Below are 56187 nucleotides of genomic sequence, written 5' to 3' on the forward strand. Positions count from 1 at the left end.
TTTCCGAGGAATCGCTGACACGCTGCATCTATTCGCTGCGCAAACACCTTGGCGTCGACAAACCGTTCATCAAGACGATCTATGGCCGAGGGTATCGCTTTATATGCCCGGTGCGGGTCGAGATGCGTGCGCCGGCCCCTGTCGAAGAAGCGGCAACGGTGTGCTCAGCCTGTGGGCACGTCTGCCATGGGTAGTTGCTGGCGCGCAGTGCTGTTGTTTGGGATTTTGATGAGCAGTCAGCAGGCATTGGCCTTTTGCTGGGAAGAAACTGCCCGTCGCTACAATATCGAACCGGAGTTGTTGCAGGCCATCGCTGCCGTGGAATCGGGTTATCGTCCAGAAGCCATTAACCCCGCCAACCGTAATGGCACCCGGGATATCGGCCTGATGCAAATCAACAGCATCCACTTGCCCCGTCTGCTCCAGTCAGGCATTACCGAGCAGCGGCTATTGAATGAGCCCTGTCTGTCGGTGGAGGTGGGGGCGTCAATATTGGCCGAATTCATCCAGCGTTTTGGCTATAACTGGACGGCGGTGGGTGCCTATAACGCGGGCCCAGGCACTGGGCCGCAGCGTGAGGCACTGCGCAGGCGCTACGCAGAAAAAATCTGGGCGCATTACGAGGCTCTGGTGCAGCGGCGTTATTGACGATTGGACGGCACGCCTCGCGTGCATGGCGTGTCCCCGGCTATAATCGCCGCCACCTTTCGTCGCCATCCGAGTCTAGCCCGCCCATGTATACCCTGGCCCGCCAGCTGTTGTTCAAACTCTCCCCGGAAACCTCCCACGACCTGTCCCTGGACTTGATCGGTGCCGGTGGCCGCCTGGGGCTCAATGGTCTGGTATGCAAGGCGCCGGCAAAGATGCCGGTGTCGGTGATGGGCCTGGACTTCCCCAACCCGGTCGGGCTGGCGGCCGGTCTGGACAAGAACGGCGCGGCCATCGACGGTTTTGCGCAACTGGGGTTCGGCTTTGTCGAAATCGGCACTGTGACGCCGCGCCCGCAGCCGGGCAATCCCAAGCCACGCATCTTTCGCCTGCCGGAAGCCGAGGCGATCATCAACCGCATGGGCTTTAACAACCTGGGCGTCGATCACTTGCTGGCGCGGGTTCAGGCGGCGAAGTACAAGGGCATCCTGGGTATCAATATCGGCAAGAACTTCGACACGCCGGTGGAGCGTGCGGTGGATGACTACCTGATCTGCCTGGACAAGGTCTATGCCCACGCCAGCTATGTCACCGTCAACGTCAGCTCGCCTAATACCCCGGGCCTGCGCAGCCTGCAGTTTGGTGACTCGCTCAAGCAGTTGCTCGAAGCCTTGCGCCAGCGTCAGGAAGACCTCGCGGTGCGTCATGGCAAGCGCGTGCCGCTGGCCATCAAGATCGCCCCGGACATGAGTGACGAAGAAACCGTATTGGTCGCCCAGGCCCTGGTGGACTCCGGTATGGATGCGGTAATCGCCACCAATACCACCCTGAGCCGTGTCGGCGTCGAAGGCCTGGCCCATGGCGACGAAGCGGGCGGGCTGTCGGGTGCGCCGGTACGCGACCAGAGCACCCATATCGTCAAGGTGTTGGCTGCCGAGCTGGGCGGGCGCTTGCCGATCATCGCGGTCGGAGGCATCACCGAAGGCAAGCATGCGGCCGAGAAGATTGGCGCCGGTGCCAGCCTGGTGCAGTTGTACTCCGGGTTTATCTATAAAGGGCCTGCGCTGATTCGTCAGGCGGTGGATGCGATTGCCGCTTTGCCCAAACGCGCCTGATCGACGGCCATTAAAAAGGGCTCCATAAAGGAGCCCCCTGGGCCGAAGCCCGCCGCCCGGATAGGACGTGCGTGGTTAAGTCGTTACAGATTCAAAGGTGGTATGTCGGAATTAAGTGCCCTGATTAGCCGACGGCGTGAAGTTCGTTGAGTCTGTGGATGCCCGCAGTGCCTGTCATACCGTCCCAGTTGTCGCCGCGTCCTTCTCGCCAGCCGTTAATCCAGGCTTGGCGTACCGACGGTAGAGTAAATGGGCAAAGCTCACGGGATTTGCCATGAACGCCATATTGATATCCGCGTAAAAATGCTCTTTCCAACGGATCACGCTTAAGTCTTCTCATAGGGTGTTTCCCTCACTTGTTGACTGTCTAGATATCCTTCGGCCTCGTCTGGGGCCGGGCAGAGTTTTTCTGCCGTTGGTGGGCTCGCTGCCGGCGTGGCGAGCCGATGTGTCGGCGTCGTTACGGCGCCAACCTGTGTTGAGTTCTAACCAATAGGTCACATGGATTCAATGATCGTTTTGTCATAAGCACGTAACGATAACGATGCTATAGCCATAAGCTGGGATGGCTTTTCGCCCCATTTGTCGGTCAAAGCCAGCTATGATGCACCCTGCCAAGAAAAAAGATTCAAATCCTGGCTGAGAATGCCCGCCTGTTGCAGTCGGTTATTATTCGACGAAGGGTCGGAATATTTCTTTTTGTTGCTTCAAATTCTTCTTCTGCCCCGTCAATAAAGGCCCAAGGGCCCGTCAGACAGGGTGGAGCGGCACATTCGTGCCACGCGAGCACTCTTCAAGAAAAGTGCTTGATTGAAAACCGAGCCGGCGATGCGTCGCCCGTTCATCTATTGCTGAAAAGCCTGGAATGCCCATGTCGGACCGTTTTGAACTCTTCCTCACCTGCCCCAAGGGCCTCGAAGGCCTGCTGATCGAGGAAGCCGTCGGGCTTGGCCTTGAGGACGCCCGCGAGCACACCTCGGCCGTGCGCGGCATGGCCGACATGGAAACCGCCTACCGCCTGTGCCTCTGGTCGCGCTTGGCCAACCGTGTGCTGCTGGTGCTCAAGCGCTTCCCGATGAAGGATGCCGAGGACCTGTACCACGGCGTGCTGGATATCGAATGGGCCGACCACATGGTCCCCGACGGTACACTGGCGGTGGAATTCAGCGGCCACGGCTCGGGCATCGACAACACCCACTTCGGCGCGCTGAAGGTCAAGGATGCGATTGTCGATAAATTGCGCACCCCGACCGGCGAACGTCCGTCCATCGACAAAATCAACCCGGACCTGCGCATCCATCTGCGCCTGGACCGTGGCGAAGCCATCCTGTCCCTCGACCTCTCCGGCCACAGTCTGCACCAACGCGGTTATCGCTTGCAGCAAGGTGCGGCGCCGCTGAAGGAAAACCTGGCGGCCGCGATCCTGATCCGTTCCGGCTGGCCGCGTATCGCTGCCGAAGGCGGCGCGCTGACCGACCCGATGTGCGGCGTCGGCACCTTCCTGGTCGAAGGCGCGATGATCGCCGCCGACATGGCCCCCAACCTGAACCGCGAACTGTGGGGCTTCACCACTTGGCTTGGTCACGTCCCGGCACTGTGGAAAAAACTGCACACCGAGGCGGCCGAACGCGCGGCTGTCGGCATGAACAAAGCGCCGCTGTGGATTCGTGGCTATGAGGCCGACCCGCGCCTGATCCAGCCCGCGCGCAACAACATCGAGCGCGCAGGCCTGAGCCACTGGATCAAGGTGTATCAGGGCGAAGTGGGCACCTTCGAACCGCGCCCGGACCAGAACCAGAAAGGCCTGGTGATCTGCAACCCACCCTACGGCGAGCGCCTGGGGGATGAAGCCAGCCTGTTGTACCTCTACCAGAACCTTGGCGAGCGTCTGCGCCAGGCGTGCATGGGCTGGGAGGCGGCGGTGTTCACCGGCGCGCCGGACCTGGGCAAGCGCATGGGCATCCGCAGCCACAAACAGTATTCGTTCTGGAACGGCGCCTTGCCGTGCAAGTTGTTGCTGATCAAGGTCAACCCGGACCAGTTCGTCACCGGCGAGCGGCGTACCCCGGAGCAGCGCCAGGCCGAACGCGAGCAGGCCGCCTACGACCAGGCGCCGACCGAGCCGCTGGAACGCCAGTACAACAAGAACGGTAACCCGATCAAGCCCGCTCCGGCCCCGGTGGTCGAGCAGGCACGCTTGAGCGAAGGCGGGCAGATGTTCGCCAACCGCTTGCAGAAGAACCTCAAGTTGCTGGGCAAGTGGGCCAAGCGCGAAGGCGTGGATTGCTACCGCGTGTATGACGCCGATATGCCCGAATACTCCATGGCCATCGACCTGTACCACGATTGGGTCCATGTACAGGAATATGCCGCGCCCAAGTCCATCGACCCGGAAAAAGCCTCTGCACGCATGTTCGATGCGCTGGCGGCGATTCCCCAGGCGCTGAACATCGACAAGAACCGCGTGGTGGTCAAACGTCGCGAGCGTCAGAGCGGCACCAAGCAGTACGAGCGCCAGAGCGCCCAGGGCAAGTTCACCGAGGTCAGCGAAGGCGGCGTGAAGTTGCTGGTCAACCTCACCGATTACCTGGACACCGGTCTGTTCCTCGACCACCGCCCGATGCGCATGCGTATTCAGAAAGAAGCGGCCGGCAAGCGTTTCCTCAACCTGTATTGCTACACCGCCACCGCGAGTGTGCACGCCGCCAAGGGCGGGGCGCGCAGCACCACCAGCGTCGACCTGTCCAAGACCTACCTGGACTGGGCCCGTCGCAACTTCTCCCTCAACGGGTTCTCCGACAAGAACCGCCTGGAGCAGGGTGACGTGATGGCGTGGCTGGAGGCCAGCCGCGATGAGTTCGACCTGATCTTCATCGACCCGCCAACCTTCTCCAACTCCAAGCGCATGGAAGGCATCTTCGACGTGCAGCGTGACCATGTACAGTTGCTCGACCTGGCCATGGCCCGCCTCGCGCCGGGCGGCGTGCTGTACTTCTCGAACAACTTCCGCAAGTTCGCGCTCGAGGACAACCTCAGCGCCCGCTACGCGGTCGAGGAAATCAGCGACAAGACCATCGACCCGGATTTTGCGCGCAATGCCAAGATCCACCGGGCCTGGAAAATCACCGCTCGCTGATAAGGCGTAGCCAAAAAGCCGTAAGCCTGGTTTATTCCGCGCTTGCGGCTTTTTTGCGCTGGTCAAACCCTGGGGTGATAGCTATAACTTAAGGCCTAGCCAAAGTGACACCCCCCGCACGCTGGCGTTGTGAGTGTTGCTTATGTCGTTGCAAGCCGTCCGCCCGAAAATCCTAGGTTTTATCAGTGAACAGGCCTCGGCCTGGCTGGTGGCATTGGTGGTGTTTTTGGCAGGGTGTGCCTTGACGGTCATCGTTGCCTGGGCCGCCTCCGATCTCTACCAGCAACAGGTGCGCCAGCGCTTTCAGTTGCTGGTCAACGAGCGCTATACCCGCCTGCAGGAGCGCTTCGAAGACCAGGAGCAACGCCTGAACAGCCTGCGACGGTTCTTCGTCAACTCCAGCGATGTGTCCCGCGAAGAGTTCGATGGCTTCGCCCAGCCTTTATTGCTGCGTGCCCGCGCCTATGCCTGGGCCCCTCGGGTGTTTCGCGAGCAGCGCAGCCGGTTTGAGCAGGAGGAGTCACGCCTGCGCGGCGAGCCCTTTGCGATCCGTGAATTGAACTCCGCCGGTGAGTTGGCCCCTGCGCCTGCGCGCGATGAATACGTGCCAGTACTCTACATTCAGACACAAAGCCTGGTGGGCTCACCCCTGGGCTTTGACCTTATGGCCCAGCCCCTGCGACGCTCAGCTCTTGAGCGTGCGCGGGCGAGCGGTGGTTTGGCGGTGTCCCAACCCATGCAGCTGGTGGGCGTGGAGCCCGCGTACGCCGCCGGAGTGCTGCTCGTAGCCCCGGTCGCCTCCGAACAGTCGGCGACTGAGGTGCGTGGCTACGTGATGGCGGTGATCAGCATGCGCCAACTGGTGGCCGACGGCTTGCCCAAGCCTGCGCGGGACAACCTGGTGATGCAGATCGTCGATACCTCCGATGTGCAAAAACGCGTGCTGTACGCTTCCAGCAATGCCCCGGCGGACAGTGAGCTGGTCGGCGCGCGCCGCCTCACCCTGGGTGACCACGTCTACGCCCTGACCCTGCGTCCGAGCCAGGTGTTCGCCCAGGCCAACCATTCCTCGCTGACGACTGTCCTGACCATGGGTGGGCTGCTCAGCCTGTTGTTCAGCGCCTTGCTCTACGTGTTGGTCAGCCAGCGCCAGCGCGCGCTCAAGCTGGTGGAGCAGCGCACCGCGGAGTTGCACCAGCGCGAACAGGAGTTGCGCGGCGCCCATGGTCAACTGCGCAGCGTGCTGAACGCCGCCACCCAGGTCGCGATCATTGCCACCGACCTGCGCGGTGTCATCAACACCTTCAATGCCGGTGCCGAGCAGATGCTCGGGTTCAGCGCCGAGCAGGTGGTGGGGCGGTTGACCCTGGAGAGCCTGCACCTGGCACCAGAACTGGAAGCGCGCTCCGCCAGCCTGAGTGTGACCCTGGGCAAACGTATTCCCGCGAACCAGGCGATGCTGGTGGAAAGCCCCGACTCCTTGCATGAAGCCCGTGAATGGACGTTGATACGCTTGGACGGCAGCCCGTTGACCGTGAACATGCTGGCCACCGTGTTGCTGGATGATCACGGCTTATGGGTCGGGCATTTGGCGATTTACCTCGACATCACCGAGCAGAAGCGCGCCTACGAAGCGTTGGCCGCGCGCGATCGCTTGCTCAAGAAACTCAGCGCCCACGTACCCGGCGGGATCTTTCAATTCACCCTGGAACCTCAGGAAAACTGGCGCTTTATCTACGCCAGTGATGGGATGCGCGACATTTACGAAATCGAGACAGGCGTGTTGCAGCAGGACGCGAAGAAGGCTTTCGAGCGTATTCACCCGCTGGACGTGGAGCGCGTGCGCGCGTCGATTCGTTTGTCGGCGTTGCAGTTGAGTCATTGGCGCGAAGAGTACCGCGTGCAATTGCCACAACGCGGTTTACGCTGGATTCGTGGCGAAGCGACCCCCGAGGAATTACCGGGCGGCGGTACGCTGTGGCACGGTTACGTGTCGGATATCTCCGATCTCAAGCGTGTTGAAGAAGAACTGCGCGCGCTGTCCATCACCGATTCCCTGACCGGGATTCACAACCGTCGGTATTTCCAGGATCGTCTCAAGGCCGAGATGGTAAGGGTCAACCGTACGTCCGGGGCCTTGTCGGTGATCATGCTGGATATCGATCATTTCAAGCGCATCAACGATAAGTACGGGCACGCGGTCGGTGATGGGGTATTGCAGGAACTGTGCAAGCGCATCAGTCAACGTTTGCGCCGCACCGATGTGTTCTGCCGTTTGGGCGGTGAGGAGTTCATGGTGCTGTGTCCCGGCACCGATGGTGAACAGGCCTACAGCCTGGCGGAGGATTTGTGGCGGGTGCTGCGCAACGCGCCGATGGAGCCGGTGGGCATCGTGACCGCCAGCTTCGGCGTGGCCAGTTGGCGCGTCGATGAGGGCATCGACGGGTTGCTGTTGCGCGCCGACTCGGCGGTGTACGTGGCCAAGCAGGCGGGCAGGGATCGGGTGGAGGCAGAGAAAGTACAGGCGTGAAAATGGGGAAGGGGGCTTGCCCTGATGCCAGTCAGTTAAGGGACAACACTGTATTTGTGGCGAGGGAGCTTGCTCCCGTTGGGCCGCGAAGCGGCCCCGCTCTTGTTTACAAAGAATGGGACTGCTGCGCAGTCCAACGGGAGCAAGCTCCCTCGCCACAGATCACTTTTTACCCCTTCCTTAACTGACTGGCATTAGGGCAAGCCCCCTCCCACATTTGTCCGGCGTCGCTTCCCGGGGGCGGTGTTTGTTAGAGCACTGGGGCAGCCGCTGCCAGTTTAGGCTGGCGATACAGGTCCAGCAGCACCTGATCCAGCACCGACGAAGCGCCCCACGGCTTTGGATCGTTGAGAATCGCCACCACCGCCCAGGTATTGCCGTTGTTATCGCGGCTGAACCCGGCGATGGCACGCACGGTGTTCAAGGTGCCGGTCTTGACGTGGGCTTCGCCGCGCATGGCAGTGGTCTTCAGGCGCTTGCGCATGGTGCCGTCGGTGCCGGCGATCGGCATCGAGCTGATGAACTCCGCCGCGTAGGGGCTTTTCCATGCTGCCTGCAGCATCGCCGCCATCTCGCGGGCACTGACCCGTTCGGCGCGGGACAGGCCGGAACCGTTTTCCATCACCAGGTGCGGTGCGGTGATGCCTTTTTTCGCCAGCCATTGGCGCACCACGCGTTGCGCAGCCTTGGCATCGTCGCCGTCGGCATCGTTGCGAAACTGCGCGCCCAGGCTCAGGAACAGCTGCTGGGCCATGGTGTTGTTACTGTATTTATTGATGTCGCGGATGATTTCCGCCAGGTCCGGCGAAAACGCTCGGGCCAGCACTTTGGCGTCCTTGGGCACCGGCGCCTGGATATCACGGCCCTGGATGCTGCCGCCCAATTCCTTCCAGATCGCGCGTACGGCACCGGCCGTATAGGTGGCGTGGTCCAGCAGCGACAGGTAGGTTTGTGAGCTGCAGCCGTCGGCCAACTGGCCGCTGACGGTCACCGTCACGCTGCCATCGGCGGCCGTGACCGGGCTGTAGCGTACGTCGCCGGTGCATTGCTTGGCGTTGGAGACTTTTACCTGGTTGTCGATGCGAATGCTGGCAATCGGTGGCTCGACCGACACCAGCACCCGCCCGGCGTCATTGCGCGTCACAAAACGCAGGGCCTTGAGGTTGACCAGCAGTGCGTCCGGCTTGACCAGGAACGGTTTGTTCTCGTCATTGCCATCGTCGTTGAACTCGGGCAATTGCGGCGGGATGAAGAAACCGCGGTCCAGCACCAGGTCACCGGTGACTTGCTGCACGCCGTTGGCGCGCAGGTCGCGCATCAGCAGCCAGAGTTTTTCCATGTTCAGTTTGGGATCGCCGCCGCCCTTGAGGTACAGGTTGCCGTGCAGCACGCCACCGCTGAGGGTGCCGTCGGTGTAGAACTCGGTTTTCCACTGGTGGTTGGGGCCGAGCATTTCCAGGGCCGCGTAGGTGGTGATCAGCTTCATGGTGGACGCAGGGTTGACCGACACGTCGGCGTTGAAGACGGTGGCGGTGCCAGGGCCGTTCAGTGGGATCATCACCAGGGATAATGCGGTGTTTTGCAGTTTGGCTTTTGCCAGCGCCTGCTGGACATTGGGAGGCAAGGTGTTGTTGATCGGGGCGGCGGTAGCGCAGAAGGCCAGGGGCAGTAGAAAACCGGCAAGCAATAATGGACGCAAAGATTTGATCATAAGAAGTGAAACCCTGCTGCTGAAGGCGGGTGAAAAGGCGAGGGGTATGGATGAAAATCCCTCAATGGTCATGAAAGTGTCGGCATTATGCCCCAAGGCAGCGGCACTTGTGGCTGAACGATAGCTGCAAATCGGCGTTTTTTTTGCCGGCATTGTGCCGCCCGTCCCAGAGAGTCGGGCAATCGCCGCCTTAAACTGCTAGAGTGCCGGCCGTTATTACTTAAGAGGATTGTTCCAATGGCGACTAACCGTTCCCAGCGTCTGCGCAAAAAACTGTGCGTTGATGAATTTCAAGAGCTGGGTTTCGAACTGAACCTGGACTTCAAAGAAGGCCTGAGTGAAGAAGCTACCGATGCTTTCCTCGAAGCATTCATCAAAGAAGCCATGGAAGCCAACGGCCTGGGCTATGTCGGCGGCGATGACTTCGGTCTGGTTTGCCTGCAGAAGCGCGGCTCGGTCAACGAAGAACAGCGCGCAGCTGTTGAAGGCTGGCTCAAAGGCCGCAGCGAACTGAAAAGCGCTGAAGTCAGCCCGCTGCTGGACGTTTGGTATCCGGAAAAGCCGATCAACGCGGCTAAGTGATACTGAAAAAGACGGCGACCTCAGGGTCGCCGTTTTTTTATGCCTTGCGCCAATTCAGAATCAACAGCGTCAACACCCCCGCCACAATCCCCCAGAACGCCGAGCCGATGGAAAACAACGTCAAGCCGGACGCCGTGACCATAAAGGTGATCAGCGCCGCTTCCCGCTCCTTCGGTTCATTCATGGCGATGCTCAAGCCATTGATGATCGAGCCAAACAACGCCAGGGCCGCAATCGACAGCACCAGTTCCTTGGGCAGTGCGGCGAACAGTGCCGCCAAGGTGGCGCCGAACACCCCGGCAATCCCGTAGAACACCCCGCACCACACGGCCGCCGTGTAGCGCTTGTTACGGTCTTCATGGGCATGGGGCCCGGTGCAGATGGCCGCGCTGATCGCCGCCAGGTTGATGCCGTGGGAGCCGAACGGCGCCAGCAACAGCGAGGCCAGGCCGGTCGCGGTGATCAGCGGCGAGGCGGGCACGGTGTAGCCGTCAGCCCGCAATACGGCGACGCCCGGCATGTTTTGCGAGGTCATCGCCACCACGAACAGCGGGATGCCAATGCTGATGGTCGCGGCCAGCGAGAAGTGCGGGGTGGTCCAAACCGGTGTCGCCACTTCCAGGTGAAAACCGCTGAAGTCCAGCAGCCCCATCAGCCCCGACAGCAGGGTGCCGATGATTAGGGCCGCCAACACCGCATAGCGTGGCGACAGGCGCTTGATGATCAGGTAGGTGAAAAACATCCCCAGTACCAGCCCGGTGCGATGTTGCGCGGCGACGAAAATCTCGCTGCCGATCTTGAACAGGATCCCTGCCAGCAGCGCCGCCGCCAGCGACGCCGGAATACGCTTGACCAGCTTTTCAAAGCTGCCGGTCAACCCGCAGATCGTCACCAGCACCGCGCAGGTGATGTAGGCCCCGATGGCCTCGCCATAACTCACGCCACCCAGGCTGGTGATCAGCAGCGCTGCGCCGGGGGTGGACCAGGCGATGGTGATCGGCGTGCGATAGCGCAGGGACAAGCCGATGCTGCACACCGCCATGCCGATGGAAATCGCCCAGATCCATGAAGAAATCTGCGCCGTGGTCAAACCGGCGGCCTGACCGGCCTGGAACATCAGCACCAGGGAGCTGGTGTAGCCGGTCATCATGGCGATAAAGCCGGCAACGATCGCCGAGGGGGACGTGTCGGCCAGCGGGCGCAAGGGCGCTTGAGTGGCGTCGGTCATGGGGAGGTGTTCCTTCTACCGGAGAAATTGCGGATTCAAGCCTAAACTCAAACGTAACCCGTCATTGCAATACAGCCGAGGCCGCAAACAGCCGTACAGTGTGTTGGCGCATCGGGTTGTGTACAATGTGCCACGCTTTTAGGTGATACTTGCCAGCGACCCCATTGTTGCCGTATTACCTTACAAGTCACCGTATTACCGTTAATTCGCCGCCGTTCTCCCTACCCGAGTGCCCATGAACGAACAGTTGCAACCTCTCAAGAAACAACCGCGAGCCGGCAAGGCCGGTCGCAGCGGGACCCAGGACGATATCGTCTATGCACATATCTTCGAGGCCATCCTCGAACAACGCCTGGCGCCCGGAACCAAATTGAGCGAAGAGGCACTGGGCGAAATCTTCGGCGTGAGCCGCACCATCATTCGTCGCGCTCTGTCGCGCCTGGCCCATGAGGGCGTGGTGCTGCTGCGGCCCAATCGCGGTGCGGTGGTGGCCAGCCCCAGTGTCGAAGAAGCGCGCCAGGTGTTTCTCGCGCGGCGGCTGGTGGAGCGGGCGATAACCGAGTTGGCGGTGCAGCACGCCACCGCTGAACAACTGGCCGAGTTGCGCCAGATGGTCAACGACGAGCGCGACAGTTTTTCCCGTGGCGACCGCGGGGCGGGCATCCGCCTCTCCGGCGAATTCCACCTCAAGCTGGCCGAAGCGGCGAAGAACGCGCCGCTGATCAGCTTCCAGCGCAGCCTGGTGTCCCAGACCTCGTTGATTATCGCCCAGTACGAAAGTGGCAACCGCTCGCACTGTTCCTACGATGAGCACACCCAATTGATCGATGCGATCGAAGCCCGCGACGCGGCGCTGGCGGTGAACCTGATGATGCATCACATGGATCACATCGACAGCAAGCTCAACCTCGATGAAGAGAGCGCGTCGGATGATTTGCATGCGGTGTTCTCGCATCTGTTGCAGACCAAGAAGCCGGGGCGTTCTTCAGTCAAGCTGTAATTGCCCTGGCTCACCCTGCACAAAATGTGGGAGGGGCGGTTGAGATCAGCGTTGGTGCACGAGTTGCCCCGCCGCATACGTCTGCAACACCGCCCGATCATCCCCCAGCGTCATCAGCACGAACAACGTCTCGGCAATGTTATTGGCCTGCTTCAAGCGATAGCTCAGCAGCGGCGTGGCGTTGTAGTCCAGCACCAGAAAGTCTGCATCGGTACCCGGTTGCAACGTACCGATCTTGTCTTCCAAACGCAGCGCCCGCGCGCCACCCAGCGTCGCCAGGTACAGCGACTTGAACGGGCTCAACCGCGCGCCCTGCAACTGCATGACCTTGTAGGCTTCGTTCAGGGTTTGCAGCAGGGAGAAACTGGTACCACCGCCCACATCCGTGCCCAGACCTACGTTCAATTTGTGTTTCTCCGCCATCGGCAGGTTGAACAGGCCACTGCCGAGGAAGAAGTTCGACGTCGGGCAAAAGGCGATCGCCGAACCGGTCTCCGCCAGCCGCGCGCATTCGTCATCGCACAGATGTACACCGTGAGCGAGCACCGAACGCTCACCGAGCAGTTTGTAGTGGTCATACACATCCAGGTAGCCGTTGCGCTCGGGGAACAGCGCTTTCACCCATTCGACTTCCTGCTTGTTCTCACTGATGTGGGTCTGCATGTACAGGTCCGGGTACTCCCCCAGCAGTTGCCCGGCCAGCGTCAATTGCTCCGGTGTGCTGGTCGGCGCGAAACGCGGCGTGACCGCATAGTGCAGACGGCCCTTGCCATGCCAGCGCTCGATCAGTGCCTTGCTTTCCTGGTAGCCGGATTCGGCGGTGTCGGTGAGATAGTCCGGTGCGTTGCGGTCCATCATCACCTTGCCGGCGATCATGCGCAGGTCGAGTTTCTCGGCTGCTTCAAAAAACGAATTCACCGACTGCGGGTGCACGCTGCCGAATACCAGCGCGGTGGTGGTGCCGTTGCGCAGCAGTTCCTTGATAAAGATGTCCGCCACTTCTTCGGCATGGGCCTTGTCGGCGAACTGGCTTTCACACGGAAACGTGTAGGTATTGAGCCAATCCAGCAACTGCTCGCCATAGGCACCGACCATGCCGGTTTGCGGCAGGTGGATATGCGTGTCGATCAGGCCAGGGGTGATCAGCGCGTCCTGGTAATGGGTAATGTCGATATCGGCCGGCAGGGTCGGCAGCAGCTCACTGGCGTGACCCAAGGCGCTGATCTGGCCGTTGTCGATCACCAGCAGGCCGTCTTCGAAGTATTCATAGGACGCCTCAATGCCCACTTCGGCGGGGTCGGCGAGGCTGTGCAGGATGGCGGCGCGGTAGGCTTTACGAGTCAAAGGCATGGTCATCTCAATGCGTGGCGTGGCTGCGGCGTGACACCGGCAGCAGTTTGGCAATAGGTTCGGCGCCTGCAGTGTGCTGGCCGAAATGGGCGTTATAGGTGGCGATGATTTCCCCGGCGATGGAGATGGCGATCTCCACCGGCAATTTGCCCTTCACCTCGGCGAGGCCCATGGGGCAGCGCATGCGTTGCAGTTGCGCGGCGTCGAAGCCGCGGTCACGCAGGCGGTGTTCGAACTTGACGCGTTTGGTCTTCGAACCGATCAGGCCGAAGTAGGCGAAGTCATTGCGCTTGAGCAGGGCGGCGGTGAGTTCCAGGTCCAGCGCGTGATTGTGGGTCATGACAATGCAGTAACTGCCCGCCGGCAGGTCGGCGATTTCATCGACCGGCTCTTCACTGACGATTTTACGTACGCCCTGAGGGATATGCTCCGGAAACTCCTGCTCACGCGAATCGATCCAGCGCACCCGGCATGGCAGGCTTGCCAGCAGCGGCACCAGTGCGCGGCCGACATGGCCGGCGCCGAACACCGCAATCTGCGCCTGCACCTGACCCATGGGTTCGAACAGCAGCACCGTCACGCCGCCGCAACACTGGCCCAGGCTCGCCCCCAGGCTGAAACGCTCCAGGTGAGTGTTCTGTTGGCCGCGCGCGAGCATGTCTCGGGCGATTTGCATGGCTTTGTATTCCAGATGCCCGCCACCGATGGTGTCGAAGGTCTGGGCGGCGCTGATCACCATTTTGGAACCGGCGTTGCGTGGGGTGGAGCCGAGTTCTTCGACGATGGTCACCAGTACGCAGGGTTCGCCTTGGTTTTGCAGGTCGGCGAGGGCGCTGATCCAGTTGTTCATAGTCACCTCTTGTGGTGTCTGTCAGGCCGCTATCGGGAGCAGGTTCCCTCCCACATTTGCTGGTATTCACAGATCAAAATGTGGGAGCAGGCTTGCCTCCGATGGCCGCGCCTCGGTCCTAGAGCGAAGCCATCTCGGTTTCGGTTTCAACAGGCACAACCGCCTGCAACTGCCGCATCTGCTCACACCCCCACAACACCCGCTCCGGTGTCGCCGGCGCATCGATCTGCGGCTGATGACGATAATTTCCCAGGCTCGCCACGGCATCCTTGATCGCGCACCACGAAGCAATCCCGAGCATGAACGGTGGTTCGCCCACGGCCTTGGAATGGAACACCGTGTCTTCCGGGTTCTTGCGGTTTTCCACCAGCTTCACGCGCAGGTCCAAGGGCATGTCCGCCACGGCCGGGATCTTGTAGCTGGCCGGGCCGCAGGTCATCAGCTTGCCCTTGTTGTTCCACACCAGCTCTTCCATGGTCAGCCAACCCATGCCCTGGATGAAACCGCCCTCCACCTGACCGATGTCGATGGCCGGGTTCAGCGAGGCGCCGACATCGTGGAGGATGTCGGTACGCAGCATCTTGTATTCGCCGGTCAGGGTGTCGACGAGCACTTCGCAGCAGGCCGCGCCAAAGGCGTAGTAATAGAACGGTCGCCCGCGTGACTGGCTGCGGTCGTAGAAGATTTTCGGGGTCTTGTAGAAACCCGTGCTCGACAGGGAGACTTGGGCGAAATACGCCTGCTGGATCAGTGCCTCAAAGGTCAGGATCTGCTCGCGCACACGCACGTGGCCGTTATGGAATTGCACATCCGCTTCGCTGACGTCGTACTTGCGGGCGGCAAATTCCACCAGGCGCTGTTTGATGGTTTCGGCGGCGTTCTGGGCGGCCTTGCCGTTCAGGTCGGCGCCGCTGGAGGCAGCGGTCGGCGAGGTGTTGGGTACCTTGTCGGTGTTGGTGGCGGTGATCTGCACCCGGTCGATGTCGACCTGAAACACTTCGGCCACTACCTGGGCGACCTTGGTGTTCAGGCCCTGGCCCATTTCGGTACCGCCGTGGTTAAGGTGGATGCTGCCGTCGGTGTAGATATGGATAAGCGCACCGGCCTGGTTGAGAAAGCTGGCGGTGAACGAAATACCGAATTTTACCGGGGTCAGTGCCAGGCCTTTCTTCAGGATCGGGCTGTGGGCGTTGTACCGGCGAATCGCTTCGCGGCGCTCGGCGTATTGGCTGCTGGCCTCAAGCTCGGCGGTCATTTCTTCGAGCATGTTGTGCTCGACAGTCTGGTAATAGTGGGTGACGTTGCGGTCGGTCTTGCCGTAGTAGTTGGCCTTGCGCACCGCCAGTGGGTCCAGCGCCAGGTGGCGGGCGATGGCGTCCATCACTTCCTCGATGGCGACCATGCCTTGCGGGCCGCCGAAACCACGGTAGGCGGTGTTCGACGCGGTGTTGGTCTTGCAGCGGTGGCCATTGACCGTGGCGTCGCCCAGGTAATACGCGTTATCGGCGTGGAACATCGCACGGTCGACAATCGAGTTGGACAGGTCCGGCGAGCAACCGCAGTTGCCCGCCAGTTCCAGGTTGATGCCCTGCAGGCGCCCGCTGTCGTCAAAACCTACGTCGTATTCAATGTAGAACGGATGGCGCTTGCCGGTCATCAACATGTCTTCCGCACGCGGCAGGCGCATCTTGGTCGGCTGGCCGGTGAGGCGCGCGACCACCGCACACAGGCACGCGGGGCTGGCGGCCTGGGTTTCCTTGCCGCCAAAACCACCGCCCATGCGGCGCATGTCGACGACGATCTTGTTCATCGACACGTCCAGCACCTCGGCCACCAGTTTCTGCACCTCGGTGGGGTTCTGCGTGGAGCAGTAGACGATCATGCCGCCGTCTTCGGTAGGCATCACCGAGGAGATCTGGGTTTCCAGGTAGAAGTGTTCCTGGCCGCCGATGTGCAGCGTGCCCTGGATACGGTTTTTCGCCGCTGCCAGTGCGCCGGCCGAATCCCCGCGCTGGTGGGTGTGGCTGTCGAGCACGAAGTGTTTGTTGCGGTAGGCCTCGACCACATCCAGCACAGGTTCCAGGTCTTCGTATTCGATCACCGCAGCCATGGCGGCCTTGCGTGCGGTGTCCAGGTCGCGGGCGGCCACGGCCAGCACCACCTGGCCGACGAACTGCACGGTGTCGATGGCCAGCAGCGGGTCGCCGGGCAGCAGTGGGCCGATGTCTTTGAGCCCCGGTACATCTTCGTGGGTAATGACGATACGCACGCCGTCGAAGGCGTAGCACGGCGCGGTGTCGATGCTGATGATGCGTGCATGGGCGCGGTCGGACAGGCGCGCATACAGGTGCAACTGGTTGGGAAATTCCAGGCGGTCGTCGATGTACTGCGCCTCGCCGCTGACGTGCTTGGCGGCGCTGTCGTGCCTGACGCTGCGACCGACCCCGGTGGTCAGGTCCTGGGCGAACAATTGGGCGAGTTCGGCCTGGGTTTTTTCCACGGCGTGATGATTAGACATAAGCGGTCACCCGAGTCTCGATGTGCGGCGTTTGCAGTTCGATGAAGTACTTGCGCAACAGGTTCTGAGCGCTGAGCAGGCGGTATTCCTTGCTGGCGCGGAAGTCCGACAGCGGGGTGAAATCCTCGGCCAGGGCGGCGCAGGCTTTTTCCACGGTGGCGGCGTTCCAGGTGGCGCCAATCAGTACGCTTTCGCAGTGTTTGGCGCGTTTTGGCGTGGCCGCCATGCCGCCGAACGCCACGCGGGCATCGCTGATCACGCCGTTGTCGAGCTTGAGGTTGAAGGCCGCGCACACCGCCGAAATATCATCGTCCAGGCGCTTGGACACCTTGTAGGCACGGAACAGTGAATGGCCCTTGGGCACGATGATTTTCTCGATGAATTCACTGTCCTGGCGGGCGGTGACGCGGTAGTCGATGAAGTAGTCTTCCAGCGCCAGCGTGCGGCGGGTCTCGCCCTTGCACAGCACGATCCGTGCGCCCAGGGCGATCAGCAGCGGCGGTGAATCGCCAATCGGCGAGGCGTTGCCGATATTGCCGCCCAGGGTGCCCTGGTTGCGGATTTGCAGGGACGCAAAACGCTGCAGCAGTTCGCCGAAGTCCGGGTATTCGCGGTTGAGCGCCGCGTAGCAATCGGACAGGGCGGTGGCGGCGCCGATTTCCAGGCGGTCGTCGAAGGTTTCGACGCGCTTCATCTCTTCAATATTGCCCACGTAGATCATCACCGGCAGCGTGCGGTGGAACTGCGTGACTTCCAGCGCCAGGTCGGTACCGCCGGCCAGCAGCCGCGCTTGTGGGTAGGCGTCATAGAGATCGGCCAGGTCGGCCACGGTGAGCGGCACCAGGCAACGCTTGTCGCCACTGTTGAGTTCGCCGGTTTGTGTGGGGGCGATGGCTTTAAGGCGGGCAATGGTCTCGGCCCGGCGGTTGTCGAATTGATCCTGCGGCTTGTTGCAGCAGGCCTGTTCGGCGGCGGCGAGGATCGGGCGGTAACCGGTGCAGCGGCACAAGTTGCCAGCCAGGGCTTCATGGGCTTTGGCGCTGTCGGGGGCGTCACTGTTCTTTTGCAGGGCAAACAACGACATCACAAAACCCGGAGTGCAAAAGCCGCATTGCGAGCCGTGGCACTCGACCATGGCCTGTTGCACGCTGTGCAGTTGGCCCTGGTGCTTGAGGTCTTCGACGCTGATCAGCTGCTTGCCGTGCAGGGACGAAACAAAAGTGAGGCACGAATTGAGGCTGCGATAACGAATCTGCTCGGCGCCTTGATCGTCCGTATGCAACTCGCCGATCACCACGGTGCACGCACCACAATCGCCGCTGGCGCAGCCTTCCTTGGTACCGGATTTGCCCAGGTGCTCACGCAAATAGTCGAGCACGGTCAGGTTGGGGTCCAGGGCGTGCTCGCTACGGAGTTCCTGGTTGAGTAAAAACTGGATCACGGAAGGCCTCGCAGACTCATTATTGTTGTTAACCGCTTTGCGCCGAATCTAGTCATGTCTGACTTTTCGGTCAATTGTTTTCTGACTTAAAGGTCAAGAAAATGCGCTCACAACACGTTCAATTATGGTTCAGTCTTCTGGAACCGGTGTTTTTGCGGGCTTGTACGCCTGAAACATTGCTTATTTCATGCCAAATTCGCCCCCGTGGGCGTAGCGCCATCAGCGGGCCAATGCGCTACACTGCCGCGCTTGTACCGATAGAAGATTTTGAAGGTAAAACATGACGTTCAAGGCGCCGGACAGTCTCGCCGAGCAAATCGCTCACCACCTCGCCGAACGCATCATTCGCGGCGATCTCAAGCCTGGGGAACGGATCCAGGAACAGAAAGTCACGTTGGCACTCAATGTCAGTCGTGGGTCCGTGCGCGAAGCCTTGCTGATCCTCGAACGCCGCCACCTCATCGCGATCCTGCCGCGCCGTGGCGCCCACGTCACCGAACTCACCGCGCATAAGGTGCAGAGCCTGTGCACGCTGATGAGTGAGCTGTACATCCTGCTCGGCAATGCGGTTGCCCTGGGTTGGCAGACCCAGGCCGACATGGCGCCGTTCGTGCAGATCCAGCAGCGGCTGGTGAGCAATTTCGAGCGCCAGGACATCCGCGCCTTTGTCGAAGAATGCTTCAATGTGATGCGCGCCGCGTACCCCTTCGCCAATAACCCGTATTTGCAGGAAACCGTCGAGAACCTGCAACCGGCGATGAACCGCGCCTATTACCTGGCGCTGGATCAGCGCAAGGCGTCCATGAGCGAGTACCTGGCGCTGTTCGAGCAACTGCTCGCCGCCGTGCTGGCCCGTGACCTGCCGCAGATCCGCCAGGTGCTGTCGGCTTATTGCCAGCGCAGCAGTTCATTGGTGATCGCAGCGCTGGCGGACGCCTAAGCGTGCGGCTCAAGTGCATCAAGTTGGCGGGGTTCAAATCCTTCGTCGACCCGACCACGGTGAACTTCCCCAGTAACATGGCGGCGGTGGTCGGACCCAATGGGTGCGGCAAGTCGAACATCATCGACGCCGTACGTTGGGTGATGGGCGAGAGCTCGGCGAAAAACCTGCGTGGCGAGTCGATGACCGACGTCATCTTCAACGGCTCCACCAGCCGCAAGCCGGTAAGCCAGGCCAGCATCGAACTGGTGTTCGACAACTCCGACGGCACCCTGATCGGCGAATACGCGGCTTACGCCGAGATTTCCATTCGCCGCAAAGTCACGCGCGACAGCCAGAACAGCTACTTCCTCAACGGTACCAAGTGCCGGCGACGCGACATCACCGATATCTTCCTTGGCACGGGTCTTGGGCCACGCAGCTACTCGATCATCGAGCAGGGCATGATCTCCAAGCTGATCGAAGCCAAGCCCGAAGACCTGCGCAACTTTATCGAAGAAGCGGCCGGCATTTCCAAGTACAAGGAACGCCGCCGCGAGACCGAAAACCGCATCCGCCGCACCCACGAAAACCTGGCCCGCCTGACCGACCTGCGCGAAGAGCTGGAGCGCCAGTTGGAGCGCCTGCACCGCCAGGCCCAGGCGGCCGAGAAGTACCAGGAATACAAGGGCGAGGAGCGCCAGCTCAAGGCACAGCTGTCGGCCCTGCGCTGGCAGGCCTTGAACGATCAAGTGGGCCAGCGCGAAGCGATCATCGGCACCCAGGAAATCAGCTTCGAAGCGCTGGTGGCCGAGCAGCGCAATGCCGACGCCAGCATCGAACGCCTGCGTGACGGCCACCATGACCTGTCCGAGCGCTTCAATCTGGTGCAGGGCCGCTTCTATTCGGTGGGCGGCGATATCGCCCGCGTGGAGCAGAGCATCCAGCACGGCCAGCAGCGTTTGCGCCAGTTGCAGGACGATCTCAAGGAAGCCGAGCGTGCGCGCCTGGAGACTGAATCGCACCTGGGTCATGACCGCACCTTGCTGCTGACCCTCGGCGAAGAGCTGGACATGCTCACCCCCGAACAGGAAATCACCAGCGCCGCCGCCGAAGAAGCCGCCGCTGCCCTGGAAGAAGCCGAAACCACCATGCATGGCTGGCAGGAGCAGTGGGACACATTCAATCTGCAATCGGCCGAGCCGCGTCGCCAGGCCGAAGTGCAGCAGTCGCGCATCCAGCAACTGGAAACCAGCATGGAGCGCCTGGCCGAGCGCCAGCGGCGGCTGCAGGAAGAGCGCGTGTTGCTCGCCGCCGACCCGGAAGACGCAGCGATCATGGAGCTGAGCGAGCAACTCGCCGAAAGCGAAATGACCCTCGAGGAACTCGAAGCCAGCGAAGAACAGCAAGTGGAGCGCCTGGAGCAACTGCGTCAACAATTGCAACAGGCGACCCAGGCGCAGCAGCAGGCCCAGGGCGATTTGCAGCGCCTCAACGGTCGTTTGGCCTCCCTGGAAGCGTTGCAGCAAGCTGCGTTGGACCCCGGTACCGGCACCGCCGAATGGCTGCGCGACCAACAGTTGGCCGAGCGCCCGCGTCTGGCTGAAGGTTTGAAGGTCGAGGCCGGCTGGGAGCTGGCGGTGGAAACCGTGCTCGGCGCCGACCTGCAAGCTGTACTGGTCGACGACTTTGGCGGTTTTGACCTCGCCGGGTTTGCCCAGGGTGATCTGCGTTTGCTCAGCCCCGCCGCCGATGGTGCGCGGGTGCCGGGCAGCCTGCTGGACAAGGTCGAGGCGGCGATTGATCTGTCGCCGTGGCTGGGCCAGGTCAAACCGGTCGAATCACTTGAGCAGGCCCTGGCCCAGCGCGGCCAACTGGCGGCCGGTGAAAGCCTGATCAGCCGGGATGGTTACTGGGTCGGCCGCCACTTCCTGCGTGTGCGTCGCGCCAGTGAAGCAGAAAGCGGTGTGCTGGCCCGTGGCCAGGAAATCGTCAACCTGAGCGCCGAACGTGAAGAGCGCGAAGCCACCCTGCACAGCCTGGAAACCGAACTGCAAACCCTGCGCGCCACCCAGCGCCAGCAAGAGACCGGCCGCGAACACCTGCGCCGCCTGTTGCAGGACGAAGCGCGCCAGCAGGGCGAATTGAAAGCACAACTGTCGGCCAGCAAGGCCAAGGCCGAGCAACTGACCCTGCGCCGTACGCGTCTCGACGAAGAAGCGGCCGAGATGGGCGAGCAACGTGCCCTGGAGCATGAACAGATCGGCGAAGCGCGCCTGCACTTGCAGGAAGCCCTCGACAGCATGGCCCTGGACACCGAGCAGCGCGAACTGCTGCTGGCCCAGCGCGACAGCCTGCGTGAACGCCTCGACCGTGTGCGTCAGGAGGCGCGGCAACACAAGGACCACGCGCATCAATTGGCGGTGCGCCTCGGCTCGCTGCGCGCCCAGCACGACTCTACGCGCCAGGCCCTTGAACGCCTGGAGATGCAGTCCGAACGCCTCACCGAAAAGCGCGAGCAACTGAGCCTCAACCTGGAGGAGGGCGAAGCGCCGCTGGAAGAGCTGCGCCTCAAGCTCGAAGAATTGCTCGACAAGCGCATGACCGTCGACGAAGAACTCAAGACCGCGCAAATCGCCCTGGAAGACGCCGACCGCGAACTGCGCGATGCGGAAAAACGTCGGACCCAGGCCGAGCAGCAATCCCAGTTGATTCGCGGCCAGCTCGAACAACAGCGCATGGAATGGCAGGCCCTGACCGTGCGCCGCAAAACCCTGCAGGACCAGTTGCTCGAAGACGGCTACGACCTGCACGGCGTGCTCAACACGCTGACCGCCCAGGCCAACGAGAAAGACGCCGAAGAAGAACTAGAGCGCATTGCCGCGCGTATCCAACGCCTGGGCGCGATCAACCTCGCCGCCATCGACGAATACCAGCAGCAGTCCGAACGTAAACGGTATCTGGATGCCCAGGACGCCGACCTGGTCGAAGCCCTGGACACCCTCGAAAACGTGATCCGCAAGATCGACAAGGAAACCCGCAACCGCTTCAAAGATACCTTTGATCAGATTAATGGCGGTTTACAGGCGTTATTTCCAAAAGTTTTCGGCGGTGGCAGCGCTTACTTGGAACTGACGGGCGAAGATCTACTCGATACAGGGGTGACGATCATGGCGCGGCCTCCGGGCAAGAAGAACAGCACCATCCATTTGTTGTCCGGCGGCGAAAAAGCCCTGACCGCATTGGCCCTGGTATTTGCCATCTTCAAGTTGAACCCGGCGCCGTTCTGCATGCTCGACGAAGTGGATGCCCCGCTGGATGACGCGAACGTGGGACGCTATGCGCGACTGGTCAAAGAGATGTCCCAGACCGTGCAGTTCATCTATATCACACACAACAAGATCGCCATGGAAATGGCTGATCAACTGATGGGCGTGACGATGCACGAACCGGGCTGTTCGCGTTTGGTGGCGGTGGATGTCGAAGAAGCGATGGCGATGGTGGAGTCCTGACCCGCGCCGAGAGAGAATTTTCTTGGCATGCTGTAGGACGATTTACCGGTCTGGCGAAAGTGGCAAATGGACATATTTGTTCAAGGCATTTTGACAGACGGTGTAAAGTTATCTTTGGTCGTGCTAGTTTAATGTCAATTTTTCGTGTGCGTGGGCAAAACGTCAGTCAGAACATAGAGTTGGCGCCACGTTTTAAAGCGGTTTGCACGGTGCTAAACCCCTTATTTTTCAGCATTTTTTTATAGAGGCACGGGATTACATGGAAATCGGTCTGCGCGAGTGGCTGATCGTCATCGGCATTATTGTCATTGCCGGTATTCTTTTTGATGGCTGGCGCCGCATGCGCGGTGGCAAGGGCAAGCTCAAATTCCGTCTGGACCGCAACCTGTCCAACTTGCCCGACGACGACGGCAGCGCCGAGCTGCTGGGGCCGCCCCGTGTGCTGGACACCCATAAAGAGCCGCAGCTGGACGAGCACGACTTGCCGTCGATGAGCGCGCCGGTGCGTGAAGCCCGTGAACCGTCCACCAAGCGCGGCAAGCGCGCCGCCGCCGGCGTGGCCGAGCCGCATCAGGGCGACCTGAACCTCGACGTCGACGATGGCCCGAGCTTCAGCAGCCGCGACGATGATTTCCCGGATGAAAATGTCGGCAAGGCCGCCAGCGCGTCGCGCCAATCGGTCAACGATCAGCCGGCCGCCGAAGAAGTGCTGGTGATCAGCGTGATCTGCCGCGACGCCGCCGGCTTCAAAGGTCCTGCACTGCTGCAGAACATCCTCGAGAGTGGCCTGCGTTTCGGCGAGATGGATATCTTCCACCGTCACGAAAGCATGGCCGGTAATGGCGAAGTGCTGTTTTCCATGGCCAATGCGGTCAAGCCGGGCACCTTCGACCTGGACGATATCGACCTGTTCAGCACCCCGGCGGTGAGCTTCTTCCTCGGCCTGCCAGGCCCGCGTCACCCGAAACAGGCGTTCGATGTGATGGTGGCCGCTGCCCGCAAGCTGTCCCAGGAACTCAACGGCGAACTCAAGGACGACCAACGCAGCGTCCTTACCGCCCAGACCATCGAACACTACCGTCAGCGCATCGTCGAATTCGAGCGTCGCGCCCTGACACAGAAACGCTGAGGTTTGGCCTCGAGCGTTGTCGATAGAATAAGCGCACCAACATTTGAGCAGCTTCGGCTGCTCTTTTGCTTTATGAGAGAACACCCATGACCGCCTCCCACACCCGCATCCTCGAACTGCGCGCTGAACTGGATCAGCACAACTACCGTTACCACGTGCTCGACGAGCCGAGCATTCCGGACGCCGAGTACGACCGCCTGTTCCACGAGCTCAAGGCCCTGGAGGCCGAGCATCCGGAGCTGGTGACGCGTGATTCGCCGACGCAGCGGGTCGGCAGTGCGGCGTTGTCGGCGTTCACCCAAGTGCGGCATGAGATCCCGATGCTCAGCCTGGGCAACGCCTTTGATGAAACCACCATGTTGGAGTTTGATCGCCGGGTCACCGAAGGCCTCGACCTGCCGGTGGGCGATCTGTTTGGTGGTGGCGCGGCGGTGGAATACAGCTGCGAGCCCAAGCTGGACGGCCTGGCGGTCAGCCTGCTGTACCAGGACGGCGAACTGGTGCGCGGCGCCACCCGTGGCGACGGCACCACCGGTGAAGACATCAGCGTCAACGTGCGCACCGTGCGCAATATCCCGTTGAAGCTGCACGGCACCGGTTGGCCGGCGACCCTGGAAGTACGCGGTGAAGTGTTCATGTCCAAGGCCGGTTTCGAGCGGCTTAACGCCTCGCAACTGGATGTGGGCGGCAAGACCTTCGCCAACCCGCGCAACGCCGCCGCCGGCAGCCTGCGCCAGTTGGACTCGAAGATCACCGCCAGCCGCCCGCTGGAGTTCTGCTGCTATGGCATCGGCCAGGTGACCGCCGATATCAGCGACACCCATATCGGCAACCTCAAGCAGTTGCAGCAGTGGGGCATGCCCATCAGCCACGAGTTGAAGCTGGCCAAGGGTATCCAGGAGTGCCTGGACTACTACCGCGACATCGGCGCGCGGCGTAACAGCCTGCCCTATGAAATCGACGGTGTGGTGTTCAAGGTCAACAGCATCGCTTCCCAGCGCGAACTGGGTTTCCGCGCGCGTGAGCCGCGTTGGGCCATCGCGCATAAATTCCCGGCCATGGAAGAACTCACCGAGCTGCTCGACGTGGAATTCCAGGTCGGCCGCACCGGCGCCGTTACCCCGGTGGCGCGCTTGAAGCCGGTCAAGGTCGCCGGGGTGACGGTGTCCAACGCCACCTTGCACAACATGGACGAAGTCGCGCGCCTGGGCTTGATGATCGGCGACACCGTGATCATCCGTCGTGCTGGCGATGTGATCCCGCAAGTCGTGTCGGTGGTCACCGAGCGCCGCCCGGAACACGCCCGCGCCGTGCAGATCCCCGAGAGCTGCCCGGTGTGCGGCTCTCACGTTGAGCGCACACAACTGGTCAAGCGCAGCAAAGGCAAGGAAACCGTCAGCGAAGGCGCGGTGTACCGGTGCGTCGGGCGCCTGGCCTGTGGCGCGCAGCTCAAGCAGGCGATCATTCATTTTGTCTCGCGCCGGGCCATGGACATCGACGGCCTGGGCGACAAGACCATCGAGCAACTGGTGGATGAAAAGCTCATCGGTTCGCCGGCTGACCTCTACAAACTCAAATACGAGCAGATCATCGACCTGGAAGGCTTTGCCGACATTTCCAGCAAAAAGCTGATCACCGCTATCGAACACAGCAAGGCGCCGACCCTGGCGCGTTTTATCTACGCCCTGGGCATCCCCGATGTGGGCGAGGAAACCGCCAAGGTGCTGGCGCGCTCCCTGGCGTCCCTGGAGCGGGTGCGCAAGGCTTTGCCCGAAGTGCTGACGTACTTGCCTGACGTGGGCCTGGAAGTGGCGCACGAGATCCACAGTTTCTTTGAAGACAGCCATAACCAGCAGGTGATCGGCGCGCTGCTGTCGCCGGACGAATGCGCCCTGCAATTGCAGGACCAGGGCGAACTGAGCGCCGAGTTCGCCGCCAGCACCACCCTGGGCGGTCTGCTCGACAAACTGCACGTACCCAGCGTGGGCCCGGGCGCCGCGCAGAAACTCGCGGACAAGTTCACCAGCCTCGAAGGCGTGATCAAGGCCGACTGGCTCGACATGCGCCAGGCCCTGCCCGAGAAGCAGGCCAAGGCCGTACGCGACTTTTTCGACAATGCCGACAACGCCAACCGCGCCCTGGCCATCGAGCAGCAGCTCAAGGACTTCGGCATGCACTGGCAGAGCGAGAAGAAAGTCGTCGAAGGCCTGCCGGAAGCCGGCCACACCTGGGTACTCACCGGTTCCCTGGAACTGATGAGCCGCGACGTGGCCAAGGAAAAACTCGAAAGCCTGGGCGCCAAGGTGGCCGGCTCCGTGTCGGCGAAAACCCATTGCGTCGTGGCCGGGCCGGGTGCCGGTTCAAAACTGGCCAAGGCCAGCGAACTAGGCCTGAAAGTGCTGGATGAAGAGGCGTTCGTGGCCTTCCTGGCCAAGCACAACATCCCGATTGATTGATTTTGTGGTGAGCGGGCTTGCCCCGCGCCGGGCTGCAAAGCAGCCCCCCAAAGAAAGTGGAACGATCCCAACCCCCAAATGATCTAGTCTCAGTCACCCAGGGAGAGATCGCCATGTTCCGCTACTTCGAGCAACTCAGTTCGCGCATCGCCGCACCGTTCATGGCCGACACCTCGCGTAACAGCAAGGTCTGGCACTGCCGTTGCGGGCAATCGCTGTTCTTTCGCAACAGCCAGTGCCTGGCCTGTCAGGCGCTGTTGGGCTACCAGCCGCAGCAAAGTCGTTTGTCTTCGCTGCAACCCGGCCCCGTCGAAGGTACCTGGCTGCCAGATGACAACCTCGACGCCGGCGCTTTCCGTCGCTGTGCCAATCTCGACACCCCAGCCGCCTGCAATTGGCTGATCCCCGCCCATAGCACCGCAGCGCTGTGCGTGGCCTGCAGCCTCAACCGCACCATCCCCGATCTCTCGATGCCGGAAAACCACGAGCGCTGGCTCAAGGTAGAAACCGCCAAGCGCCGGCTGGTGGCACAACTGATCAGCCTGGGCCTGCAAGTGGTGCCCAAGCGCGCTGACGAAGACACTGGCCTGGCATTCGATTTCGTCGGCGTTGACCTTGAGGGCAACGCGCCCATGACCGGCCACGCCAACGGCCTGATCACTCTGGACATCAAGGAAGCGGACGACGCCCACCGTGAAAAGATCCGCGTGCAGATGCGCGAGCCTTACCGCACCTTGCTCGGCCATTTTCGCCATGAGGTCGGCCATTACTACTGGGACCGCTTGATCGCCAATAGCCACTGGCTGGAGCCTTTTCGCCAGTTATTCGGCGACGAACGCGCCAGTTACGCCGACGCCCTCGACCAGCACTACCAGAACGGCCCGCGCCCGGACTGGCAACACACCTGCGTCAGCGCCTACGCCACCATGCACCCCTGGGAGGATTGGGCGGAAACCTGGGCGCATTACCTGCACATGATGGACGCCGTCGACACCGCATTGGGCTTTGGCATGAGCGCCCGCGAGATGGACCTGGATTACCAGCCGTTTCCTCTCACCACGCTCTACGACCCCGAGCACCCAGGCGGCCCGGCGTTCCTGTCGTTCGTCAACGCCTGGATCGAACTGGCCGGCATGCTCAACGAACTGTCGCGCAGCATGGGCCAGCCGGATTTCTATCCCTTCGTGCTGCCACCGGCGGTGATCGCCAAGCTGCACTTTATTCACCTGGTGATCCAGGAAGAGGGCGGAAGGGCAGATGAGGTGTTGCAGGCTTAGTGATGCGCCAATGTGGGAGGGGAAGCCGATGGCCGTGGCAAGTGCTTGAGCCCCTTCATATTTTTAATCCGTCACCAACGGTTGTAACTTCCGATCAGATCGGTACAATGGCGCGGCTTGCCGAGAGGCCAGCGTCGTTATGGTGACCCCATCGGTCCCCCCGCAACGATTACCCGTGAACCTGGTCAGAGCCGGAAGGCAGCAGCCACAGCGGGAACATTGTGTGCCGGGGTGTGGCTGGTGGGGTTGCCTCCATAACGCTCTCCCTGATTCACCCCCTCCAAGCCAAAATTTCATACACGCTTTGCTGGCAACGCTGCCCGCGAATGGATGTGTGCTGTGCGCTTAACCGCATTACGGGCGGTACAGCGGGAAGGCCTCTATCACCGGCACTATTTCGCGGCCTGTCTCTATGGCGATTTCAGACGGGTTGCTCGGTTTTGGAATATTGCGCGCGTAGTGAAAAATAATGGTTTGGCCGCTGGCAGTGTCCTTGTAGTACTTGAAATAACTGATTTCAGAGAACTGTCCGTCCTTACGCAGTGCCGTGGGGAAAAACATCATCGAATAATCGATTCCGGTTTTATTGTCCGTCAGCAGGATCGCCGGCATGTTCGGGTTTTCCTGCTGGTGCAGCGCGATGGCGCGCTTGGCCAGGTCCAGCGGCTTGAAGCGGTTAAATTCCGGAGCAACGACGGTGAAGTCCACCATTTCACTCCAGGCATCGATACTTTCCCGCGCAGGGAAAAACTCCCAGAGACCCGCTTTGTGGAATTTCAAAACGAACGTCTTGCCGGCGAACTCTACCGATTGGGTTTGGGCAATCGAAGGGCGTGACAGGTCGGGGGGCACAGGGGCTGGCGATGTGCAGCCGCAGAGTAGAGCCAAGACAGACAGAACAAGCAGTGTGGCTTTCATTTCATTCCTTGAAAGTGGGGCGAAAGGGCATTTTGCGCGAGTGACAGTAGCCCAATGCGTGACTGAATACTGCGCCTGAATCAAAAAATCTGCCTTTCGCACACCTACCCGTGAGGGTTCTTTCACAGGTTTTATATCTGCTTCTGGACAACGTGAAACCACCTTGTTAGTTTCCGCCAGCCACTTGTTTCAGCGTATGACAGGGGCGCCGATTTGATATTGAAGTGCTATCACTTCTTTAACTAACAAGGATGTCTGTGATGAAAAGCCTGCAAGGTTTACCCCGTCTTATCAGTGCTTCGGTAGGCGCGCCGGGTAAAGCCCGTAACTTGCCCGCCGATGTTCAGTGCATCCAGTATCTGTTCAATTTGATCATTCCCAAGATGGGTTTTCCGCTGGCCGAAAACGGCAAGTGTGATGGTCAGTTGGTGCAGTGCATCAGTCAGTACCAGTTCCGCCATCTGAAGTACGCGCACCCCGATGGTGTGATCGACCCCACCGGTCGCACGTTCAACAGCCTGATCGAAGAAGCGGTGAAAGTGCCGGTCAAGGCCTTCCCGACCCAGCGCATCCCGACCTTTCTCAACGCCTTCGGCAACAACAACGGCGATGCGGTACAGGCCACGGTCAATGTGTACCTGGACCGTATGCGCGCGATGATCGAGGCCGAACGGCGTAACCGGCAACTGATGCTCCAGGCCACGTGCGACGGGGGCATGACCCTCAGCGAAACCGACTATCAGAACGCCGCCACGCAACTGGGCAACGGTATCCCGGTGAATATCATCAAGGCCTTCGCCACCGTGGAATCCGGCGGACGCTCCGGTTTCGGACCGGCCAAGTTGCCGGTGATCGCGTTTGAAGGGCACTTGTTTCGCAAGTACACCAAGCACATCTACGACCAGGCGCACCCTCTGTTGTCTTACCCGTACGTGAAAAAGGCCGGGCCGCAGTGGCAGACCAATAACAAGGACCAGATCAAAGCCTGGGAAACCATGGCGACTGCGTTTGCCCTGGACCAGGAGGCGGCATTGATGTCGGCTTCGTGGGGCATGTTCCAGATCATGGGCTTCAACTTTTCATCGTGCGGTTACAAAACAGTGTTTGAATTTGCGGCGGCGCTGAAAGTGAATGCCGGCAACCAGCTAAAGGCATTCCTCGGCTTTTGCAGCAAGAGCCCGGCGTTGATGAAGGCCATGAAGGCCAAGGACTTTACCGGCATGGCGCGTAACTATAACGGTGAGGACTACGGCAACTACGACGTCCTGATGAAGAAAGCCTACGAAAAACTTGAAGGGAAAAAATAGGATGATCCGTTTTCTAGCGATAGGTGCGTTGTCGTTGTGCGCCGTGGCACCGGCCATGGCCGGTTCGGCGGCGTTGCATTCGGGCAAGTATGAAGGGCTGATGCTGGCGGTGACGCCGGACCATCAGGTCGAAGGGTTCTATTCGGAATCAATGGGCGAGGGCGTCAGCCGCGGTTGCACGTTCTACCTGCAAGGCAAGCCTGGCGCGCTCACCACTTGGCTCGACAGCACCTACCCCGGCAGCGTGGCGCCTGCGTCGGATGGCGTGACCCTGACCGTGCAGGAAGGGCGTCAGCATCCCGGTTGCCTCAACGTCCTGATGCCGGAGATTGCCACCGGCCTGGACCTGACCCAGACCGCCAACAAACAGTGGATCGGCCTGGTCACCGTGTCGGCCGACAAGGCGTACCTGCAGAAGACCCCAGGCGCCAAGGTCGCGAAACGACCGTACATCGTCAAAAATGACGTGGTGGGTGTGTTGGCGTTCAAGGATGGCTGGGCGCAGGTGGAATTCATCAACGCCGATGACCGTTCGTTCACTGGCTGGATCAGTCAGGATCAATACAGCCGCTTGGCTGCGCCGAAAAGCTGATCCGCAGTCCTTGTATCTACTCAATGTCGGCCGTGTTATCAACGGCCGCGTCGGGTGGCGTGTGCCCCCCGCAGACACGGATGTCCTTCATGCGTATTTATTCAATCTTTTTGTTATCCGCGCTGGCGCTTGGTTTGCCCGGTTGCGTGATGATTCCTTATGAAAGCCCCGAAGCACGGGCCAAGATTGAACATGACCTGGGCGTTGCGCCGGCCGATGTAATCGGGATTACCGAAACCAACTGGTGCCCTTACACCTATGGGGTTGCAGAGATCTGTCATGCCACGCAGGGCTTGGGTGTCCTGACCAAAAAAGGATTTATTCTCAGCCTCTACCAGAATAAGTCCTACATTCCGGTCAGAACGTTGCGGGTCGATGAGGTGACGTGCGCAAAAGTGACGGAGGGCCGCGACAAGCCTGAAATCTTCTACGTGTTCACTAAAGACGATGCCTTCATGCTGGCCCCCATCACGCCGGGTGGTCGAGTGAACATACCGATGAAACTCAAGATTTTCGATTACTTGCTGGGTAATCGGCAGAAGGTATTCAGCGGCGTCGAAGGCTCATTTGTGAAGTTCACTGGTGAGCGGGTCATGCGCTATGTGACCGTGCCTGGCTATAAACCGGGGTGGGCTGTTGTCGACGAGTTTGCGATTGTAAACCCGTGCCCGAGTGCGACGCAGTCACAGCCAGCGGCGCAGAACTGAACAAAGCCTTTATGCCGCAAAGTGTCAGGCATCTTGCGGCATTTTTACAGGCGAACTCAGTCTTTGTTACGGCCGAACAGCTTGCGCACCCCAGCGAGCAGCGCGACCACGCCAATCACCAGAAACTTCTTCGCCGCCAGCAGGAAGATGCCGATCTTGGCGAACAGCCCGGCTTTGGCGGCAATCCCGCCAGCTACCAGGGCTGCCAGGCCATAAGTGGCCAGCTTGTCGGTTTTCGGGTTGAAGTCGGTGTAGAGGTTGCCGTCGGTGAAGTTGGTAAAGGCCAGGACCTTGGGCAGTTCCTGCTTGATGGTCGGCAAATCGGCCATGGCCGCGACGGCGTTGAGTTCCAGCACGCCTTCACGACCCAGTACGCGGATGCTGTAGTTGAGCGTGTTCTGGTCGGCGTCGTCGGCTTTGAGCTCGCGCGCCCAGTACATCTTGTGGGAGGTGTCGTCATAGTGCGGCGGTTCGGCCCAGCCCAGCAGGTGCAGGCCGGCATAGCCTTGTTTCTTGCGTTCCTGGTTTTCGGCTTCGTCTTCTTCCTGCATTTGCTTGAGCAGGTCGGCGTAGTCGATTTTCGCGGCGTCTTCGTCGGAAATATGCCCGTCGGCCTTGTAGCTGACGATCACGCCCCAGCCGCGCTCGGACAACGGGCTGACCGCTTTGGGCACGATCATACCCAGGGTCTTGAAGCCCGGCGGGTTGCCCCAGCCATCGGTGAGCAGGCGTTCGGTGTCGGCGGGGTTGAGGTAGTAGAACTCATCGTTGAGCTTGAGCGTTGCAATGCCGCTGGGCAGGGTGACCGTGCCGGTCTGCTGCTTGAGTGACGCAAGAAAATGCTCGGCGGTCTCGGCGGGCGCACTGGCTTCAACCGGCGTAGCGGGGGCGGAAGCAGCAAAGGCGGGGGCGACAGTCAGGCTCAGCGCGGCTGCCGCCAGCAATAGGCGGAAGTAATTCATGGTAGTCCCTTACATTTTGAATTAATTTCGCGGGAGGATAACTGAAATAATCCGTTACAGGTTAGCCAAACGTCTCGCGCAACAGCCCGGCAAATGCATCCCGCGCCAGGTGGCGCTGGGTGTCCTTGTGCCAGAACAGCAGGTTGTCCACGGCCTGCAATTCGTCAAACCGGTACGACGCCAGCTGATCGGCCTGCTCATAGCGGGCCAGAATGCCTTCCGGCGCCAGCGCCACGCCAATCCCTGCACTCACGCAACCAATGATCGTGCCCCAGCTGGCATAGCTGGCGATGGCCGGCTTGAAGTCGTGGGGCTTGAGCCAGTTCTCCAGCGCCGCCCGGTAAGGGCAGCCCGGCGGCCACACCAGCAGGGTGCGGCCGGCGAGGTCTTCGGCACTGCGGATCGGTGCGCTGGAGGCGCTGGCGATCAGCACCAGGCGTTCGCTGTAGACCACACTGTGTTCGAGCTTGACGCGCTTGTTGCTGGCGGCCACCAGCGCGACATCCAGTCGATGATGCTGCAGGTCGTCGAGCAATTGGGCCCAGGCGCCAGTCACCAGCTCCAGGCTGACGTCGGGGTAACGTCGGTGATATTCCGCCAGCAGCGGCGGCAGGCGGCCGCTGGCGCTGGACTCCACCGCGCCGATGCGCAAGGTCCCACGGGGAATGGCGGTGGCGTCCACCGCGCGCTTGGATTCGTCCACCAGCGCGAGGATGCGCTCGCAGTACTCCAGGAAGATCTCTCCGGCCGCGCTGATCGCCAGCCCGCGACCGGCGCGAATGAACAGCGGCGTGCCCAGCTCGCTTTCCAGCTGCTTGATGCGCGTGGTGATGTTGGACGGTACGCAGTGCAGTTGCAGGGCGGCCTGGGCCACGCTGCCGGTTTGCGCCACGGCTCGCACCATTTTCAGTTGGGCCAGTTCCATTGCTCAGTTCCGCTGATTTCAGAAGTCAGAAACACTTAATTGTCCTACTGCCTGCCGGGGCCAAGACTGACGGCATTCCTTGTCAGTTTCGGACACCATCGATGAACACCCCGTCACCCGTGAAGCTTACGCTAGTCATCGCCAGCGTGATCCTCTGCTGGGCCTTTTCGCCGACTGGCGTGCACATGGGCCTGCACAGCTACAACCCCGGCCAACTGGCGTTGCTGCGGTTCCTGATCGCCTCGGTATTCATGGGCGGGGTGGCACTGGTGATGGGCATCGGTCGTCCGTGTCTGCGGGATGTGCCGTGGTTATTGGTGCTGGGTTTTTTCGGCGTGTTTCTGCACCACATGAGCCTCAATGCCGGGCAGCAATGGGTAACGGCGGCGGCGTCCAGCGTATTGGCGCAGTCGGCGCCGCTGTTCAGTGTGCTGATCGCGTCTTTCTGCTTGAAGGAACGCGTCAGCGCCTGGCGCTGGAGTTGCGTGCTGGTGGGGTTGCTGGGGGTGCTGGTGGTGATGTGGGGCGACCAGGGCGTGGGCGATATCGACCCGCATGGCTTGCTGATCCTGCTGGCGGCGTTTTCGTGGAGCGTGTATTTCGCCGTCCAGAAGCACTACGCCCATCGCTACAGCCCACTGACGATGGCGTGCTACATGGTGTGGTCGGGCACCCTGATGCTTGGCGTCAACCTGCCGGGCCTGCCTGCCGCTGTGGCACAGGCGCCGTTGGCGGATAACCTGGCGGTGCTGGCGCTGGGGATTTTCCCGAGCGCCTTGGCGTACCTGGCCTGGGGCTATGTGCTCAAGCATGTCGAGGTCAGTCGCGCGACAGTGGCGATGTACCTGATCCCGCCAGTGGCAATGGTGATAGCCGCGACATTGCTGGGAGAGCACATTGCCCTGCAGGTGGTGCTCGGCGGGGTGATTGTGCTGGCCAGCGTGGCGGCCATCAGCCTGGAGCGGCGCTGGCGCTCAGTCGTTCAGGCTGAACGCACGCAAGCGGTGACCGTCGGGGTCCTGGGCGACGAAAGTGTAGCCAAAGTCCACAGCGGTCGGTGACTGCAGGATCGGCGCGCCGCGCTCAACCCATTGATCGTGCAGTGTCCGCACGGCGGCGGCGTCAGCCAGGGCAAAGCCCACTTCGCCCCCACCGCCGGTGGCCTCGGCGGCCGGCTGCACGGTGTGGCGCGACCACAGGCCCAGCTTCACGCCGTTGTCGAGTATGAACAGGGCAAAGGTCGGATTGAGCTCCACGGGTGGCTTGTCCAGCAGGCGGCTATAGAAGTTGGCACTGGTGGCCGGGCTGTCGACATACAGCAGGAAGTAATGGGCGACGGTGTTCATGCAGGCTCCTTGGGAACGGACGTTGAGTGGCGCCGAGTCTATAAGGCGGCCCTGTCAGTTCTTGTCAGGAGTGTGCAGCGGCACCGGATCCTCGCCGGTGTACAGTTTGATGATGTCGTCGATTTCTCCGGACCTCTTCATCTGCAGGAGCGTGCGCAGAATCTGTTGCACCGGCACGCTCGGGTCATTGCGCACGAGGCAGCCGAGGTCTTGCTCGTCAATCACGGCCACTTTGTGCAGCCGGTGGCCGACCGGCATTTTCTGGTTGAAGCGGTCGATGATCCATTCGTTGCTCGCCGCGTAGGTGTAACGCCCGGCCACCAATTTGTGCAGCACTTGTTCTTCGCTGCGCGCATCGTCCCGGCTCAACTGGCCGCTGGCGAACAGCGGATCGAGGATGGCATAGCGGTAGTTAAGCACCGTGCCGATCGCCTGGGGTGCCAGCTTGAGCCCCTGTACCGGCCGGCTGTGGGCACTGACCAGCACGTTGCGCTGCACCATCAGCGGCACACTCCAGATGTAATCGCCCGACAGGTTATCGACCCATGACGGCGTGACATAACAGCGCACATCGATTTCGCCATGGGCCATGGCCGTAGCGATGCGTGCTCGTGCGAGCACATGGAATTGCGCCGGATGGCCCACGTGGGTGGCCAGGCTCGACATCACGTCATACAAAATACCTTGGATGGGCCGGCCATTATCCAACTGCACCATGGGCATCGCCCAACTGTCGGAAACCGAGAAACGCAGCGGCGCGGGCGCCGCGAAGCTTGCCGTGGTCATCATCCATAAAGCGCCCAGGACTACGCGCATACACTCTCCGGGTTCAGGCCCTTGCCGGGCCACTGCGCAGAGCTTAGTCAGATTAGACGAGCGTGCCGGATGCAATTTCCCCCTTGCTCCGCTAGCATTACCGGCTTCCGCTTCCCAGTTGCGACGGTTTTCGATGAGTTATCAGGTTCTTGCACGTAAATGGCGCCCGCGCTCGTTCCGCGAAATGGTCGGCCAGACCCATGTGCTCAAGGCTCTGATCAATGCCTTGGACAGCCAACGGCTGCACCACGCCTACCTGTTCACCGGTACGCGCGGGGTGGGCAAGACCACCATTGCGCGCATCATCGCCAAATGCCTGAATTGTGAAACCGGTATCACTTCGACGCCTTGCGGCACCTGTTCGGTGTGCCGGGAGATCGACGAAGGGCGTTTCGTCGACCTGATCGAGATCGACGCCGCGAGCCGCACCAAGGTCGAAGACACCCGCGAACTGCTCGACAACGTGCAGTACGCACCCAGTCGCGGCCGCTTCAAGGTCTACCTGATCGACGAAGTGCACATGCTGTCCAGCCATTCCTTCAACGCCTTGTTGAAAACCCTGGAAGAGCCGCCGCCCTACGTCAAATTCATCCTGGCCACCACCGATCCGCAGAAGCTTCCTGCAACGATTTTGTCGCGGTGCCTGCAGTTCTCCCTGAAAAACATGACGCCCGAGCGCGTGGTCGAGCATTTGACCCACGTGCTGGGCGTCGAGAACGTACCGTTCGAAGACGACGCGCTGTGGTTGCTCGGCCGCGCCGCCGACGGCTCGATGCGTGACGCCATGAGCCTCACCGACCAGGCCATCGCCTTTGGTGAAGGCAAGGTCATGGCCGCCGATGTGCGTGCCATGCTCGGCACCCTCGACCACGGTCAGGTGTTCGACGTGCTGCACGCGCTGATCGAAGGTGATGCCAAGGCATTGCTCGAAGCCGTGCGCCACCTGTCGGAGCAGGGCCCGGACTGGAACGGCGTGCTCTCGGAAATCCTCAATGTGCTGCACCGCGTCGCCATCGCCCAGGCCCTGCCGGAAGGCGTCGACAACGGCCATGGCGACCGCGACCGCGTGTTGGCCCTGGCCCAGGCGTTGCCGGCCGAAGACGTGCAGTTCTACTACCAGATGGGCCTGATCGGCCGCCGCGACCTGCCGCTGGCGCCGGACCCGCGTGGTGGTTTCGAGATGGTGCTGTTGCGGATGCTGGCCTTCCGGCCTGCAGACACGGCCGATGCACCGAGGCAGCCGCTAAAGCCAGTGGGGATCAGCCAGGCCACAGTTGATTCCGCCAAACCAGTGGCTGGCGCGGCGGTGGTTGCGCCAGTGGTCGCTGCGCCTGCGCCTGCGCCTGTCGCAGCGGCGCCGGTGGCCGCGCCGGAACCGGTTATCGAGCCCGAGCCGGTCGTGGACCTGCCATGGAACGCCCCGGTGGAAGCCGAAGTCGAGCCCGAACCCGAGCTGCAACCCGTCGTGGAGCCCGTGCTGGAAACCATCGGCGAGCAGCCCGAGCTGACACCGATGCCTGCGCCCACCCCGGACAGTGTCGTGCCCGCCGCGCCGGAATGGGTATCCGCGCCGCTGCCCGAGCCGACCGTGGCCCAGGTAGACGCGGCCACGCCGGGCATCGACCTCGATGACGACGAGCCGCCGCTGGACGAAGACTACATCGAGCCGGACATGGATTCGGCCTACAGTTACCTGGACGAGTTGGCCAGCGAACACACCGCCGAGCCTGCGCCCGAGCCCGAGCCTGAACCCGCCGCGGCCCCGGCCACCGGTTTGGCGTTGCAGTGGCTGGAACTGTTCCCGAAACTGCCGATTTCCGGCATGACCGGCAGCATTGCCGCCAACTGCACGCTGATCTCCATCGAGGGCGACCATTGGTTGCTGCACCTGGACCCGGCCCATAGCGCCTTGTTCAACGCGACCCAGCAACGTCGCCTCAACGATGCCTTGAACCAGTACCACGGGCGTACGTTGACCATCGCCATCGAGCTGATCAAGCCTGAGCAGGAAACCCCGGCCCAGGCCGCCACGCGCCGGCGTATCAACCGTCAGCGCGAGGCTGAGGATTCGATCCATGGCGATCCGCTCATCCAGCAAATGATGCAACAGTTCGGCGCGGTCGTGCGCCCGGATACAATTGAACCTGTCGAAGCCCCGGTGCCTCAGGCGTCCTGACACCGGGCTACTTACTTGATCCACGTACTTTGAGGTGATTCCCATGATGAAAGGTGGCATGGCCGGCCTGATGAAGCAGGCACAGCAGATGCAGGAAAAGATGGCCAAGATGCAGGAAGAACTGGCCAACGCTGAAGTTACCGGTAAGGCTGGTGGCGATATGGTCAGCGTGGTGATGACCGGTCGTCACGACATCAAGCGCGTGAGCATCGACCCAAGCGTGCTGCCAGGCGTGGGTGAAGATGACCTGGAAATGCTCGAGGCGCTGTTCGCCGCGGCCGTCAACGACGCCGTGCGCAAGATCGAAGCCAACAGCCAGGAAAAAATGGGCGGCGTGACCGCCGGCATGCAACTGCCGCCGGGGATGAAGCTGCCGTTCTGATCGAGCAGCGTCAGCTAGACTCCAATGCCAGGCCCAGCGCCTGGCATTTTTTTTATCACCGCTCCCCCCCGTAGCAGCTGCCAAGTCGAACCTGTGCGTCTTTGGCGGTGTCTGCACTTGAGGCTATTGAAATTTCGATCATTGTTAAAGGAGCCCCGTGATGCCTCAAGAATTGACCCTGAACCAACGCATCGTGCTGGTCTCACGCCCCCAGGGCGCACCCACCCCGGAGAACTTCCGCCTGGAGCGCGTCACTCTGCCGGAACTGGCGGACGGCGAGGTGCTGCTCAAGACCCTTTACCTGTCTCTCGACCCCTACATGCGCGGACGCATGAGCGATGCACCGTCCTACGCGGCACCGGTGGAAATCGGCGAGGTGATGACCGGTGGCGCTGTCAGCCGTATCGAACAATCGCGTAATCCGAAATTCGAAGTGGGCGACCTGGTGGTCGCGGCCACCGGCTGGCAGAGCCACAGCATTTCCGATGGCCGCAACCTGATGCCGGTGCCCCAGGGCCTGGCCAGTCCTTCCATGGCCCTGGGGGTGCTGGGCATGCCGGGCATGACCGCCTACATGGGCCTGACGGACATCGGACAACCCAAGGCCGGCGAAACCCTGGTGGTCGCGGCGGCATCCGGCGCGGTGGGCTCGGTGGTAGGCCAGGTGGCCAAGCTCAAGGGCTTGCGTGTAGTCGGGATCGCTGGCGGCGCCGAGAAGTGCCGCTATGTGGTGGAGGAGCTGGGCTTCGATGCCTGTATCGACCACAAGAGCGCCGAATTTGCCCATGAGCTGGCGCAGGCCTGCTTCAAGGGTGTGGACATCTACTTCGAGAACGTCGGTGGCAAGGTGTTCGACGCCGTCGTGCCATTGCTCAACCCCAAGGCGCGCGTCCCCCTGTGCGGGCTGATTGCCGGCTACAACGCCCATGAGGCGCCCAGCGGCCCTGATCGCTTGCCGGCGTTGCAACGCACCTTGCTGACCAAGCGTGTGCGCATCCAGGGCTTTATCGTGTTCGACGACTACGGTGATCGCCAACCCGAGTTTCTCAGCGCCATGGCGCCCTGGGTGCGCGAAGGCAAGATCAAGTTCCGCGAAGACGTGGTCGATGGCCTGGAGCAGGCCCCCGAAGCCTTTATCGGTTTGCTCGAAGGGCGCAACTTCGGCAAGTTGGTGGTACGGGTCGCGCAGGATTGAGCATTTGACGCTAATCCGAGGCGCGGGTATAAACCGCGTCTCGTTGTTTTGTCGGACCTTTCGCCCATGAGCTTCAGCCCCCTGATTCGTCAACTGATCGACGCCCTGCGCACGTTGCCGGGCGTCGGCCAGAAAACCGCCCAGCGCATGGCGCTGCAACTGCTGGAGCGTGATCGCAGCGGCGGCACCCGGTTGGCCCAGGCCCTGAGCCAGGCCATGGAAGGTGTCGGCCACTGCCGCCAGTGCCGCACCCTCACCGAAGAAGAACTCTGCCCGCAATGCGCCGACCCGCGCCGCGACGACACGCTGCTGTGCGTGGTCGAAGGACCGATGGACGTGTACGCGGTGGAGCAGACCGGTTATCGCGGGCGCTACTTCGTGCTCAAGGGCCACCTGTCGCCACTGGACGGCCTGGGCCCCGAAGCCATCGGCATACCGCAACTGGTGGCGCGGATTGAAGAGCAGGGCACCTTTAGCGAAGTGATCCTGGCCACCAACCCGACGGTGGAAGGTGAAGCCACTGCCCACTACATCGCCCAATTGCTGAGCAACAAGGGCTTGATCACCTCGCGTATCGCCCATGGCGTGCCGTTGGGGGGCGAGCTGGAGCTGGTGGACGGCGGCACCCTGGCGCACTCGTTCGCCGGTCGCAAGCCGATCGCACTCTAAAGAACACCGCAGTACCCAATGTGGGAGGGGCGGTGCGACGATTCGACTTGCCCTACTGCCAGTCAGTTAAGGGACAACACTGTATCTGTGGCGAGGGAGCAAGCTCCTCGCCACAGGTCACTTTTTACCCCTTCAAAGCCTTGACTGACTGGCATTGGGGCTTGCCCGCGATGGCGTCAGTCAGGCCAAGCGTTAACGTTCAGTCAGCGCAAACTGTGTCAGGCAAAAAGTCGGAATACCCATATCTTCCAAGCGCTGCGAGCCGCCCAGTTCCGGCAGGTCGATAATCGCCGCCGCTTCAAAGACCTTGGCGCCCATGCGCCGCACCAGGTTCGCCGCCGCGATCAAGGTGCCGCCGGTGGCGATCAGGTCATCGAATATCAGCACCGAATCACCTTCACACAGGCTGTCGGCGTGCACTTCCAGGAAGGCTTCGCCGTATTCGGTCTGGTAACCCTCGGCCAGCACGTCGGCCGGCAGCTTGCCCTGCTTGCGGAACAGAATCAGCGGCTTGTTCAGTTGGTAGGCGATGATCGAGCCGATCAGGAAACCACGCGCATCCATGGCGCCGATATGGCTGAAATCGGCTTCGACGTAGCGCTGGGCAAAGCTGTCGGCCACCAGGCGCAGGGCCTTGGGGGATTGGAACAGCGGCGTGATGTCACGGAAGATCACCCCAGGCTTGGGGAAATCGATGACGGGGCGGATCAGGGATTTGATGTCGAACGAATCGAAGGTCATCGTCGAAGAGTCCTGGGAGGAAAACGGACCCGGAGTATACCTGCGGCCTCGCCGGTTGGCGCGGCCGCGGGCGTCTGCTTCAGCCTTCCAGAGAACCGCCGGCCAGCGCGCACAACTGGATCGGATCGAGGATATGCACTTCCTTGCCTTCGGCGGCCAGCAGTTCGTTCTGCTGGAAGCGCGTGAATACGCGGGAAACGGTTTCCACCGCCAGGCCCAGGTAGTTGCCGATTTCGTTGCGCGACATGCTCAGGCGGAACTGGTTGGCCGAGAAACCACGGGCACGGAAGCGCGCCGACAGGTTGACCAGGAAGGTGGCGATGCGCTCATCGGCGGTTTTCTTCGACAGCAGCAACATCATTTGCTGGTCGTCACGAATTTCGCGACTCATCACGCGCATCAACTGGCGACGCAGTTGCGGCAATTGCAGGGCCAGTTCATCCAGGCGTTCGAAGGGGATTTCGCACACCGACGTGGTCTCCAGCGCCTGGGCCGACACCGGGTGAATCTCGGTGTCCATGCCCGACAACCCGACCAGCTCGCTGGGCAGGTGGAAGCCGGTGATCTGTTCTTCGCCGCCGTCGCTCAGGCTGAAGGTCTTCAAGGCGCCTGAACGTACTGCATAGACGGAATCGAACGTGTCGCCCTGGCGAAACAGAAACTCGCCTTTCTTGAGCGGGCGACCGCGTTTAACGATGTCGTCCAGCGCATCCATGTCTTCCAGATTCAACGAAAGTGGCAAGCAGAGGGGAGCCAGGCTGCAATCCTTGCAGTGGGCCTGGCCGTGAGCGCGCAGTTTGGCTGGCTCGGACATTTCTTAAATCCTTGTGGGAAAACACACATAAGACGTAAGGGTACAGCACTCGGGGGCGGTGAGGCCAGCCTGTACAAAAAAGCCGACGCGGTATAAAGAAACTGATAAAAGCGCCGATAGTCTGCTATCGACTCTCTATCATCAGGCATCGCTCATGCTCTCGTTAACCAGCAATCTGACGGCCAGTGTCAACATACCCGCGGCGCAGGCGACCCAAGACAAGGCGGTGACGCCGAACGATGATGGCAGCGGTGTTGACGAAAAGGCCAAACCTGGCGTTTCGGTCACGATCTCCGGTGCGGCGATGCAAGCGCAGACGGCGCAAAAAACCTCCAACAGCGACATCGACGACAGTGGCCTCTCGGATAACGTCAAGCAACTGCTGAAGATGATTCGTGAGATTAAAAAACAGATCGCCGAGAAACAGGCTGAAATGGCTGCCGTGATGGCGGACCAGAGCCTCAGCCCTGAGCAGGCCAGGGCCAAGCTGTCCGGCCTGCAAGCGGCCTTGGGCGGGCTGCAGGCCGGCTTGATCACGGCTCAAACCTCCCTGGCCAAAGCCATGAAAGGCATGAGTGCCGGTGATGCGATCAAGGCGGCCGGCCTGGCAATGAAGTAACGCCTAGATCACCCGCGAGAACCGCTGCCGGTTCTGGTGCTCAAGGTAGGCGTCGAACACCATGCACACCGATCGCACCAGCAACCGCCCGGCAGGCAATACACGAATGCCCTTGGCGTCGAGCTCGATCAGGCCGTCGGTGGCCATCGCCTCCAGTTGCGGCCAGATGTCGTCGAAATACCCGCGAAAATCAATGTTGAAGGTCTGTTCGATCGGTTCGAAAGCCAGGTTGAAATTGCAGATCAACTGTTGAATCACTTCCCGCCGCAACCGATCGTCCGTGGTGCAGACCAGGCCACGGCTGGTGGCCAGTTGCGCGCCGGCCAGGGTGTTCTGGTAGCCATTGAGATCGCTGCTGTTCTGGCAGTAGAGGTCGCCGATCTGGCTGATCGCCGACACACCGAGCCCGATCAGGTCGCAGTGACCGTGCGTGGTGTAGCCCTGGAAATTGCGTTGCAGGGTGCCTTCTTCCTGGGCGATGGCCAGCTCGTCATCCGGCAGGGCGAAATGGTCCATGCCGATGTAGCGATAGCCGGCCTGGGTCAACTGCTCGATGGTGGTTTGCAGCATCAGCAGTTTTTCGGCCGGTGACGGCAGGTCGTCGGTGTTGATCCGCCGCTGGGGCATGAAGCGCTCCGGCAGGTGCGCGTAGTTGAACACCGACAGGCGGTCCGGTTGCAGCTTGATCACTTCTTCCACGGTGCGCGCGAAGTTGATCGGCGTTTGCTTGGGCAGGCCGTAGATCAGGTCGATGTTGATCGAGCGAAATTGCAGGGTCCGCGCGGCGTCGATGACCGCGCGGGTTTCTTCCAGGCTCTGCAGGCGATTGACCGCCCGTTGCACCTCGGGGTCGAGGTCTTGCAGGCCCACGCTGACACGATTGAAACCCAGCTCGCGGAGCAGGCCCATGGTGGCCCAGTCGGCTTCGCGCGGGTCGATCTCGATGCCGTAGTCACCGGAGTCATCGTCGAGCAAATTGAAGTGCTGGCGCAGGCAGGTCATGACCTGGCGCAGTTCGTCGTGGCTGAGAAACGTGGGCGTTCCGCCGCCGAAATGCAGTTGCTCCACCGGCTGTTTCGGGTCCAGGTGGCAGGCCACCAACTGGATCTCCTGCTCCAGGCGTTGCAGGTAGGCGTGGGCGCGGCCACGGTCCTTGGTGATCACCTTGTTGCAGGCGCAGTAGTAGCAAATGTTCGCGCAGAACGGCACATGCACATACAGCGACAACGGTCGCGCGGCCTTGCGGCTGTCGCGCAGGGCGTGAAGCAGGTCGAACGTGCCGACCTGGCTGTCGAATTGTACGGCGGTGGGGTAGGACGTGTAGCGCGGTCCCGCCAGGTCGTAGCGATGAATCAGATCAGTGTCCCAACGAATGGCGTCGAGCATGCGGGCGTCCCCCGGATAGGCTAGTGGGCCGAGTCTAGGGGCTGGCCGGGGTGGGCACCTTGATTTGCATCAACAGGCAGCGGCGCTATGCCACATGGCCCTTTAATGGCCCATCAGCCAGTGCTGATGCGGCCCCGGCAAGGTCCATAGGCCAAACACCATCACCAGCAACCCACCGGCCATGCGCACGCTGCGTTTGCGCAATAGCGTGGTCACGCGTTCGGCCGCCAGCCCGGTGGCCAGCAGTACCGGCCAGGTGCCCAGGCCGAAGGCCAGCATCAGCAGCGCACTGTCCAGCGCATTGCCTTGGCTCGCGGCCCAGAGCAGGGTGCTGTAGACCAACCCGCACGGCAACCAGCCCCACAGCGCGCCCAGCAGCAGGGCGCGCGGCAGGCTGGACACCGGCAGCAAACGGCTGGCGACGGGCTGGATATGCCGCCACAGGCCGCGCCCGAGGCGTTCGATGCGCGTCAGGCCGCTCCACCAGCCGGCCAGGTACAGGCCCATGCAAATCAACAGCACACCGGCCAACACACGCATGAACAGGGCCGCCGGGCTATTGGCCACCGCCCAGCCGGCCAGGCCGATCAACAGCCCTGCCGTGGCGTAACTGAGGATGCGCCCCAGGTTGTACGCCAGCAGCAGGCGAAACCGGCGACTGCGTTGCTCCCTGGGAATTGCCAGGGTCAGCGCGCCCATCAGCCCGCCGCACATGCCCAGGCAATGGCCACCGCCCAGCAGGCCCAGGATCAGCGCGGAGGCCAGCAACGGCGCCAGTTCAAGCATGGGGCGGGTCTTTGGGCGTGGGCGGTTGCGCCGGGCCGTTGGCTTCGTCGACGGCGGCCAGGTGGTTGGGGTCCTGGTCGTCGAACAGCACGCTGTGGGCCGGGCCGTCGAGGTCGTCGTACTGGCCGCTGTCCACGGCCCAGAAGAAGATGTAAATGGCGATGGCCACTATCAGCAGCGCCGCCGGAATCATCACGTATAAAGCTGGCATCTGCACTCCATGCCCGTGCGGCTCACGCCGGCGGCGGGCGGGTGATTGAGGGGGTACCGGTGGCCGGCGCGCTCGGCAGGCGAGTCAGGCGCAGGGCGTTGAGCACCACGGTCAACGAACTGATGGACATGCCGACCGCCGCCCAGATGGGGGTGATCCAGCCGAGGGCGGCAAACGGCAGCATCAGGCCATTGTATAGGCCTGCCCACAGCAGGTTTTCAATAATCACCCGTCGGGTGCGTCGCGCCAGGCTGAAGGCCTGCACCAACGCGTCGAGGCGGTTGGACAACAGCACCGCATCGGCGCTGGTCTTGGCCAGGTCGGTGGCCGAGCCCATGGCCACGCTGATGTCGGCGGCGGCGAGCACGGGCACGTCGTTGACGCCATCGCCGAGCATCAACACCTTGCGGCCTTCCTTGTGCAGTTGTTGCAGCACGTGCAGCTTGTCGTCGGGGCGCAGGCCGCCGTGGGCCTCGTCGATACCCAACTCGGCGGCGACGCTGGCGACCATCGGCGAGCTGTCCCCCGACAGCAGCAACGTACGCCAACCGCGCGCCTTGCAGGCCGCGAGCAGCGCGGGGGCGTCGCTGCGCAGGCGGTCGTCGAGCACGAACCAGGCGAGGGCGCCGTCGCGGTCGCCCAGCAGCAGCCATTGCCCGGCGTCGTCCGGTGCAGCGGGGATCGGGCAACCACTGAGTTCACAGACAAAACCCGGCTGGCCGATGCGTAGCAAACGCTCGCCCACACGCCCTTCCAGGCCAAGACCAGGGGTACTGAGTACTTCATCGGCGGCCAACGGCGCGCGGCCGAAGGCGCGAGCAATCGGGTGTTCGGAACGGTTTTCCAGGGCGGCCGCAAGGCTCAGGCAGCGGTCGCTGTTCAGCTCGCCCAATGGCCGGATCGCCCGCAGTGCCAGGCGGCCCTCGGTGAGGGTGCCGGTCTTGTCGAAAATCACCGTGTCGATTTGGTTCAGGCCTTCCAGCACATGCCCGCGGGTCAGCAACAGCCCGAGTTTGTGCAGGGTGCCGGTGGCGGCGGTGAGGGCGGTCGGCGTGGCCAGGGACAGGGCGCACGGGCAGGTCGCCACCAGCATCGCCAGTACAATCCAGAATGCTCGCGATGCATCCAGCTGCCACCACAGCAGGCCGATCAGCGCCGCGGCGATCAGCGAACACAACAGGAACCACTGTGCGGCGCGGTCGGCGATTTGCGCCAGGCGCGGCTTCTCGGCCTGGGCCCGTTCCAGCAGGCGCACGATGGCGGACAACCGCGTCTCCTGACCCAGGGCGCGCACTTCGACGCTCAGTGCGCCCTCGACATTCAGGGTGCCGGCAGTCACCGCATCACCGACCTGGCGCGGCTGCGGCAGGTATTCGCCGGTGAGCAGCGACTCATCGATGCTGGACTGGCCGTCGAGGATCACGCCATCGGCCGGCAGCACCGCGCCCGGATGCACCAGCACGCGGTCGCCCAGCGCCAGTTCGCTCAACAGGATGCGCTCGCTCTGGCCGTCGGCTTGCAAGCGCAGGCACGAAGCGGGCAGCAGGTTGACCAGTTGCGCCGTGGCGGCCGCCGTGCGCTCGCGGGCACGCCGCTCCAGGTAGCGTCCGGCCAGCAGGAACAGCGCAAACATGCCCACTGCATCGAAATACAGTTCGCCCACGCCGGTGATCGCGGTCCAGATCCCGGCCAGGTAGGCCCCGCCAATGGCCAGGGACACCGACACGTCCATGGTCAGGTGGCGCGTGCGCAGGTCACGCATGGCACCCTTGAAGAACGGCGCGCAGCTGTAGAACACAATCGGCGTTGTCAGAAACATAGCAACCCAGCGCAGGATCACGTGCAGTTCCGGGCTCAGGTCGATATTGAATTCTGGCCAGGTGGCCATGGTCGCCATCATCGCCTGGAACCACAGCAGCCCGGCCACGCCGAGCTGGCGCAAGGCCAGGCGGTTTTCGCCGGCCAGTTGCTCGGCGGCGCGATCGGCTTGATACGGGTGGGCGGCGTAGCCGATATGGCGCAGTTCGCTGAGCAGTTGGCTCAGGGGCAGTTGCCCGTCGGCCCAGCGCACTTGCAAGCGATGGTTGGACAAGTTCAACCGCGCCTCGGCGACGGCGGGCAGGTTGCGCAGGTGTTTTTCGATCAGCCAGCCGCAGGCGGCGCAGCTGATGCCCTCCATCAGCAGGGTGGTTTCAGCCAGTTCGCCCTGGTGGCGCACGAAGGGTTTTTGCACGTCGGCGCGGTCGTACAGCGCCAGTTCGTCCACCAACTGCACGGGCAGCGTTTCGGGGTTGGCCGACGCTTCGCTGCGGTGTTGGTAGTAGCTTTCCAGGCCGCCGGCGACAATCGCTTCGGCCACTGCCTGGCACCCCGGGCAGCAGAACTCGCGGCGTGCGCCGAGGATGTCGGCGGTGAACCGGCTGCCGGATGGGACGGGCAGGGCGCAGTGGTAGCAGGGGGTTGGGGTGGTCATGGTTAGGGGTCTTGGCTGGCTGGGAGGGCCTCATCGGGGCGGTGCGACGATTCGACTTGCCCCGATGCGCAAAGCGCGGCTTTTACTTCTTAAGGTCTTCGGCCCCCTGCAACGGTTCATCCCCCAGCAGCAAGTCTTTGTCGTGGGTGACCTCTTCTTCCTCGAACAGGCGCCAGGTCTTGTCGCCTTCCACCCCCAGCAGTTCCACAAAACGACGCCCCTCGACCTTGTCGGTGACCTGGCCGATGTAGCGACCGGGTTCGCTGTCGCTGCGGGTCAGGTTGACCTTGCGATCTTTCTGCGGCTGGGTCGGAGAAATCAGGTTGAGTTCCAGGGTATTCGGGTTGCTGTAGCCGGTCAGGTTCAGCTCGACTTCACCGGTCAGCTCATCCAAATGCAGCTTGGCGCGCAACTGCAGGGTCTGGGCCAGGCGTTCGCGGTCCAGGGAACGATTGATGCCTTTGCCGGCCTCGTAGTAATTGTCGTTGACCAGGTTGTCCGGGTTATTCACCGCGATGGTCACCATGGACAAGGTCAGGGTCACCGAGCAGGCGAGGATCCCGATGATGATCCAGGGCCAGAGGTGCTTGTACCAAGGGCTTGCGGCAGTGGTTGCGGGCATTCTCGTGTTCCCTGTTTAACGAACTTGTGGGCCGATGAATCGGCTCTTGGCTTCAATTTGGATGCTGGTGTCGTCGGCATCCTTGAGGATGAAGGTCACTTCGTTGGTGCTCGACGGCAGTTGTTCCGGTGCACTCGACAGCTCCACCGGCATGCTTACGATGTCGCCGGCGGCCACTTTGATTTCGCGTCGGCCTTGCAGCTTGAGGTCCGGCAGGCCGGCGGCGTCGAGCACGTAGGTGTGGTCGCGCTGGTCCTTGTTCATGATCTTCAGGCTGTAGACGTTTTCGACACGGCCTTCGGCGTTTTCGCGGAACAGCACGCGGTCTTTGCTCACGTCGAAACCCACCAGCGGACGCATGAAGAATGCGCTGGCCAACAGGCTCATCATCGCCAGCAACACCAGGGCATAACCGATCAGGCGTGGGCGCAATTTGTGGGTCTTTTGCCCGGACAGGTTGTGTTCGGTGGTGTAGCTGATCAGGCCGCGCGGGTATTCCATCTTGTCCATGATGTTGTCGCAGGCGTCGATGCAGGCGGCACAGCCGATGCACTCGATCTGCAGGCCGTCGCGGATGTCGATCCCGGTGGGGCACACCTGCACGCACATCGTGCAGTCGATGCAATCGCCCAGGCCCTGGGCCTGGTAGTCGGCGCCTTTTTTGCGCGGGCCCCGCAGTTCGCCACGGCGTGGGTCGTACGAGACGATCAGGGTGTCCTTGTCGAACATCACGCTCTGGAAACGTGCGTACGGGCACATGTAGATGCACACCTGTTCGCGCAGCCAGCCGGCGTTGCCGTAGGTGGCGAGGGTGAAGAAGCCCACCCAGAAATACGACCAGCCATCGGCCTGGCCGGTGAAGAAGTCGAACACCAGTTCGCGGATCGGCGAGAAGTAGCCGACAAAGGTCATGCCGGTGACAAAACCGATCAACAGCCACAGGCTGTGCTTGCTGAATTTGCGCAGGAACTTGTTGGCGCCCATCGGCGCCTTGTCCAGCTTGATGCGCTGGTTGCGGTCGCCTTCGGTGACTTTTTCGCACCACATGAAGATCCACGTCCACACGCTTTGCGGGCAGGTATAGCCGCACCACACGCGGCCGGCATACACGGTGATAAAGAACAGGCCAAACGCCGCGACGATCAGGATGCCCGACAGCAGGATGAAGTCTTGGGGCCAGAAGGTCGCGCCAAAAATAAAGAACTTACGCTCCGGCAGGTTCCACCACACCGCCTGGTGACCGCCCCAGTTCAGCCACACCGTGCCGAAGTAGAGCAGGAACAGACCGGCGCCGCCGAGCATGCGCAGATTGCGGAACAGGCCGGTGAAGGCACGGGTGTAGATCTTCTCGCGCGCAGCGTACAGATCGACAGTTTTACTCTCGGTTTTGGCAGGCGGGGTAACGTCATGTACCGGTATCTGGTTGCTCATCATTGCATCCCACGGCGGTGGAGATTTGCCTCGGCCAGTACGTGCCAACCGCGGTCAAATTAAGGGTCTTGCAGTGGCTTAATGATACGCCCCCGAGGATACGCCAAGGGTGCGACCTTTGGTCGCGTTGGGGGAAATCAATTGATGGTGTACGTGATCTGGATCAATTGACTTGGGAAGTATGGACGGTTTTTGCCGGTAAGCCGGTCATTCGTCCCAGGGATTTATCAGTGGAACGCCACTGGATTTGAAATCGCTGACGTTGCGAGTAACAACGGTCAGTCCATGAACCAGAGCAGTCGCAGCAATCAACGCATCGCTTTCATTGGCCTGATCCGGCACATGCAGGTGTGCGCAGCGCAACGCGACTGCTGCATCCACCGGTAGAATTCTGGCATCGAAAGCGGGCATCACATGACGCTTCAGCCAGGTACGTAATACCTTCCCCTGCGCAGGGTCTCGACGCTCCATGCGCAACACCCCGGTCTCCAGCTCTTTCAACGTAATTGCTGAGATGAACATGCGGGGGGCAATGACGCTTTTGGCCCAGGCGACGACCTTTGCATCAGCCTGGGGTTTACGAAGTTCGGAGATAACATTGGTGTCGAGTAGATACATCAAGAGAGGTCCACGGGTCGATGAGTGATCACGGCGCGTTCGGTTTCGAAGTCGATTTCGGCCGCTTCCGGCATCACCAGCAGGTCAACGATGTCAGCGTTGAGACCTGTCAATTTGTGATAGTCCTCAATGCTTAGCAGTACATGGGCAGGCTTGCCGCGATCAGTGATGAAAACCGGTCCTTGCCGGGCGGCTTTTTTGGCACCGCTTGTGTCTTGATTGAATTCGCGGCTGGAAATGGTCGTGATGGTCATGGGGGCCTCCCGCTTATCGGCGTGAATGTAGCTACGTTACTACGGCCCAGTTGCAAGCTTCAAGCGGCAAGCCACAAGTGGTAGAGCGTCGTTTCAATTATCGCTGCATCCTTAACGAAAAAAGCCCCGCCGGCGTTCGCTGTACGGGGCTTTTTTCTTGCAGCTTGCAGCTTATTCTTGCTTCTGCGACAAGCTGTACACATACGCCGCCAGCAAGTGCACCTTGTCGTTGCCCTGCAGTTGTTCCTGCGCCGGCATCTGGCCCTGGCGGCCGTAACGGATGGTCTGCTGCAGTTGCGCGAAGCTGGAGCCGTAGATGAACGCGCCGGGGTGGGTCAGGTCGGGCGCGCCCATGGCGGGTGTGCCTTTGCCGGCGGGGCCGTGGCAGGCCACGCAGTTGGCGGCAAAGAGTTTTTCGCCGTTGGCCACATCGGCCTTGGCGCCTTCCGGCAGTTTGCGGCCGTCGAGCTTGGTCACCACAAAGCCCGCTACGTCAGCCACGCCTTGCTCGCCGATCACTTCGGCCCAGCCTGGCATCACCGCGTGGCGGCCCTTCATGATGGTTTCCTTGATGGTGTTCGCCTCGCCCCCCCAGCGCCAGTCGGCGTCGGTCAGGTTGGGGAAACCATAGGCGCCCTTGGCGTCGGAACCGTGGCACACCGAGCAGTTGGAGGCGAACAGGCGCCCACCCATCTTCAAGGCTTGCGGGTCCTTGGCCACTTCCTCAATCGGCATCGACGCGAATTTGGCGAAGATCGGCCCGAACTTGGCGTCCGACCTGGCCATTTCCTTTTCCCATTCGTGCACGCCGGTCCAGCCGGTCTGGCCGTTGGCGAAGGGGGTTTGCTTGTCGTTGTCGAGGTAGTTGTAGCCCGGCAGCAGGCCTTTCCAGTTGCCCAGGCCGGGGTACAGCACCAGGTAACCGAGGGCGAAGACGATGGTGCCGACGAACAGCATGAACCACCACTTGGGCAGCGGGTTGTCGTACTCCTCGATGCCGTCGAACGAGTGGCCGACGGTCTCGTCGGTTTGCTCGGCGCGCTGGCCCTTGCGGGTCGACAGCAGCAGCCAGGTCAGGGCGAAGATGGTACCCAGGCTGAGGACTGTGACGTACAGACTCCAGAACGTAGTCATTCTTTGTTACTCCTAGAAGCTTGCTCGACGTGCTTGATGGCTTCGGGGTCATCCGCAAAGGGCAGCAAGGTCGCGTCTTCAAACTCCGACTTGCGCTTGGGGCTGAACACCCACAACGCCAGGCCGATAAAGGCCACCATCACGACAACGGTGCCCAGGCCACGAATCATCCCGATATCCATGAAGAATCACCGTTTGCTTTTGATGATGGTGCCAAGGCCCTGCAGGTAGGCCACCAATGCGTCCATTTCGGTCTTGCCCTTGACGGCGGCGGCTGCACCGGCGATGTCTTCGTCGGTGTAGGGCACGCCCAGGGTACGCAGGACTTCCATCTTCTTCGCGGTGTCCTTGCCGTCGAGCTTGTGTTCCACGAGGAACGGATACGCCGGCATTTTCGACTCGGGCACCACGTTGCGCGGGTTGTACAAGTGCGCGCGTTGCCAGTCATCGGAGTAACGCCCGCCCACACGCGCCAGGTCCGGGCCGGTGCGTTTGGAACCCCACAGGAACGGGTGGTCCCACACGCTTTCACCGGCGACCGAGTAGTGGCCGTAGCGTTCGGTTTCGGCGCGGAACGGGCGGATCATCTGCGAGTGGCAGCCGACACAACCGTTGGCGATGTAGACGTCGCGGCCTTCCAGTTCAAGGGCGGTGCGCGGCTTCATGCCTTCGACCGGCTTGTTGGTCACATCCTGGAAGAACAGCGGAACGATCTGGGTCAGGCCGCCGATACTCACGGCGATGACCATGAAGAAGGCCAGCAGGCCGATATTCTTTTCGACTACTTCATGCTTCATCAGTGAGCTCCCACGACGGCGATCTGGGCGGCGGCTTCGGCTTGTGCAGGGTCCGAGGCACGCACGGTGCGCCAGACGTTGTAGGCCATGAACAGCATGCCGGCGGCAAAGAACGCACCGCCCAGGGCGCGGACGATGTAGCCCGGGTGGCTGGCTTGCAGCGCTTCGACGAAGGAGTAGGTGAGGGTGCCGTCATCGTTGATCGCACGCCACATCAGGCCCTGGGTGATGCCGTTGACCCACATCGAGGCGATGTAGAGCACGGTGCCGATAGTGGCCAGCCAGAAGTGCGTGTTGATCAGCCCGACGCTGTGCATCTGCGCACGGCCGAACAGTTTGGGGATCATGTGGTACAGCGCGCCGATGGAGATCATCGCCACCCAGCCCAGCGCCCCGGCGTGTACGTGGCCGATGGTCCAGTCGGTGTAGTGGGACAGCGAGTTGACGGTCTTGATCGCCATCATCGGCCCTTCGAAGGTCGACATGCCGTAGAACGCCAGCGAAACCACCAAAAAGCGCAGGATCGGGTCGGTGCGCAATTTATGCCAGGCGCCCGAGAGCGTCATCATGCCGTTGATCATGCCGCCCCAGCTGGGCGCCAGCAGGATGATCGACATCGCCATGCCCAGGGACTGCGCCCAATCCGGCAGGGCGGTGTAGTGCAAATGGTGCGGACCGGCCCAGATATACAGGGTGATCAGCGCCCAGAAGTGCACGATGGACAGGCGATAGGAGTAAATGGGACGTTCGGCCTGTTTGGGCACGAAGTAGTACATCATCCCCAGGAAACCGGTGGTGAGGAAGAACCCCACGGCGTTGTGGCCGTACCACCACTGGATCATCGCGTCCGTCGCGCCGGCGTAGGCCGAGTAGGACTTGAACAGGCTGACCGGCAACGACGCGTGGTTGACGATGTGCAGCATCGCCGTGACCACGATGAAGGCACCGTAGAACCAGTTGCCCACATAGATGTGCTTGGTCTTGCGCTTGACGATGGTGCCGAAGAACACCGCGCCGTAGGTCACCCAGACAATCGCCAGCAAAATGGCGATCGGCCATTCCAGCTCAGCGTATTCCTTGGTGGTGGTGTAGCCCAGCGGCAGGCTGACGATGGCGCCGACGATGACCGCCTGCCAACCCCAGAAGGTAAAGGCGGCGAGGCCGTCGGAGATCAGTCGCGTCTGGCAGGTGCGCTGCACGACATAGTAGGAAGTGGCAAACAGTGCGCATCCGCCGAAGGCGAAAATCACCAGGTTGGTGTGCAGTGGGCGCAGACGGCCGAAGGTCGTCCAGGGCAAGTCGAAATTCAATTCCGGCCAGACCAGTTGCGAGGCGATGAACACCCCGAGCCCCATGCCAAGGATCCCCCAGACCACCGTCATGATGGCGAACTGGCGGACTACCTTATAGTTATAAGCAGTCGGACTGATTGCTGTGCTCATTCTAAGGTTCCACGGTTTAGGTTTTTTTATAGGTAAAATCGGCCGCAAGTATGTAGAAAGCGAGGGGTCATTGCAACGCAATGGCTGACCTGGATCAATGCGTTCCACGCCAGATTCTGCGCCCTTTCCATGTTTGGCGTAAGGACAAATCCGAAATGGAAAGCTGATCGATTGGACAGGAAAATTGCAGGGGCACAACGGGTGTCGTTGGGTACGCCGCAATCGCTCCGCTTGAAAGCAAGCGTAGACCCGAATGGCAGGAGGGGAAAGGTGTGCTTTGGAGGGGTGTGACACTTGGTCACACGGCTCGGTCACTGTGGCGAGGGAGCTTGCTCCCGCTGGAGTGCGAAGCGCTCCCACGATTCTGGGGCCGCTTCGCAGCCCAGCGGGAGCAAGCTCCCTCGCCACAAGTAACAGTTATTGAGGTTGGCTTTCTGGCGTTGCGCCATTGGCGTTATGGGACAGGCTATACACGTAAGCCGCCAGCAGGTGCACCTTGTCATTGCCTTGCAGCACTTCCTGCGCCGGCATCTGGCCTTGACGGCCGTGGCGGATAGTCTGCTGCAACTGCGCCAGGCTGGTGCCGTAGATGAAACCGGCGGGCTCGGTCAGGTTCGGCGCGCCCATGGCTTCGGTACCGTGGCCTTGCGCGCCGTGGCAGGCTACGCAGGTGGTGTTGAACGCCGCTTGACCGGCGGCCAGGTCGGCGGTGCTGTCGGCCGGCAACGGCAACTTGGCCAGGTCGTGGCGTACATAGGCGGCGACGTTCTTCACACCGTCTTCGCCCAGGATTTCACCCCAGGCCGGCATCGCCGCGTGGCGACCGTTGAGGATGGTGGTCTTGATCGCTTCGGCCGAACCGCCCCAGCGCCAGAGGTTATCCGCAAGGTTAGGGAAACCGTACGCGCCCTTGGCGTCCGAGCCGTGGCACACCGCGCAGTTGGAGGCGAACAGGCGACCGCCCATTTTCAGCGCTTGCGGGTCCTTGGCCACTTCTTCCACCGGCATGGCCGAGAATTTGGCGAAGATCGGTCCGAACTTGGTGTCGGCCTTGGCCATTTCCTTTTCCCATTCCTTGGCCGACGTCCAACCGTCCTCGTAGCCCGGCAACACCCCTTTCCAGTTGCCCAGGCCCGGGTAGAGGATCAGGTAGCCGACCGCGAACACCAGGGTGCCGGCGAACAGCATGAACCACCACTGGGGCAGCGGGTTGTCGTATTCCTCGATACCGTCGAACGCGTGGCCCATGGTCTGGTCGACGCTGCCCTTGGTTTCGCCCTTGCGGGTGCCGATCAACAGCCAGGTCAGGCCGATCAGGCTGCCGAGGGTCAGTACGCAGATCCATGTACTCCAGAATAGGGTCATGGCCGAGTGCTCCTTATTGCAGGCTCTTCTTGAGCGTCGGATGGGGTTGCGGTGGGTTCATCGGCAAACGGCAGCAGGCGTGCCTGCTCGAATTCCGCATTGCGCCGGTTGTTGAACACCCACAGCGACAGGCCGATAAAGGCGATGGCGACGACCAGCGTGCCAAGGCCGCGGATGGTGCCCGCATCGAATTCAAATCCCATGGCTCACCTCTTGCTCTTGATGGCGGTGCCGAGCACTTGCAGGTACGAAACCAGCGCGTCCATCTCGGTCTTGCCCTTGAGGCTGGCGACAGCGCCACTGATGTCATCGTCGGTGTACGGCACGCCGAGGGTGCGCATCACCTTCAACTTGGTCTCGGTGTGGCTGTTGTCGACCTGAGCCGTGACCAGCCACGGATAGGCCGGCATTTTCGACTCCGGTACCACGTTGCGCGGGTTGTACAAGTGCGCGCGGTGCCAGTCGTCCGAGTAGCGTGCGCCGACGCGGGCCAGGTCCGGCCCGGTACGCTTGGAACCCCACAGGAACGGGTGGTCCCACACGCTTTCGCCGGCGACCGAGTAGTGGCCGTAGCGCTCGGTTTCGGCGCGGAACGGGCGGATCATCTGCGAGTGGCACTGCACGCACCCTTCGCGGATGTAGATGTCGCGGCCTTCCAGTTGCAGCGCGGTGTAGGGCTTCATGCCTTCGACCGGCTTGTTGGTGACGTCCTGGAAGAACAGCGGGACGATCTGGGTCAGGCCGCCGATACTCACGGCGAGCACCATCAGCAGCATCAGCAGGCCGACGTTCTTTTCAATCGTTTCGTGTTTCATCACAGACTCCTCAGGCCAGCTGCGTGGCGGTGGCGGCTTCGACAGGCTGCGCCGAACGCACGGTGCGCCAGGTGTTGTAGGCCATCAGCAGCATGCCGCTGAGGAACACCGCACCGCCCACCAGCCGCACGATGAAGCCTGGGTGGCTGGCCACCAGGGTTTCGACGAAGGAGTAGGTGAGGGTGCCGTCATCGTTGATCGCACGCCACATCAGGCCCTGGGCGATGCCGTTGACCCACATCGAAGCGATGTAGAGCACGGTGCCGATCGTGGCCAGCCAGAAGTGCGCGTTGATCAGGCCGATGCTGTGCATCTGCTCGCGGCCGAAGATTTTCGGAATCATGTGGTACAGCGCACCGATGGAGATCATCGCCACCCAGCCCAACGCCCCGGCGTGTACGTGGCCGATGGTCCAGTCGGTGTAATGGGACAGCGAGTTGACGGTCTTGATCGCCATCATCGGCCCTTCGAAGGTCGACATGCCGTAGAACGCCAGGGACACGACGAGGAAGCGCAGGATCGGGTCGCTGCGCAACTTATGCCAGGCGCCCGAGAGGGTCATCATGCCGTTGATCATGCCGCCCCAGCTCGGTGCCAGCAGGACCAAAGACATCACCATGCCCAGCGACTGTGCCCAGTCCGGCAGCGCGGTGTAGTGCAAGTGGTGAGGGCCGGCCCAGATGTACAGGGTGATCAGTGCCCAGAAGTGCACGATGGACAAGCGATAGGAATACACCGGACGCTCGGCCTGCTTGGGTACGAAGTAGTACATCATCCCCAGGAAGCCGGCGGTGAGGAAAAAGCCTACCGCGTTGTGCCCATACCACCACTGCACCATGGCATCCGTCGCACCGCCGTACAGCGAGTAGGACTTGGTCAGGCTGACCGGGATTTCCAGGTTGTTGACGATATGCAGGATCGCCACGGTGATGATGAACCCACCGAAGAACCAGTTACCGACGTAGATATGCTTGGTGTTGCGCTTCATCACCGTGCCGAAGAACACAATGGCGTAGGCCACCCAGACAATGGTGATCAGGATGTCGATCGGCCATTCCAGCTCGGCGTATTCCTTGGAGCTGGTGTAGCCCAGCGGCAAGGTGATCGCGGCCAGGAGGATGACCAACTGCCAGCCCCAGAAGCAGAACGCGGCGATTTTCGGCGCGAACAGCTGAGTCTGGCAGGTGCGTTGCACCGAGTAGAACGAGCTGGCGAACAGCGCGCAGCCACCGAAGGCGAAGATCACCGCGTTGGTGTGCAGCGGGCGCAAGCGGCCGAAACT

The 56187-nt window shown here is 61.6% G+C and carries 51 protein-coding genes and 1 other RNA gene (2 of these 52 running past the window's edge); 22 read left to right on the plus strand and 30 right to left on the minus strand.

All coding sequences use genetic code 11. From position 1 onward, the window contains the following. The 3 genes from V6M90_RS17525 to V6M90_RS17535 all read left to right on the plus strand — a co-directional run. A protein-coding gene (locus tag V6M90_RS17525; RefSeq protein WP_003175507.1) for a winged helix-turn-helix domain-containing protein crosses the window boundary here: on the plus strand, window positions 1-194 show its 3' end. It extends 202 nt beyond the left edge of the window; the window shows 194 of its 396 coding nt (coding positions 203-396); its start codon lies beyond the left edge, outside the window; the stop codon is at window positions 192-194. Continuing rightward, on the plus strand, window positions 187-648 hold the full coding sequence (locus V6M90_RS17530) for a transglycosylase SLT domain-containing protein (RefSeq protein ID WP_003175506.1): 462 nt from the start codon (window positions 187-189) through the stop codon (window positions 646-648). The genes V6M90_RS17525 and V6M90_RS17530 overlap by 8 nt, the downstream gene beginning before the upstream one ends. 86 nt (window positions 649-734) lie before the next feature. Then, window positions 735-1763, plus strand: coding sequence for a quinone-dependent dihydroorotate dehydrogenase (locus tag V6M90_RS17535; RefSeq protein ID WP_003175505.1), 1029 nt, complete (start codon window positions 735-737; stop codon window positions 1761-1763). A 124-nt stretch (window positions 1764-1887) separates the two neighbouring features. On the opposite strand, the gene rmf is transcribed toward V6M90_RS17535, so the two are convergent. Then, the gene (gene rmf, locus V6M90_RS17540) at window positions 1888-2103 is read right to left on the minus strand and encodes a ribosome modulation factor (RefSeq protein WP_002553055.1); all 216 of its coding nucleotides are present in this window, start codon (window positions 2101-2103) and stop codon (window positions 1888-1890) included. A gap of 531 nt (window positions 2104-2634) precedes the next feature. Here rmf and rlmKL point away from each other — a divergent pair. Then, on the plus strand, window positions 2635-4899 hold the full coding sequence (gene rlmKL, locus V6M90_RS17545; protein ID WP_042945135.1) for a bifunctional 23S rRNA (guanine(2069)-N(7))-methyltransferase RlmK/23S rRNA (guanine(2445)-N(2))-methyltransferase RlmL: 2265 nt from the start codon (window positions 2635-2637) through the stop codon (window positions 4897-4899). 142 nt (window positions 4900-5041) lie between these two features. Further along, on the plus strand, window positions 5042-7429 hold the full coding sequence (locus V6M90_RS17550) for a sensor domain-containing diguanylate cyclase (RefSeq protein WP_042945132.1): 2388 nt from the start codon (window positions 5042-5044) through the stop codon (window positions 7427-7429). Window positions 7430-7679: 250 nt separating this feature from the next. On the opposite strand, the gene dacB is transcribed toward V6M90_RS17550, so the two are convergent. Further along, window positions 7680-9140 carry a D-alanyl-D-alanine carboxypeptidase/D-alanyl-D-alanine endopeptidase gene (gene dacB, locus V6M90_RS17555; protein ID WP_042945130.1) on the minus strand — a complete coding sequence of 487 codons (1461 nt, stop codon included), beginning with the start codon at window positions 9138-9140 and terminating at the stop codon, window positions 7680-7682. A 237-nt stretch (window positions 9141-9377) separates the two neighbouring features. Here dacB and V6M90_RS17560 point away from each other — a divergent pair, with 237 nt between their 5' ends. Then, window positions 9378-9722, plus strand: a complete 345-nt coding sequence (locus tag V6M90_RS17560) for a YggL family protein (RefSeq protein ID WP_003175501.1) — start codon at window positions 9378-9380, stop codon at window positions 9720-9722. A gap of 37 nt (window positions 9723-9759) precedes the next feature. On the opposite strand, the gene V6M90_RS17565 is transcribed toward V6M90_RS17560, so the two are convergent. Beyond that, window positions 9760-10950, minus strand: a complete 1191-nt coding sequence (locus V6M90_RS17565) for a benzoate/H(+) symporter BenE family transporter (protein ID WP_332846854.1) — start codon at window positions 10948-10950, stop codon at window positions 9760-9762. A gap of 235 nt (window positions 10951-11185) precedes the next feature. Between V6M90_RS17565 and V6M90_RS17570 the strand changes: the two genes are divergently transcribed. Beyond that, window positions 11186-11950: a GntR family transcriptional regulator gene (locus V6M90_RS17570; protein WP_003175499.1), complete on the plus strand. Its 765-nt coding sequence runs from the start codon at window positions 11186-11188 to the stop codon at window positions 11948-11950. A 45-nt stretch (window positions 11951-11995) separates the two neighbouring features. Here the strand turns inward: V6M90_RS17570 and guaD are convergent, their stop codons facing one another. The 4 genes from guaD to xdhA form a co-directional block, all read right to left on the minus strand. After that, entirely contained in the window at window positions 11996-13300 is a 1305-nt protein-coding gene (gene guaD, locus V6M90_RS17575) for a guanine deaminase (RefSeq protein WP_003175498.1), read from the minus strand. 7 nt (window positions 13301-13307) lie between these two features. Further along, on the minus strand, window positions 13308-14150 hold the full coding sequence (gene xdhC / locus V6M90_RS17580) for a xanthine dehydrogenase accessory protein XdhC (protein ID WP_003175497.1): 843 nt from the start codon (window positions 14148-14150) through the stop codon (window positions 13308-13310). Window positions 14151-14268: 118 nt separating this feature from the next. Beyond that, the gene (gene xdhB / locus V6M90_RS17585) at window positions 14269-16668 is read right to left on the minus strand and encodes a xanthine dehydrogenase molybdopterin binding subunit (RefSeq protein ID WP_332846855.1); all 2400 of its coding nucleotides are present in this window, start codon (window positions 16666-16668) and stop codon (window positions 14269-14271) included. Continuing rightward, complete coding sequence (xdhA, locus tag V6M90_RS17590) at window positions 16661-18109, minus strand: xanthine dehydrogenase small subunit (RefSeq protein WP_141063529.1); 1449 nt, start codon at window positions 18107-18109, stop codon at window positions 16661-16663. Before xdhA ends, xdhB begins: the two co-directional genes overlap by 8 nt. A gap of 280 nt (window positions 18110-18389) precedes the next feature. Between xdhA and V6M90_RS17595 the strand changes: the two genes are divergently transcribed. The 6 genes from V6M90_RS17595 to ffs all read left to right on the plus strand — a co-directional run bounded on the left by V6M90_RS17595 (window position 18390) and on the right by ffs (window position 27648). Further along, window positions 18390-19049, plus strand: coding sequence for a GntR family transcriptional regulator (locus tag V6M90_RS17595; RefSeq protein ID WP_003175494.1), 660 nt, complete (start codon window positions 18390-18392; stop codon window positions 19047-19049). A 2-nt stretch (window positions 19050-19051) separates the two neighbouring features. Beyond that, window positions 19052-22540: a chromosome segregation protein SMC gene (gene smc / locus V6M90_RS17600; protein WP_305427648.1), complete on the plus strand. Its 3489-nt coding sequence runs from the start codon at window positions 19052-19054 to the stop codon at window positions 22538-22540. A 259-nt stretch (window positions 22541-22799) separates the two neighbouring features. After that, window positions 22800-23669 carry a cell division protein ZipA gene (gene zipA / locus V6M90_RS17605; RefSeq protein ID WP_042945128.1) on the plus strand — a complete coding sequence of 290 codons (870 nt, stop codon included), beginning with the start codon at window positions 22800-22802 and terminating at the stop codon, window positions 23667-23669. Window positions 23670-23755: 86 nt separating this feature from the next. Then, window positions 23756-26125, plus strand: coding sequence for an NAD-dependent DNA ligase LigA (ligA, locus tag V6M90_RS17610; RefSeq protein ID WP_332846856.1), 2370 nt, complete (start codon window positions 23756-23758; stop codon window positions 26123-26125). A 113-nt stretch (window positions 26126-26238) separates the two neighbouring features. Further along, entirely contained in the window at window positions 26239-27402 is a 1164-nt protein-coding gene (locus V6M90_RS17615) for a zinc-binding metallopeptidase family protein (protein ID WP_003175490.1), read from the plus strand. Window positions 27403-27551: 149 nt separating this feature from the next. After that, an RNA gene (gene ffs, locus V6M90_RS17620) (signal recognition particle sRNA small type) lies at window positions 27552-27648 on the plus strand. A 108-nt stretch (window positions 27649-27756) separates the two neighbouring features. Here the strand turns inward: ffs and V6M90_RS17625 are convergent. After that, window positions 27757-28320 carry a hypothetical protein gene (locus V6M90_RS17625; RefSeq protein WP_003175489.1) on the minus strand — a complete coding sequence of 188 codons (564 nt, stop codon included), beginning with the start codon at window positions 28318-28320 and terminating at the stop codon, window positions 27757-27759. Between the two features lie 260 nt (window positions 28321-28580). Between V6M90_RS17625 and V6M90_RS17630 the strand changes: the two genes are divergently transcribed. From V6M90_RS17630 to V6M90_RS17640, 3 genes are all read left to right on the plus strand, one after another. Further along, window positions 28581-29627, plus strand: coding sequence for an N-acetylmuramidase family protein (locus V6M90_RS17630; protein ID WP_003175488.1), 1047 nt, complete (start codon window positions 28581-28583; stop codon window positions 29625-29627). A gap of 1 nt (window position 29628) precedes the next feature. Then, entirely contained in the window at window positions 29629-30219 is a 591-nt protein-coding gene (locus V6M90_RS17635) for a hypothetical protein (RefSeq protein ID WP_078825696.1), read from the plus strand. 89 nt (window positions 30220-30308) lie between these two features. Further along, a complete protein-coding gene (locus V6M90_RS17640; RefSeq protein ID WP_332846857.1) occupies window positions 30309-30926 on the plus strand; it encodes a hypothetical protein in 618 nt (205 codons plus the stop codon). 56 nt (window positions 30927-30982) lie between these two features. Here the strand turns inward: V6M90_RS17640 and V6M90_RS17645 are convergent, their stop codons facing one another. Beyond that, on the minus strand, window positions 30983-31888 hold the full coding sequence (locus V6M90_RS17645) for a DUF2167 domain-containing protein (RefSeq protein WP_003175486.1): 906 nt from the start codon (window positions 31886-31888) through the stop codon (window positions 30983-30985). 61 nt (window positions 31889-31949) lie between these two features. Then, window positions 31950-32813: a LysR family transcriptional regulator gene (locus V6M90_RS17650; protein WP_003175485.1), complete on the minus strand. Its 864-nt coding sequence runs from the start codon at window positions 32811-32813 to the stop codon at window positions 31950-31952. A 101-nt stretch (window positions 32814-32914) separates the two neighbouring features. Between V6M90_RS17650 and V6M90_RS17655 the strand changes: the two genes are divergently transcribed. Further along, window positions 32915-33874 (plus strand): DMT family transporter, encoded by a 960-nt coding sequence (locus tag V6M90_RS17655; protein WP_332846858.1) that lies wholly within the window; start codon window positions 32915-32917, stop codon window positions 33872-33874. Here the strand turns inward: V6M90_RS17655 and V6M90_RS17660 are convergent. Continuing rightward, on the minus strand, window positions 33788-34159 hold the full coding sequence (locus V6M90_RS17660) for a VOC family protein (RefSeq protein ID WP_141063535.1): 372 nt from the start codon (window positions 34157-34159) through the stop codon (window positions 33788-33790). The two genes, V6M90_RS17655 and V6M90_RS17660, sit on opposite strands and share 87 nt — an antisense overlap. 54 nt (window positions 34160-34213) lie before the next feature. Further along, window positions 34214-34975: a substrate-binding periplasmic protein gene (locus V6M90_RS17665; protein ID WP_332846859.1), complete on the minus strand. Its 762-nt coding sequence runs from the start codon at window positions 34973-34975 to the stop codon at window positions 34214-34216. A gap of 133 nt (window positions 34976-35108) precedes the next feature. On the opposite strand from V6M90_RS17665, the gene dnaX reads away from it, so the two are divergent. The 4 genes from dnaX to recR all read left to right on the plus strand — a co-directional run bounded on the left by dnaX (window position 35109) and on the right by recR (window position 39397). After that, entirely contained in the window at window positions 35109-37151 is a 2043-nt protein-coding gene (dnaX, locus tag V6M90_RS17670) for a DNA polymerase III subunit gamma/tau (RefSeq protein WP_332846860.1), read from the plus strand. Between the two features lie 43 nt (window positions 37152-37194). Beyond that, a complete protein-coding gene (locus V6M90_RS17675) occupies window positions 37195-37533 on the plus strand; it encodes a YbaB/EbfC family nucleoid-associated protein (protein WP_003175481.1) in 339 nt (112 codons plus the stop codon). Between the two features lie 160 nt (window positions 37534-37693). After that, entirely contained in the window at window positions 37694-38728 is a 1035-nt protein-coding gene (locus V6M90_RS17680; protein ID WP_332846861.1) for an NADP-dependent oxidoreductase, read from the plus strand. Between the two features lie 66 nt (window positions 38729-38794). Next, on the plus strand, window positions 38795-39397 hold the full coding sequence (recR, locus tag V6M90_RS17685; RefSeq protein WP_042945124.1) for a recombination mediator RecR: 603 nt from the start codon (window positions 38795-38797) through the stop codon (window positions 39395-39397). A gap of 192 nt (window positions 39398-39589) precedes the next feature. Here recR and V6M90_RS17690 read toward each other — a convergent pair whose 3' ends face one another. Beyond that, entirely contained in the window at window positions 39590-40138 is a 549-nt protein-coding gene (locus V6M90_RS17690; RefSeq protein WP_003175478.1) for an adenine phosphoribosyltransferase, read from the minus strand. A gap of 79 nt (window positions 40139-40217) precedes the next feature. Continuing rightward, window positions 40218-40952 (minus strand): fumarate/nitrate reduction transcriptional regulator Fnr, encoded by a 735-nt coding sequence (fnr, locus tag V6M90_RS17695; protein ID WP_003175477.1) that lies wholly within the window; start codon window positions 40950-40952, stop codon window positions 40218-40220. Window positions 40953-41106: 154 nt separating this feature from the next. On the opposite strand from fnr, the gene V6M90_RS17700 reads away from it, so the two are divergent. After that, on the plus strand, window positions 41107-41571 hold the full coding sequence (locus V6M90_RS17700) for a hypothetical protein (RefSeq protein WP_003175476.1): 465 nt from the start codon (window positions 41107-41109) through the stop codon (window positions 41569-41571). A gap of 3 nt (window positions 41572-41574) precedes the next feature. Here the strand turns inward: V6M90_RS17700 and hemN are convergent, their stop codons facing one another. The 16 genes from hemN to ccoN (V6M90_RS17780) all read right to left on the minus strand — a co-directional run. Continuing rightward, complete coding sequence (gene hemN, locus V6M90_RS17705) at window positions 41575-42957, minus strand: oxygen-independent coproporphyrinogen III oxidase (protein ID WP_003175475.1); 1383 nt, start codon at window positions 42955-42957, stop codon at window positions 41575-41577. 102 nt (window positions 42958-43059) lie between these two features. Next, on the minus strand, window positions 43060-43743 hold the full coding sequence (locus V6M90_RS17710) for a sulfite exporter TauE/SafE family protein (protein ID WP_332846862.1): 684 nt from the start codon (window positions 43741-43743) through the stop codon (window positions 43060-43062). Next, on the minus strand, window positions 43736-43954 hold the full coding sequence (gene ccoS, locus V6M90_RS17715; protein WP_078734208.1) for a cbb3-type cytochrome oxidase assembly protein CcoS: 219 nt from the start codon (window positions 43952-43954) through the stop codon (window positions 43736-43738). The genes V6M90_RS17710 and ccoS overlap by 8 nt, the downstream gene beginning before the upstream one ends. 22 nt (window positions 43955-43976) lie before the next feature. Further along, entirely contained in the window at window positions 43977-46427 is a 2451-nt protein-coding gene (locus V6M90_RS17720; protein WP_332846863.1) for a heavy metal translocating P-type ATPase, read from the minus strand. A gap of 82 nt (window positions 46428-46509) precedes the next feature. After that, entirely contained in the window at window positions 46510-47049 is a 540-nt protein-coding gene (locus tag V6M90_RS17725) for a FixH family protein (RefSeq protein WP_003175471.1), read from the minus strand. Between the two features lie 15 nt (window positions 47050-47064). Further along, on the minus strand, window positions 47065-48480 hold the full coding sequence (gene ccoG / locus V6M90_RS17730; RefSeq protein ID WP_141063543.1) for a cytochrome c oxidase accessory protein CcoG: 1416 nt from the start codon (window positions 48478-48480) through the stop codon (window positions 47065-47067). Between the two features lie 207 nt (window positions 48481-48687). After that, complete coding sequence (locus tag V6M90_RS17735; RefSeq protein ID WP_078825683.1) at window positions 48688-49098, minus strand: type II toxin-antitoxin system VapC family toxin; 411 nt, start codon at window positions 49096-49098, stop codon at window positions 48688-48690. Next, window positions 49098-49352 carry a type II toxin-antitoxin system Phd/YefM family antitoxin gene (locus V6M90_RS17740; protein WP_003175467.1) on the minus strand — a complete coding sequence of 85 codons (255 nt, stop codon included), beginning with the start codon at window positions 49350-49352 and terminating at the stop codon, window positions 49098-49100. The genes V6M90_RS17735 and V6M90_RS17740 overlap by 1 nt, the downstream gene beginning before the upstream one ends. 171 nt (window positions 49353-49523) lie before the next feature. After that, window positions 49524-50486 carry a cytochrome-c oxidase, cbb3-type subunit III gene (gene ccoP, locus V6M90_RS17745; protein ID WP_332846864.1) on the minus strand — a complete coding sequence of 321 codons (963 nt, stop codon included), beginning with the start codon at window positions 50484-50486 and terminating at the stop codon, window positions 49524-49526. Next, window positions 50483-50668 (minus strand): CcoQ/FixQ family Cbb3-type cytochrome c oxidase assembly chaperone, encoded by a 186-nt coding sequence (locus V6M90_RS17750; RefSeq protein ID WP_003175465.1) that lies wholly within the window; start codon window positions 50666-50668, stop codon window positions 50483-50485. Before V6M90_RS17750 ends, ccoP (V6M90_RS17745) begins: the two co-directional genes overlap by 4 nt. A 6-nt stretch (window positions 50669-50674) precedes the next feature. Then, window positions 50675-51283, minus strand: coding sequence for a cytochrome-c oxidase, cbb3-type subunit II (ccoO, locus tag V6M90_RS17755; RefSeq protein ID WP_078734203.1), 609 nt, complete (start codon window positions 51281-51283; stop codon window positions 50675-50677). Then, window positions 51283-52725 (minus strand): cytochrome-c oxidase, cbb3-type subunit I, encoded by a 1443-nt coding sequence (gene ccoN / locus V6M90_RS17760; RefSeq protein ID WP_003175462.1) that lies wholly within the window; start codon window positions 52723-52725, stop codon window positions 51283-51285. The genes ccoO (V6M90_RS17755) and ccoN (V6M90_RS17760) overlap by 1 nt, the downstream gene beginning before the upstream one ends. Before the next feature lie 417 nt (window positions 52726-53142). Then, window positions 53143-54090, minus strand: a complete 948-nt coding sequence (gene ccoP / locus V6M90_RS17765) for a cytochrome-c oxidase, cbb3-type subunit III (protein WP_332846865.1) — start codon at window positions 54088-54090, stop codon at window positions 53143-53145. Then, window positions 54087-54293 carry a cbb3-type cytochrome oxidase subunit 3 gene (locus tag V6M90_RS17770; protein WP_003175459.1) on the minus strand — a complete coding sequence of 69 codons (207 nt, stop codon included), beginning with the start codon at window positions 54291-54293 and terminating at the stop codon, window positions 54087-54089. The genes ccoP (V6M90_RS17765) and V6M90_RS17770 overlap by 4 nt, the downstream gene beginning before the upstream one ends. 3 nt (window positions 54294-54296) lie before the next feature. Further along, window positions 54297-54905: a cytochrome-c oxidase, cbb3-type subunit II gene (gene ccoO / locus V6M90_RS17775; RefSeq protein WP_003175458.1), complete on the minus strand. Its 609-nt coding sequence runs from the start codon at window positions 54903-54905 to the stop codon at window positions 54297-54299. A gap of 10 nt (window positions 54906-54915) precedes the next feature. Further along, a protein-coding gene (gene ccoN, locus V6M90_RS17780) for a cytochrome-c oxidase, cbb3-type subunit I (protein ID WP_078825680.1) crosses the window boundary here: on the minus strand, window positions 54916-56187 show its 3' portion. Its footprint extends 153 nt past the window's final position; the window shows 1272 of its 1425 coding nt (coding positions 154-1425); its start codon lies off the right edge, out of view; its stop codon occupies window positions 54916-54918.

This window comes from Pseudomonas lactucae, assembly GCF_036688725.1.
GTDB lineage: Bacteria > Pseudomonadota > Gammaproteobacteria > Pseudomonadales > Pseudomonadaceae > Aquipseudomonas > Aquipseudomonas lactucae.

What these genes read in the sequence shown, in the direction of transcription:
- V6M90_RS17530 (WP_003175506.1), top strand. Translation starts at nt 187, where the DNA reads ATGGGTAGTTGCTGGCGCGCAGTGCTGTTGTTTGGGATTTTGATGAGC.
- V6M90_RS17535 (WP_003175505.1), top strand. Translation starts at nt 735, where the DNA reads ATGTATACCCTGGCCCGCCAGCTGTTGTTCAAACTCTCCCCGGAAACC.
- rmf (WP_002553055.1), bottom strand. Translation starts at nt 2,103, where the DNA reads ATGAGAAGACTTAAGCGTGATCCGTTGGAAAGAGCATTTTTACGCGGA.
- rlmKL (WP_042945135.1), top strand. Translation starts at nt 2,635, where the DNA reads ATGTCGGACCGTTTTGAACTCTTCCTCACCTGCCCCAAGGGCCTCGAA.
- V6M90_RS17550 (WP_042945132.1), top strand. Translation starts at nt 5,042, where the DNA reads ATGTCGTTGCAAGCCGTCCGCCCGAAAATCCTAGGTTTTATCAGTGAA.
- dacB (WP_042945130.1), bottom strand. Translation starts at nt 9,140, where the DNA reads ATGATCAAATCTTTGCGTCCATTATTGCTTGCCGGTTTTCTACTGCCC.
- V6M90_RS17560 (WP_003175501.1), top strand. Translation starts at nt 9,378, where the DNA reads ATGGCGACTAACCGTTCCCAGCGTCTGCGCAAAAAACTGTGCGTTGAT.
- V6M90_RS17565 (WP_332846854.1), bottom strand. Translation starts at nt 10,950, where the DNA reads ATGACCGACGCCACTCAAGCGCCCTTGCGCCCGCTGGCCGACACGTCC.
- V6M90_RS17570 (WP_003175499.1), top strand. Translation starts at nt 11,186, where the DNA reads ATGAACGAACAGTTGCAACCTCTCAAGAAACAACCGCGAGCCGGCAAG.
- guaD (WP_003175498.1), bottom strand. Translation starts at nt 13,300, where the DNA reads ATGCCTTTGACTCGTAAAGCCTACCGCGCCGCCATCCTGCACAGCCTC.
- xdhC (WP_003175497.1), bottom strand. Translation starts at nt 14,150, where the DNA reads ATGAACAACTGGATCAGCGCCCTCGCCGACCTGCAAAACCAAGGCGAA.
- xdhB (WP_332846855.1), bottom strand. Translation starts at nt 16,668, where the DNA reads ATGTCTAATCATCACGCCGTGGAAAAAACCCAGGCCGAACTCGCCCAA.
- V6M90_RS17595 (WP_003175494.1), top strand. Translation starts at nt 18,390, where the DNA reads ATGACGTTCAAGGCGCCGGACAGTCTCGCCGAGCAAATCGCTCACCAC.
- zipA (WP_042945128.1), top strand. Translation starts at nt 22,800, where the DNA reads ATGGAAATCGGTCTGCGCGAGTGGCTGATCGTCATCGGCATTATTGTC.
- ligA (WP_332846856.1), top strand. Translation starts at nt 23,756, where the DNA reads ATGACCGCCTCCCACACCCGCATCCTCGAACTGCGCGCTGAACTGGAT.
- V6M90_RS17615 (WP_003175490.1), top strand. Translation starts at nt 26,239, where the DNA reads ATGTTCCGCTACTTCGAGCAACTCAGTTCGCGCATCGCCGCACCGTTC.
- V6M90_RS17625 (WP_003175489.1), bottom strand. Translation starts at nt 28,320, where the DNA reads ATGAAAGCCACACTGCTTGTTCTGTCTGTCTTGGCTCTACTCTGCGGC.
- V6M90_RS17630 (WP_003175488.1), top strand. Translation starts at nt 28,581, where the DNA reads ATGAAAAGCCTGCAAGGTTTACCCCGTCTTATCAGTGCTTCGGTAGGC.
- V6M90_RS17635 (WP_078825696.1), top strand. Translation starts at nt 29,629, where the DNA reads ATGATCCGTTTTCTAGCGATAGGTGCGTTGTCGTTGTGCGCCGTGGCA.
- V6M90_RS17640 (WP_332846857.1), top strand. Translation starts at nt 30,309, where the DNA reads ATGCGTATTTATTCAATCTTTTTGTTATCCGCGCTGGCGCTTGGTTTG.
- V6M90_RS17645 (WP_003175486.1), bottom strand. Translation starts at nt 31,888, where the DNA reads ATGAATTACTTCCGCCTATTGCTGGCGGCAGCCGCGCTGAGCCTGACT.
- V6M90_RS17650 (WP_003175485.1), bottom strand. Translation starts at nt 32,813, where the DNA reads ATGGAACTGGCCCAACTGAAAATGGTGCGAGCCGTGGCGCAAACCGGC.
- V6M90_RS17655 (WP_332846858.1), top strand. Translation starts at nt 32,915, where the DNA reads ATGAACACCCCGTCACCCGTGAAGCTTACGCTAGTCATCGCCAGCGTG.
- V6M90_RS17660 (WP_141063535.1), bottom strand. Translation starts at nt 34,159, where the DNA reads ATGAACACCGTCGCCCATTACTTCCTGCTGTATGTCGACAGCCCGGCC.
- V6M90_RS17665 (WP_332846859.1), bottom strand. Translation starts at nt 34,975, where the DNA reads ATGCGCGTAGTCCTGGGCGCTTTATGGATGATGACCACGGCAAGCTTC.
- dnaX (WP_332846860.1), top strand. Translation starts at nt 35,109, where the DNA reads ATGAGTTATCAGGTTCTTGCACGTAAATGGCGCCCGCGCTCGTTCCGC.
- V6M90_RS17675 (WP_003175481.1), top strand. Translation starts at nt 37,195, where the DNA reads ATGATGAAAGGTGGCATGGCCGGCCTGATGAAGCAGGCACAGCAGATG.
- V6M90_RS17680 (WP_332846861.1), top strand. Translation starts at nt 37,694, where the DNA reads ATGCCTCAAGAATTGACCCTGAACCAACGCATCGTGCTGGTCTCACGC.
- recR (WP_042945124.1), top strand. Translation starts at nt 38,795, where the DNA reads ATGAGCTTCAGCCCCCTGATTCGTCAACTGATCGACGCCCTGCGCACG.
- V6M90_RS17690 (WP_003175478.1), bottom strand. Translation starts at nt 40,138, where the DNA reads ATGACCTTCGATTCGTTCGACATCAAATCCCTGATCCGCCCCGTCATC.
- fnr (WP_003175477.1), bottom strand. Translation starts at nt 40,952, where the DNA reads ATGTCCGAGCCAGCCAAACTGCGCGCTCACGGCCAGGCCCACTGCAAG.
- V6M90_RS17700 (WP_003175476.1), top strand. Translation starts at nt 41,107, where the DNA reads ATGCTCTCGTTAACCAGCAATCTGACGGCCAGTGTCAACATACCCGCG.
- hemN (WP_003175475.1), bottom strand. Translation starts at nt 42,957, where the DNA reads ATGCTCGACGCCATTCGTTGGGACACTGATCTGATTCATCGCTACGAC.
- V6M90_RS17710 (WP_332846862.1), bottom strand. Translation starts at nt 43,743, where the DNA reads ATGCTTGAACTGGCGCCGTTGCTGGCCTCCGCGCTGATCCTGGGCCTG.
- ccoS (WP_078734208.1), bottom strand. Translation starts at nt 43,954, where the DNA reads ATGCCAGCTTTATACGTGATGATTCCGGCGGCGCTGCTGATAGTGGCC.
- V6M90_RS17720 (WP_332846863.1), bottom strand. Translation starts at nt 46,427, where the DNA reads ATGACCACCCCAACCCCCTGCTACCACTGCGCCCTGCCCGTCCCATCC.
- V6M90_RS17725 (WP_003175471.1), bottom strand. Translation starts at nt 47,049, where the DNA reads ATGCCCGCAACCACTGCCGCAAGCCCTTGGTACAAGCACCTCTGGCCC.
- ccoG (WP_141063543.1), bottom strand. Translation starts at nt 48,480, where the DNA reads ATGAGCAACCAGATACCGGTACATGACGTTACCCCGCCTGCCAAAACC.
- V6M90_RS17735 (WP_078825683.1), bottom strand. Translation starts at nt 49,098, where the DNA reads ATGTATCTACTCGACACCAATGTTATCTCCGAACTTCGTAAACCCCAG.
- V6M90_RS17740 (WP_003175467.1), bottom strand. Translation starts at nt 49,352, where the DNA reads ATGACCATCACGACCATTTCCAGCCGCGAATTCAATCAAGACACAAGC.
- ccoP (WP_332846864.1), bottom strand. Translation starts at nt 50,486, where the DNA reads ATGACTACGTTCTGGAGTCTGTACGTCACAGTCCTCAGCCTGGGTACC.
- V6M90_RS17750 (WP_003175465.1), bottom strand. Translation starts at nt 50,668, where the DNA reads ATGGATATCGGGATGATTCGTGGCCTGGGCACCGTTGTCGTGATGGTG.
- ccoO (WP_078734203.1), bottom strand. Translation starts at nt 51,283, where the DNA reads ATGAAGCATGAAGTAGTCGAAAAGAATATCGGCCTGCTGGCCTTCTTC.
- ccoN (WP_003175462.1), bottom strand. Translation starts at nt 52,725, where the DNA reads ATGAGCACAGCAATCAGTCCGACTGCTTATAACTATAAGGTAGTCCGC.
- ccoP (WP_332846865.1), bottom strand. Translation starts at nt 54,090, where the DNA reads ATGACCCTATTCTGGAGTACATGGATCTGCGTACTGACCCTCGGCAGC.
- V6M90_RS17770 (WP_003175459.1), bottom strand. Translation starts at nt 54,293, where the DNA reads ATGGGATTTGAATTCGATGCGGGCACCATCCGCGGCCTTGGCACGCTG.
- ccoO (WP_003175458.1), bottom strand. Translation starts at nt 54,905, where the DNA reads ATGAAACACGAAACGATTGAAAAGAACGTCGGCCTGCTGATGCTGCTG.